The following is a 54764-nucleotide window of genomic DNA, read 5'->3' as shown; positions in this document are numbered from 1 at the left end:
TCGGTGTGCAGGGCCGGGCCGGGCAGGTACTCGCGAGGCTCGAAGGCGGCCAGGGCAGGGGCCTGGACGATGCGCCGGGTGATACGGATGGCCTCGGCGGCCACGCGCAGGTCGTACGGGTCGCTCAGGTAGTTGGGATCGATCAGCGGCGCGGCGTTCATGTCTGCCGAACGGATGTCGATACGGCCCCGGCTGGCCGGGCGCAGGTTGCATACCGAGGCGGTGAACGCCGGGAAACGGTGCAAGGGTTCGCCGAAGCGCTCCAACGACAGCGGCTGCACGTGGTATTGCAGGTTGGGGGTGGCCTGCTCGGGCCCGGAGCGCACGAACGCGCCCAGCTGGCTCGGCGCCATGGCCAACGGGCCGCTGCGATCGTAAAGGTAGCGCAGGCCCATACCCAGCTTGCCCCACAAGCTGTTAGCCATCTGGTTGAGGGTGCGGGTATTGCGCACCTCGTAGATCAGGCGCAATTGCAGGTGGTCCTGCAGGTTTCCGCCGACACCGGCCAGCTCGTGGCGCACACCGATGCCGAGGCCTTCGAGCAGCTTGCGCGGGCCGATGCCGGAACGTTGCAGGATCCCGGGGGAACCGACGGCGCCCGCGCAGAGGATGATCTCGCGGCGCGCCCTGAACTCATGCCAGGCGCCTTGCCAGCGCGCCTTGACCGCCGTGGCGCGGGTGTTGTCCAGCAGCACCTGGTCGACCTGCACGTCGGTCAGCACGGTGAGGTTGGGGCGCCGTTGCACCGGCCGCAGGAAGGCCTTGGCGGAGTTCCAGCGCACGCCGCTGCGCTGGTTGACCTGGAAGTAACCGCAGCCAGCGTTGTCGCCGGTATTGAAGTCGGGCACCTTGGCAATGCCGCTCTGTTCGGCGGCATCGCGGAAGGCATCGAGGATCGGCCAGCTGTAGCGCTGCTGTTCGACCCGCCATTCACCCTCGGCACCGTGGCTGTCGCTGGCGCCGGCGAAGTGGTGCTCGCTGGCCTTGAACAGCGGCAGCACGTCCTTCCAGGCCCAGCCCTCGTTGCCTTGCTCGGCCCAGCGATCATAGTCGGCAGCCTGGCCGCGCATGTAGATCATGCCGTTGATCGACGAGCAGCCTCCCAGCACCTTGCCCCGTGGATACCCCAGGCTGCGACCGCCCAGGCCGGGCTGCGCCTCGGTCTTGAAGCACCAGTCGGTGCGCGGGTTGCCGATGCAGTAGAGGTAACCGACGGGAATGTGGATCCAGGGATAGGTGTCGCGGCCACCGGCCTCGAGCAGCAGCACGCGGCAGGCAGGGTCGGCGGACAAGCGGTTGGCCAACAGGCAACCGGCAGGGCCAGCGCCTACGACCACGTAGTCGAAGACAGAATCGGCTGATGGCATGTGCAACCTCGCGCCTGATTTTTATTCTTGTCCCGGACCATCTTATTGATTAATTTCGCCGAGGAAACACGAGATTTCGCGCAGCCGCTGTGCGTTTTAGCACAGCGCTCACAGCCACGGCGCCGCTCCTGCAAAACGAAGCGGCACCGTCCGAAATGCACAGGGACAAGCATGTTCGACTGGAATGATCTGCGGTTTTTCCTCGAGTTACAGCGCAGCGGCCGCCTGCTCACTGCCGCCAAGCGCCTCAACACCACCCACAGCACCGTGGCCCGGCACATCGAGAGCATCGAGAAGAGCCTGGGTACCGCCCTGTTCGTCCAGCACGCCCAGGGCTATGAACTCACCCCGTCCGGCCAGGCCTTGCTCAAGCATGCCGAGGCGATGGAGAACGTCGCCTTGCTGGCCCAGGAGGAAATCACCCAGGCCATCACGCCCCTGGGCAAGATCCGCCTGGGGGTCACCGAAGGCATCGGCATCATGTTCTTCACCCCACGCATGAGCGCGCTGTTCGAGCGCTACCCGGGGCTCGAGGTGGAGTTGGTGGCGGTGCCGCGCTTCGTCAGCATCCTCAACCGCGAGGCGGAAATCAGCATCCACCTGGAACGGCCCAGCGCCGATTTGCTCATCACCCGCAAGCTCACCGACTACCGCCTGGCCCTTTACGCCAGCCAGGAATACCTCGACCACGCTCCGCCCCTGCGCAACCGCGAGGACCTGGCCCGGCACAGCTGGATCGGCTACGTCGACGACCTGCTGTTCAGCCAGGAGCTGCTGTTTCTCAACAGTTTCTGCCGGGCCCCCAACGTAGCGTTTCGCAGCACCAGCGTGATCGCCCAGCAGCATGCCGCCCGCGCAGGCCTGGGCATCGCCGTGCTGCCCAACTACATGGCCCGGCACGACCCCACCTTGGTGCGGGTGCTGCCTAGCGAAACCATCCAGCGCAGCTACTGGATCTGCACCCGCCGCGAGCTGCACAAGTCGGTGCGCCTGCGGGTGGTCTGGGACTACCTGCTGGCCCTGTGCGCGGCGGAGCAGGCCGAGCTGCTAGCCGAGTAGCGCCTTGCCGGCCAGCAACACGGCGGCACCGATCCCTGCCAAGGCGAACAGTTGCTGCAGCCGCGGCCCGGCCAGTTTCGCCGCCAGCGGCCGCGCCAGCAGCAGGCCGAGCACCGCACCGACGGCGAACGGGGCACCCAGCCGCCAGTGCACCACGCCTGCCAGGCTGGCACTGGCCACGCTACCGGCAGACACCAGGGCGATCACCGCCAGCGAGGTGACGACGATGCTCTTCATGTCCAGGTTGGTGTAGCGGTTCAACGCTGGGATGATGACGAAGCCGCCCCCCACGCCGAGCAGGCCGGACAGCAAGCCCGAGAGCACACCCGTGAAGGCCAGGGCGCGTGCGCAGGGCAGGGTCCAGCGCAGCCGTCCCTGCTGTGGGTTGAGCACGCAGGGCATGATCTGCCGCTCGCCACAGGGCGAATCGCCACGCATCTGGCGCCTGGCCTTGCGCCAGATGCGCAGACAGGCGTACACCAGCACTGCGGCGAACACCAGGGCCAGGGGCGTATTGGGCAAACGATGCGCCAGCATCAGCCCGAACGGTGCCGTGACGATGCCAATGGCGGCAATGAACAGCGCCGCCCGGTAGCGCACCAGGCCCTGGCGCAGGCCCAACCCGGCGCCGACCGCCGCCGCCAGGCCCACCGCCAGCAAGCCGATGGGCGCTGCCTCGACCATGCTCAGGCCCAGGCCGAACACCAGCAAGGGCACCGCCAGGATGCCGCCACCGGCACCGGTCAGCGCCAGCACCGCGCCAATGATCGCCCCCAGGCCTGCCCCGAGGAATTGATGTTCGATCACTGCACAGCCTCGGCCTTCATGGGTTGCGGCCGCGCCAGCCACTCCCGGCCCTTGAGCATGGCCTGCCAGTACAGTGGCGGCAGTACTCGCGCCTTGAGCAGCCAGGCCAGGCGGGTCGGCTGGCGCCCATCGAGCAGCCAGCGAGGGAAGCTCGGCGCCACCTTGCCGCCATAGGTGAATTCGGCCAGGACGATCTTGCCGCGCTCGACGGTCAATGGGCAGGAGCCATAGCCATCGTACTGGGCCAAGGTCGGCAGACGGCCCAGGGCGACCAGGACATTGTTGGCCACGACCGGTGCCTGTTTGCGCGCTGCGGCGGCGGTCTTGGCATTGCTGGTGTTGGTCACGTCCCCCAGGGCGTGGATATTGGCGAACCGACGATGGCGCAGGCTGTGCGGATCGACATCGACCCAGCCCGCGGCATCGGCCAGCGGACTTTGCTGGATGAAATCCGGTGCCACCTGTGGCGGCACCACGTGGAGCATGTCGAAGGCCTCGACGTGGGTTTGCGTGCTGCCGTCGGGCAGGGTACGCACGAACGTGGCGCGCTTGCCGGGCCCGTCCACGGCCACCAGGCGATGGGCGTAGTTGAGGTCGACGCCGTACCTGTCGATGTAGGCCATCAGGGCCGGCACATAGTCGGCCACGCCGAACAGCACGGTGCCGGCATTGAAGAAACTCGCCTTGACCGCGCCCAGGTGGCCTTGGCGCAACCAATGGTCGCAAGACAGGTACAGGGCCTTCTGTGGCGCACCCGCGCACTTGATCGGCATCGGCGGCTGGGTGAACAGGGCTCGGCCTTGCTTGAGGTTGCTCACCAACTGCCAGGTGTAAGGCGCCAGATCGTATCGGTAGTTGGACGTGACGCCGTTGCGGCCCAGGGTTTCGTTCAAGCCCTCGATGGCGTTCCAATCGAGCTTGAGGCCGGGGCACACCACCAGCTGTTCGTAGCTGACGGCGCGACCATCTTCGAGGCGGACCGTTTGTCCGTGAGGGTCGAAACCTGCGACACTCGCCTTGATCCAGCGTACGCCCCGCGGCATGGTCGAGGCCATGGTACGGGCGGTGGCCGGGGCCTGGAACACACCGGCACCGACCATGGTCCAGCCAGGCTGGTAGTAATGAACGTCGGCCGGGTCGATCAGCGCGATATCGAGGGACGGGTCACGGCTGACCAGGCTGGAGGCGGTGGCGATACCGGCGGCACCGGCACCGACGATGACCACCTTGTGGTGGTCGGTGCATGAGGCATCGGCAGGGGACTGCAAGGCAGGCATGGCGGTGTTTCCTTGAAATAGTCGTTATAGGGCCAAGGTGCTCAGAGCACATTCAGCGGGATCTTCAGATAGCGCACGCCGTTGTCTTCGGGCTCGGGCAACTGGCCGCTGCGCATGTTGACCTGCACCGACGGCAGGATCAGCACAGGCATGTCGAGGGTGGCATCGCGGGCTTCGCGCATGGTCACGAAGCTGTCCTCGCTGACGCCTTCGTGAATGTGGATATTGCTGGCGCGCTGCTCGGCCACGGTGGTGACGTAGCGCAGCTCACGCCCACCGGGCAGGTAGTCGTGGCACATGAACAGGCGGGTCTGGTCGGGGAACGCCAGCAGGCGCCGGATCGAGCGGTACAGGGTGCGCGCATCGGCCCCCGGGAAGTCGCAGCGGGCTGTGCCGTAGTCGGGCATGAACAGGGTGTCGCCGACGAACACGGCGATCTCGCCGCCATCCTCGACCACGTAGCTCATGCAGGCCGGGGTATGGCCGGGCGTATGCAAGGCACGGGCACGCAGGTTACCGATCAGGAAGACTTCCTCGTCTTCGAGCAGCACGTCGAACTGGCTGCCATCACGGGCAAAGCCCGGCTCGGCGTTGAACAGCGCGCCGAAGGTCTTCTGCACCTGGGTGATCCGCGCACCGATGGCCACATGGCCGCCGAGCTTGTCCTTGAGGTAGGCCGCGGCCGACAGGTGATCGGCGTGTACATGGGTCTCCAGGATCCACTGGACCTTGGCCCCCAGCGCCTCGACCCGAGCGATCAACCTGTCCGCCGACTCGCTGCAGGTGCGCCCGGACTTGGGGTCGTAGTCCAACACGCTGTCGATCAGCGCGCAGTGGCGCGTCTCGCCGTCCATCACCAGGTAACTGATGGTCGAGGTCACCTCGTCGAACAAGGCTTCCACATGAAGGTTGCTGCCGATGATCATTGCGCTCTCCAGGGTTTATCCACCGTGCCTTCATAGAGGCGTAGGCAGTGTCCCGGGGTTTATCAAGATGCATGCCAGCAATAATTGGGCATCTGCGCCGTCCTTTTCGCGGGCAAGCCCGCTCCCACAGGGTCAGGTGCAGGCCCCTAGAACAGGGCATCCTGTAGGGGCGGGCTTGCCCGCGAAAAGGCGTGCACCGAGGATTCGGCTCACCCAGCCCAAGCATTCCATGCCAGCTCTGGCAGTCCCTTCTGGCAGTCGACTGACAGCCAATGGCAGTGTTTGGCAGTCCCTGCTACCCTCGCCGGGTACTTCCCATCGGCCACCTTCATGTCCGCGCTTTCCGTGTATCCCGACCATCCCGCCATCCTCGCCCTGGTGTCCTACCTGGAACACGATGTGCACCCAAGCATCATCCTCGACACCGACTACAACATCCTCGCCGCCAACGCCGCCTACCGCCGGCAGTTTGGCACGGACGACCAGGCACCGTTGGGTGAAAAGTGCCACCGTGTCTCCCACCACTATGCCGTGCCATGCGACCAGGCCGGTGAGCATTGCCCCCTGCGCAAGGCCTTGGACAGCAAGGTGCCGGAGCGCGTCCTGCACATCCACCACACCCCCCGTGGGCCCGAGCACGTGGACGTGGAACTGCGACCGATCCTCGATGAGCAGGGCAGGGTGGTGGCCTTCGTCGAACGCCTGACCAGCGTCACCCTGGCCTCCGCACAACCCCAACAGCAAGGCCTGGTCGGGCGCGCCCCTGCCTTCAAGACGGCCCTTGCCAGCCTGCAGCGGGCAGCGCCGGCGCAGATCCCGGTGCTGCTGCAGGGCGAGTCCGGTACCGGCAAGGAACTGTTCGCCCGCGCCCTGCACCTGGGCAGTCCTCGGGCCAACGGGCCGCTGGTGGTGGTCGATTGCACGGGGCTTACCGAGTCGCTGTTCGAGAGCGAGCTGTTCGGCTACGAGAAGGGCGCATTCACCGGCGCGACCCAGCGCAAGATCGGCCTGGCCGAGGCGGCCCATGGCGGCACCCTGTTCCTCGACGAAATCGGTGAAGTGCCGCTGGCCATGCAGGTGAAGTTGCTGCGCCTGATCGAGTCGGGAAGCTTTCGCCCGGTTGGCAGCTTGCGCACGGTGCATTCGGACTTTCGCCTGGTGTCAGCGACGCACAAGCCGCTGAAGGAGATGGTCGCGGCCGGGACCTTCCGCGAAGATCTTTACTACCGCATCAGCGGTTTCCCCATTCGCCTGCCAGCCCTGCGGGAGCGGGTCGAAGACCTGCCCTTGCTGGCCGAGAGCTTGTTGCAACGCATGGGCAAGCAACCACCCCGGCTGACGCCGAAGGCGCTCGAGCGGCTCAGCTTGCATCCGTTCCCGGGCAATATCCGCGAGCTGCGCAACATACTCGAACGGGCGCGCCTGTTCGCCGACGACGGCCTGATTCGTCCTGAGCATTTGCCGGAAGACATTGGCCCCAGTGCAGGGGCAGGGCAGGTGGCGCCACGCCGTCGTGGCCGCAATGAGTTGAGCGACCTGGCGCACGCCCTGGAAAGCTTCCAAGGATCGCGTAGCGAGCTGGCTCGGTATCTGGGTATGAGTGAACGTACCCTGTATCGACGCTTGCGAGAGTTGGGGATCTGAACAAAAAAGGGGCTGCAAAAGCAGCCCCTTTTTTCGTTCGCCGACCTGATGTAGGCTCACAAAAAAGCTGACAACTGCGGTCCAGTGTTTTCAGCTAAAGCTGCATCTTTTATGTGACTCATCAGAAAAAATTTCACAGAAAAAATGAGAATTGCCTACCGGATTCTCAAATAAGCTGATGCATCCAAAACGGCGGATCGTCATCCGCAACCTCAGCGTCGATTCTACCTAGCTTGGTACTGACAGCCCCGGCAACAACGAGCGCAAAAAAGGCACCCACGGGTGCCTTTTCAATATGTCCGAGGAGTAGTCGCAGCGATCCTTTAGCTCCCAGTCTAATGACCTTGGGTTCAGAATCCGACAGGCTAGGCCTATCGTCACTACTTCAGAGAAACCAGCTTTCTCTGCTGCCAAAAATGCCGGGGGGCCTTTGCTGGTACCCAGTCACGACGAATGCGCGGTTGCAGTCCTCCGCTACGACGTTACCCGAGGAGGTAAGCTCGTTCAATCACATGCGATGAAAGGCTCAGATTCCTCACAAGAGCCGGGGTTTGGGGTCAAAGCGGTCGGTCGTGAAAGACCGCTTTCGACCCAAAGCGGAGATTGGGAGTGTCTGAGCGGAATTACATTTTAAAACATCGAGTCGTTTGACATTACGAAACGGCTAGACGAATGTTGGGATTGAATTGGATATCAGCTATTGCAGGCATTTCATATCCATTGAACTATAAATTCGTCAATACAGTGATAAATTCATGACTAATATAACCTATCGGCCTGCCCACCCGGATGACGCCTCCCTGTGTATCAAAATCCGAGGGTTGACGCGAGAAAATGCATTCTCATCAGAGGAACTGCATGCGCTAGGCATTACCACCGAATCTTGGAGCACTGGCATCCGAGACGGCAGTTGCCCTGGCTTCGTAGCGTGTGAAGATGGCCGGATGATTGGCTACTGCTTTGGAGATCGGGATACCGGCGAGATTGTTGTTCTAGCCCTTCTTCCATCGTACGAGGGCCTGGGAATCGGCAAAACGCTGCTTGCGATGATGGTGGATCAACTCAAAAACCAAGGGCTTCCTCGCGTGTTCTTGGCTTGTTCCAGCGATCCGGATGTTAGGTCTTATGGATTCTATCGGCATCTGGGGTGGAGCCCAACAGGGGAAAGAGATGACTCTGGAGATGACATTCTCGAACTAAAATTAAGTAAATGAACGATATTGGTAATTCTAAGATTAAACGGAATGCGGAGCCTAGGCTTCGAATTGACACCAAACTTTCATGAGCGGCCGCTTTGGGTCGTTAGCAGTCACTCGCGATAGACCGCTTTCGACCCAGAGAGGCCTGTGAGCCATTTGAACGATATTTAAACCAAGATAGCCAGCTTGTTTTCGACAGCGGTATATAGATCGATGTCCGTCTCTGGGGTTTTGATGGAGATAATCAGGCTTCCATAACCCTATGGCACTACATCCGGTGCCTAACGAGCTGATACCAGAAGTCACCCACTGGAGAGAAGTGAATGGAAGAGTCGAGTGCGAATCTTTCTATGACGTATCCATACTCCGATCCAGGACACTCGTCCTCAGTGCTAACGCTAAGGTTCCGTCACTTGATGAGTTACTGACAGCAGCCAGTCCTCCAGAGATCTGACGGCGACGGTGTGGCCGCATTTGCCACTCAGGTAAATGAGGATTTCTCAGCAAGCTACCGCGCAAGGCAAGGGCATGAGACCCCCTCCGCAATTCATACCATTGAAGCGTCACCTCTCTTCGGGTAAAAGCGTGACCTTCTTAGAACGTTACAACAGCGTCATCCACGAGAGCATAGGAAGAGAAATGTCGACCCAAGGACTAAATCGATTCATCGGACGCAAGATTCACGCAGTGATAATGATGGCCCCACTTAAGCGGGAAATGATACGCCTCGGCATATGCACCGTCATGGCAATAGTTCTGAATATCATATTGTATACCGGCGTTGAAGTAGACGGCACGATCAAGCCGTGGGCAGAAACGCCGATAAAGCTGTTTGCATCATCAACGTTATTCGCCTTCATGATCAAGGCATTTCTACCACTTCTCGGCTGGACAATTCTGAAAGCAGTACTATTGAACGCGAATAATGCTTTTAGCGGCATCTTGAGTTTTTTAGGAAATCAGTTCACAGGCGTCATGTACTGCACCGGAATCATCTTGGGATCTATCACCGTTAAACAGTATAGCATTTCTGGTTTTTTAGATTCTGAATTAGCTTTCCTATCCATAATCGTATTTGCCTCAGGAATAATGTACTTCTTCATACTACAATGTGCCATTCAAAAAACAATGAATCCGGCTCTGCTCGCACCGGCAACACCGCGCTCAAGCACTAAGCTATGACGGTTCCTTTCTAATATTCAGCAGACTACTACTCATCCGTCACGCTCTGCACCACCCTACCTTGACAGCTGCAAGAAGCTGGACTATTTACATAGTTGCATTCAACAGCCCAAGCGAGAAGGAAGTTTTGAATGAGTATCAAACCAGGTCCTAAACGCACCAATGAAGATGGCACTCCAGACAAAAGGCAGCGAGTCACGCCTGAAAAGCAGAAGGATCATCCAGACCTGAAACCCCACAAGCACAAAAAGGGGGAGTAGGAAAAAAAGCAGCTCTCGGGAGCTGCTTTTCTTTTGGGATGGGTGAATTGCCCCTGATTTCCTATACTCCCTGAGTCTGAGAGTGAGGCTCTGATGTGTAAGATACCAAGAGCGGTTTATAAACCCAAATGTACGTTGTAACGGTACTGCCGAACACAGATCAAACTTTCCACAAGAAACCGCCCCTGCGCTCAGTCGCGAAGTAATGCATCGAGCGAGCCCTTGTCATTCAGGCTTGCCAAGTCATCAAAGCCGCCTACATGCATATCATCTAGGAATATCTGCGGGACGGTTCTACGCCCGGAGCGCTGCATCATCTCCGCCAGAGCTGCGGCAGACTGCTCGACATCAATCTCTACAGGAGCAACGCCTTTGCTTGATAGCAACCGCTTGGCACTCACACAGTAAGGGCAGTGCCGGGTGGTGTAGATAGTCACTTGTCTCATGGCGCTTCCCTCCTAGCGGGACGACGGCGGAAAGTCGATATCGGTCGTGGCGACATTGTTCAGGTAGTTAGTCAGGGTCAACAGTGTGACCTGTGCTATCACTTCCACTATCTTGCTGTCGGTGAGACCAGCTTCGCGTGCCGCCGCGACCTGTGCATCGCTCAACTGGCCACGGCGTTCGGTGATCTGTTGCGCCAGAGTGGCGACCGCGCTGAGTGTGCCTTTGCGGGCTTGGCTGATGGCTTCATCACTCAAGCCGGCCTTGGTAGCAAAGAAACTATGGGCTGCCAGGCAGTAGTCGCAACCATTGATTTGCGAGGTGGCGAGGGCAACGACTTCACGCTCCGCGGCGCTGAGTGAACTCTTGCCTAGGGCCTGGGCGAGCCCCAGGTAACCATTGAGTGCGGCCGGCGAGTGCGCCAACGTCCTCAATGCATTGGGAATGAAGCCCAGCCCTTTCTGAATACCTTCCAGGGCAGTTCGCGAGCCGGCAGGGGCTTGGTCCAGCGAGAGCGCAGTAATACGGGTCATGGTAGTTCTCCTGTGGGATGCTCGATCGGTTTGTCGATCGGCTTGATATGAATCGTAAGGAGATGAGCTTTCCTTTCGGCTTCAGATCGTCGAAGTTATGCAACAGATCGTCTAAACCTGAAGGCGCCATGGACCGACTATCGACATTGCTCAAGCACTTCAACTTGCACGCGTCCACGTTTCACCAAGGTGGATTCTGTGGCACCACGCCCGTTTACGGGGAGCACAGTTTCGGCCACGCACATCTGCTGCGTTCAGGACGGCTGACCTTCAGGGACAAGCGCGGCCTGCCTACCGAACTGTCTGAGCCAAGCCTGATCCTGGCAGTGCGCCCGCAGGCACATCAGTTGCTGGCGAGCGAAGCCGATGATGCGCAACTGGTATGCGCCACCTTGCATTTTGACGGGGGGGCCAACAATCCACTGACCTTGGCGTTGCCGGATTTCATCATCATGCCGTTGCGCGAATTGCAGGGCCTCGATGGCACTCTCGACTGGCTGTTTGCAGAGGCCTTTGGCGATGAATGCGGCCGCGATGTAATCCTCAATCGGCTGTTCGAACTGATGGTGATTCAGCTGCTTCGGCACCTTATGGCCAGACGGACCATCGCCTCAGGGATGATGGCGGGGTTGGCCCATGCTCAGCTGTCCCGTGCGCTCGTGTGCATTCACGACGAACCTCAGCACAACTGGTCCGTGGCGGAGCTGGCCGATCGCTCCGGCATGTCGCGGGCTAGCTTCGCTGCGCACTTTCGCGAGACGGTGGGTATCACGCCGGCAGATTACCTGGCGAACTGGCGCATCAGCCTGACCCAGAAGCGCCTGCGTGAAGGCCGCCCGATTGCCCTCATTGCAGATGAAGTGGGCTATGAAAGCCCGTCTGCGTTGGCCCGCACTTTTCGGCGGAAGGTGGGTACAAGCCCGAAAGAATGGCTGCTGCAGAACACGCCATGATGCCTGAACACCGGTTGTCGCGCGTGCAGCGCAGAAGGGCTTGGCAATGTTCCTTTGGCACCTGTCTTTGAACCTTTAACAAACGGTGTTCTGTTCTCAACACGGCCGCGCATAGCGTTTGCGGTATTCCGCAGGGGTAACACCCATGTGGCGGACGAAAGCTCGGCGCAACGTGTCTGCGTTAGCAAATCCACACATGGCAGCTACCTGCTTAGGCGCGTCATTTCCAGCCTCCAGCCGTTCGCGAGCAGCATTCACCCTCGTCTGTTCCACCCAAGCTGCCGGCGTCATGCCCACATCATTTTGAAAGATTCGGGCGAAATGCCTTGGGCTTACGCCCATACGCTCTGCCAGATTCGCAACCCCATGATCCAAAGCCGGATTGGCAGCGACATACCGCTGCAATGCCTGTAGAGCAGAGCGCCCTGTGGGTGAGGTAGATCCTTGGCGACTGAACTGCATCTGCCCACCGGTTCTTTTGAAGTACATGACCAGGTGGCCTGCTACGTCCTTCGCAATCTCATCGCCCAAATCCTCCTGTACCAACGTAAGCGCAAGGTCCAGCCCAGCCGTTACACCCGCAGCTGTCCTCAAGTTTCCATCATGAACCTGGATGGCATCCGCCTCCACGGTGACTTGGGGGTATCTCTCAGAGAGAGGCTGCGCCACAGCCCAGTGGGTAGTGACCCGGCGGCCATCAAGTAACCCCGCAGCTGCAAGCGCAAATGCGCCAGTGCACACCGAACCGAAGCGCCTGCTCAACGGAGCACGCTGGCGGAGCCAATCCAGAATTCCTGATCGAAGGTACTGATCGGCAGCTTGAGGGGTTCCGGCTATCAGCAAGGTATCAATTGCATCAATCTCCTCTCCGATCCAAGCATCAGGAATTAACCGGGTCCCCGAAGAGCTCACCAACGGTCCAGGTTCACAAGCGAGCAGAAGCAATCGATAGGCTTCATACCCAGCTTGCCGGTTGGCTTCCGCGAAGACGTCCAACGGGCCGCAAGCGTCGAGAAGCTGAACCCCTGGCATGCCCAGGATGGCGAGAGTTATTTGGGGGCGAGGCATGACGGCTCCTAAAAGCGTGGGCAGGGCGCCCAGGTCCGATACCGGCTGACAATGGCAGAATATGACGTAACAAGTCAATTGATGACATTTAGTGTGGCACTCAGACTGGAGTCCTCACTCACCCTCCTAGGATCTCAAGATGACTAACGCTATTGCTGGCATTCACGTGCCTGACAGTTCGATGGCCCGAGAAATCACCGAGCTGGTTCGGGACACCGCTTCGCCCCTCCTTTTCCATCATTCGAGCCGGGTCTTTTATTTCGCATCGCTCGCCGGTAAGCGACTGGGCCTGAAGTACGACGACGAGCTTCTCTACGCTGGCTGCATGTTCCATGACATGGGCCTTACCCACCAGCACAGCAGCGATTGCTGCCGTTTCGAGGTCGATGGGGCGAATGCTGCGCGTGATTTTCTGGAAGGTCACGGCGTCAACGAGCGCGACATAGAGCGCGTGTGGACTGCAATTGCACTTCACACCACTCCTGGCATTCCGGAACATATGCACCCGCTCATTGCATTGGTCACTGCTGGTGTGGAGACCGATGTTCTCGGGTTGCACCACGAAGGACTCAGCGCTGACGACCGGGACGCCGTCGTTCTTGCACATCCTCGTGGCGATCAGTTCAAAGAAGCGATTATCCAGACGTTCTACAACGGCATCCGCCACAAGCCGCATACGACATTCGGCAACGTCAAGGCAGATGTGATCGCCGACAAGGAGCCTGGCTTCCAGCCTGGTAACTTCTGCAGCATCATTCGCCAGTCCTGCTGGCCAAGCTAAATGAAAGGGGCCGCATTTGCGGCCCCTTCGTTTGACTACGGCGAAATCTTGGCAACAACGATCAGGCGAGTAGCTTAGCTCCTAGCCCAACGAACAAGGCCCCTATAGCGCGATTAAGCAGCAGTGCCTTGGCCTGGCTCGTCTTCAGTTTCCGTCCCAAGGCACCAGCAAACCACACAACACCACTCGCCCAGACGCCTGCAGTAACTGCGAAATAAATTCCAAGCACTAGATAGGCCGCGGACTTATGAACACCCTCAGGATCGACAAATTGAGGGAAGAATGCGAGGTAGAACAGGATCACTTTCGGATTCAGGACGTTTGTGAGGAAGGCCTGTGTGAACAACCTGCGATATGAAAGCGAAGCGTGTAACCCACCGCCCTCCGCTGAAACCGACGGCTTGCTGAGTATCAGCCTGACGCCCTGATAAGCGAGGTACAAGGCACCGAGAATACGCACTGCATCAAATGCGGCTGGAACCGCCGCGATCAGTGCACTGAATCCTAAAGTGCTAGCAAGCGTGTGAACCAGACAACCCGCCGTGATACCTAACGCCGAGATGAGGCCAGCCCCCCTACCATGGGCAAGGGTGCGTCCGACAACATAGGCTGTGTCGGGCCCTGGGGTGGCATGGAGTGCGATGACAGCGGCGGCAAAAAAGGGAAAATTGATGATGTCCATGGGCGATAGCTTTATTCACAAATGAAAACGCCACGAACAAGGTTCGTGGCGTTTTAGGGATCAATCAGTTGATCGAGTCGCCCAGCACTTCGACGATCCGGTCAGCGATGTACTGGACGTGCGTCTCCAGTGCGAAATGCCCGGTATCCAGCAGCTCGACGACGGCATTCGGGTTGTCCCGCTTGAAGGCTTCGGCTCCTGGTGGGATGAAGAAAGGATCACCCTTGCCCCATATCGCCAGGGTCGGCACCTTCGTGGTTCGGAAGAACTGCTGGAATTCAGGATACAGCTTCAGGTTGTTCTGATAGTCATAGAACAAGTCGAGCTGAATCTCTTTGTTGCCCGGCCGCTCAAGCAGAAGGGCATCGAGGTAGTAAGACTCAGGGGCAATCTGGCTAGGATCACTTACCCCCTCCACATACTGCCAGCGGGTCCCCTCCAGATGCAGAATTGCATCGTTGATGACTTGGCGGCTTTCCGGCAGCCCATCTTCCCAGTACTTACGGATCGGCGCCCAAGCCTCACCCAAACCTTCTAGGTAAGCATTGCCGTTCTGGGAAATGATCGCACTGACACGCTCCGGATGTGCGAGAGCCAAGCGCAAACCAGTCGGCGCACCGTAGTCGAAGAAGTACATCGCGTAGCGCTTGAGGCCCAGCTTCTCGACGAAATCGCCGATCGTCTTACCGATCGCATCGAAGGTGTACACGTACTCCCGCTCGACTGGTACTTCGGTGAAACCGAAGCCAGGCAGATCTGGAGCAATGATCCGATAACGGGATGCCAGCAGAGGGATCAGATCCCGGAACTGGTGCGATGAGCTTGGGAAGCCGTGCAAAAGAAGGAGGACAGGAGCATCAGGAGCACCGGCCTCTCGATAGAAGACACGGACGCCATCAGCTTCGGCGAATTTGAAAGCGACATTGGTGTGCTTGGACTGGGTCATTGCTCTAGCTCCTGTAACTTGTTTGGTTGGTTTTAGCGGTTACGTGGCTTCATTTTGCACAGCTTTTGTAACTAGTCAAATCATTTTTATCGGTTACAATCACTGCGTACACCCAAAGGAGGCCATATGACCCCCCCAAATCCTGCAGCGAACCTTCCGGCGCCCTACGTGCTGGCAGACCACCCGGCGCTTGACCTTCTCAATACTGTGATGATGGTGGACGGACGAAAGACGGACCTTTTGAGCAGTGATGAGCAAGCCATTACATGGCTGGCTCAAGCTGGTTTTGGGCCGGCATCTTTACCGTCGGCGAAAGGTGGAGTGCTCCTATCGAACCTCCGCACCCTGCGGGATGCGGTTGAAGTGCTTGTTCATGCACGGCGCCAAGAGCGCGACGCAGACCCTTCGGTGCTCAACAGTTTCTTGCGTGATGCGGTACCGCAGTTGACATGGGATGCTCACCAACCAGAGCTGGACCGTTTTCATCACAAAGATGAAGCCAGCCGCCAGCTCGCCAGGTTGGCGTACTCAGCAGCAGAGCTGCTGGCAGAAGGTGATTTCAGTCTTGTCAGGAAATGCGAGAGCCCGGACTGTTCACTCATGTTCTATGACCGAACCAAATCTCATAAGCGACGCTGGTGCAGCATGGCCTTGTGCGGCAACCGTCATAAAGTGGCGGAATTCCGAAAACGCCGCCAAGGCCAAGCGGGATGAATCACGTCAGCAGCAGATCTCGCAACGATCTGAAGGCCGGGGTGTTGTAGCCAGCACGCCAAACCAGCTGGGTATCAATCTGCATGATCGGATGCAGTGTCAGGTTCGTCGTGCCGCCAATCAGTTCTAGTACAGAACGCGGCACGATGCCAAAGCACGACCCGGCCGTCACACACGCCAGTATTCCGTGATACGACCCTAGTTCCTGCACCTTCAAAGTTCGAAAAGGCTGCCCATTCCCGCTGTTGAACCACTGCTCGGCGATTTGGCGATAAGAACAGCTGGAGGCGAAACCGCCTAGGGTCGTCAGCGACACATCATCGGGTCCATTCACTACCGGATGACCTTCGGGCAACACCAATACGAGTTCTTCGGTGAAGACTGGAAGACTCTCAATTTCAGACGGGAACGGCTCTGCTTCCCAATGCCCATTCCTAAGGGAGGAGGGCTGTGCAACCAGCGCACAATCCACTCGACGCTCAATCACAGCATCAAGCATTCGTCCTGTCGGTCCGGTTGTAACGGTTAGCTCCACCTCTGGGTGCTCGCGGTGGAAGCGAGCCAGTTTCTGGGGCAGGCGACTGGCAGCAGTACTTTCCATTGTCCCCAGGCGCAGTAGGCCAGCCGGGCGATCGGGATGCATGGACTGCTTCGCTTGTTCTGTGAGCGCAAGAATCTGCTGAGCGTAGACAAGGAACTCCTGGCCCCGCTCGGACAGTTTCATGCGTTTTCCATCACGCAGGAAAAGCTCAACACCCAGTTCGTCCTCAAGCTGCCGGATCCTGGTCGTGACGTTCGACTGCACGCGATTCAATGCCGCGGCCGCTCGCGTCACGCTTTGCGCTTCCGCTACCGCACGAAATATTTCCAATACCGCCAGATCCATCAACCACCTCAAATCTCTTGCAGAGAACGTATTGCAAGAAATATTCTCCATGAGAGATAGTAAGTCAAGCTCATGGTAGGGCCTGACGAGATAACAGAGGTAAACGCGATGCCAAACCCGCTGCAGTCGCTTCTTGAGATCGAAATCCCCGTCATCCAGGCCCCCATGGTCGGGGTCTCAACGCCCAAACTGGCCGCAGCGGTTTCCAACGCAGGCGGCCTGGGGTCAATCGGCATTGGAGCCAGTTCGGTAGACCATGCACGGGAAATGATCCGCGAGACCTTTAGGCTTACGGACAAACCGTTCAACGTGAACGTTTTTTGTCATCGCCCTGCTGAGCGCAATGAGGATTTGGAGCAAGACTGGATTCGCCGTCTTGCTCCACTTTTTGCTGAGTACGACGCTGTGCCGCCAAGTTCGCTGAGAGAGATCTACACCTCCTTCGTCGTAGATGTACCGATGCTGCAAATGCTCCTGGAAGAGCGGCCAGGTGTAGTCAGCTTCCATTTCGGCCTTCCTCCCCAGTCGATGATCAATGCGCTCAATGCAGCCGGAATCGTGACTATGTGCTCAGTCACAAACCTGGAAGAGGCGCAATTGGCTGAGCGCGCTGGCGTGCATTTGCTCATAGCCCAAGGTATCGAGGCCGGGGGCCACAGAGGGGTCTTCGAGCCGGCGAACGATGATGCGATCGGTGTCATGGCATTGGTTCGGTTGCTGACATCGCGATGCAAATTACCAGTGATAGCGGCCGGTGGAATTATGGATGGGGCAGGGATCAAAGCTGCAATGGCGCTCGGCGCCTGCGGTGCACAGCTTGGCACAGCCTTTATCCTCTGCCCTGAGACATCCGCAAACGCTGCCTACCGGGAAGCAATGAAAAGCCATCGCGCCTATCACACCCAGGTTACCAGTGTGATTTCTGGGCGACCTGCCCGGGGCATGGTCAATCGCAACTTCACGGATATACCTTCGGAGCACTCCTCTATACCGGCATATCCCGTCACCTACGATGCCAATAAAGCTCTGAATGCCGCAGCAAACGCGCAAGGTAATTTTGATTTCGCGGTGCAATGGGCGGGGCAGGGGGCTCCGCTTGCTAGGGAAATGCCAGCAGCAGCTTTGATCAAGTTGCTAGCGGCTGAAATCAACTGTGAGCATTGAACGAGGAGCGGGTATGTCATCCAAGATTCAGTTGTACGTCGATCATTTGTTCGCCAGCCCCTATTCCATGTCGGTATTTGTCGCCTTGGTGGAGAAAGGTCTGGATTTTGACATCATAAACATCGACATCGACGCTGGTGAGCAGCACAGCGCTGAATACGCCAAGCTATCGATCACGCGCCGTGTGCCCATGATAATTGATGACGGTTTTGCATTGACTGAATCTTCAGCCATTACCGAGTACTTGGATTACGTTTACCCCGACGGGCCTTTATATCCTCGTGCGCCCCGTGCTAAAGCACGTGCTCGGCAACTTCAGGCATGGATACGCAGTGATTTCATGCCCATTCGTGAAGAGCGCTCCACTGCTGTGATCTTCTACCGACCAACCAACAATCCGCTATCCGAAAACGCCCAACAGGCCGCGCATCGGCTATTCGAAGCGATCGATCCGCTGATAGAAAATCCAGAGGCCAATCTCTTTGGGGAGTGGAGCATCGTCGATGTTGACCTGGCTCTTCTTCTGAATCGGATGGTCATGAACGGTGACGATGTACCACCGAAGCTGGCCGCCTATGCGAAAAATCAGTGGGAACGGCCATCGGTAGTCCAATGGACTGCTCAAGCTCGGCCTGATATTGACTGAGCCCGCCTGGGCCTAGCCTTCATGAGTGCTCGCATAGGCATTCATGAGGCAATATTCGGAGACGCCCATGCACCGCCCAGACAGAACCATTCCCCTGACGGCATGGATGGTAGTTGGCCTAGGTTTCCTCGCCTTAGCCCTTTCGTTCTCGGCCAGGGCTGTCATGTCCATCGCGATGCCTGTTTGGCAAAGCGAGCTGGGCTGGAACAGATCTGTCGTTTCGAGCGCTGCGGCGTGCTCCATGATCGTGATGGCGGTAATTGCGCCTTTTGCTGGTGGCCTAGTCGATCGTTATGGACCTAGATCCATCATGTCATGCGGCTTGGCATTCCTAGCGGCTGGGATGTTCCTGGTGGCTTCGATCTCGGTCGAATCTCAAGAGTGGAAGTTACTGGTTGGATTCAGTCTGCTGGGTGGGATAGGTTTCGGCATACTAGCGCAGCATGTCGTCGCCACTGCTATCGCAACGCGATTTACAACTCGAAGAGGGTTGGCCACCGGGCTAGGTGTTTCCGGCTCAAGCGGTGGGCAGCTTGTCCTATTGCCCATTTTTGCCATGCTTTTTTCGGCAGGAGCGTGGCAAAACAGCTTCTGGCTATTGGGGGCAAGCGCAATCATCCTGATCCCTGTCGTATGGTTTTCACTCAAACCATCGAGAGGGCATGCGGGGAAGTCATCCCCCGAAGCAGGCAGCGCTGGAAAAATCAAAGTCAGCAGTATGCTGAAGGATAAAGGCTTCCAGGTACTCTTCTGGAGCTACTTGATTTGCGGTTTCACCACCAGTGGGGTCATCGAGACCCACTTACTACCCTACGCAGCGATGTGTGGTTTCGCACCTGTCCCCAGCGCAACGGCATACGGAGTGCTGTCAGCGGTAAACCTCGGCGGGATGATATTGGCCGGCTGGCTTACAGACAGAGTAAATCGACCACTCCTTCTTTTCACCATATACGTGGCCAGGGCCCTCTGCTTCGGGCTTTTGCTGGTTATTGGTGACAGTTATGAACTGCTGCTGGCATTCGCCGTCTTGTTCGGCATTTTTGACTATTCCACGGTTCCGGTCACTGCGAGCCTACTGGGTAGCCGATTGGGTCTACGGAATTTAGGGCTATCGCTTGGTCTACTCTCTGCCGGGCATGCGATCGGCGGTGCATCCGGCGCATTTTTCGGAGGGTGGATATTCGATCACACGGGTGAGTACGTTACCTTGTGGTACGTCTCCATCATGCTGGCCGGCCTGGCAGCAGCTTTGATCATCCTATTGAACGAAGAGAGGGAGCCTGCCGGTACCATTCAGGCTCAAGACGCTTAGTCTTCAGGCACTGAGCGAGACCCCGGCTAATTGCTTCCCTTCATAGCGTTCACTTCCAATTCAAACATGTCAGTACAGGAAAGCCTCTTACCCTCAGCTATTTCCGCTTGAAAGCATCACGACGAGACTCGCGTTCGTGAAGGAAACGATCGCTGATCAGCGCTTCCAAGTCCTTGCGTTCCACAGCGTCGCCGCAGTGAGGACAAACGCTGGCCACACCCACATCATGGCCGCAGGCGCGGTGCACGAAATGCACGGCCAACCCCTCATCCCGGTTCTTGCACCACTTCTCGCCCCAGGCGCGCAGCGCGTAAATCACCGGATAGAAGTCCCAGCCCTTGTCGGTCAGATGATATTCGTAGCGCAGCGGCTTCTCGCTGTAGGCCCGGCGTTCGACCAGGCCATTCGCCTCCAGCGCTTTGAGCCGCGAAGTCAGCATCTGAGGCGTAGCGGTGGTCTGGATCTGCATTTCCTCGAAGCGTGTCGCGCCCATGTACAGCTCACGCAGGACCAAAATGGTCCATTTGTCGCCCACCAAATCCATGGAGCGTGCCACCGGGCACACCGTATCGCTTGTCACGTCCAGCCTCGACATCACGCTGCTTTCTCCGCAGAAACTATCGTTTTCATAGTAACCCAGCGTGATTAACCATGTCGCATGGATTAACGCTCAAAGCCTCATCCCTGTTGACACTATGATTTTCATAGCTACTATGAAGCCTATGCGGCTTGCGCTGTCCCAGCGTGGCATTTGTCGGTATAGCAAACGTCCCAGAACGCCTCTCTCACCTGGAGCACCATCATGACCCATCCTGTGTATGCCTCGGAGCGGACCGCTCTGCTGCTGGTCGACCCCTACAATGACTTCCTGTCCGATGGCGGCAAGCTTTATCCCATGCTCAGAAGCGTCGCGGACGAGGTTCAACTGCTCGACAACCTGCGCAGGACCGTTGCCGCCGTGCGGGCACAAGCAATTCAGGTGTACTACGTGCCTCATCGGCGCTGGCAGCCCGGCGACTACACCCGCTGGGACCACCCCAATCCCACCCAACGCCTGATCCAGGAACGTCACACCTTTGCCAAGGGTTCCTGGGGCGGCGAATGGCATCCCGACTTCGTGCCACAGGAGGGCGACATCATCATCCAGGAACACTGGGGACAAAGCGGGTTCGCCAATACCGACCTCGATTTCCAGCTGAAGCAACGAGGCATTACACACGTGATCGTCGTCGGCCTGCTGGCGAACACCTGCATCGAATCGACCGCACGCTTCGCCATGGAGTTGGGTTATCACGTCACGCTGGTCCGCGATGCGACTGCCGCCTTCAGCAAGGAAATGATGCACGCGGCACACGAACTGAACGGGCCGACGTTTGCGCACAGCATCGTCGACACCCGCGGGCTCGTACAGACTTTGCAACAGCAGTGAAGAGGCTACGCATGTCTGCCTCTAGCGCATCGCCAATGGGGGTTTCCAGCCGCTTAGCCACACTCATGGCCATGTGCTGCGCGCTGGCGGTCTCGACCATCTACTACCACCAGCCGCTTCTGCCGCAGATGGCAGCGTCGTTTGGCATGGCGCCGACACAGGCCGGCCTGGTCGCCACGCTGACGCAGCTTGGCTATGCGCTAGGCCTGCTGTTCATCGTGCCACTCGCCGATTGCCGACAACCACGCCAACTCGCGCTGCTGGCCATCGCGGGAAATGCCGTTGCCTTACTTCTTTGCGCGGTATCACCGACTTTCATGATGCTGTGCATAAGCAGCCTTCTGGTCGGGGTGACGGCGATCACTGCGCAGCTCATCATTCCCTGTCTGTCAGGGTTGGCCACTCCGGCTGAGCGAGGTCGAATCGTAGGGAGCCTGCTCAGCGGCCTCTCGGCAGGCCTGTTACTGGCCCGCATGCTCGGGGGCTTCGCCGGTGCACATGCGGGGTGGAGAGTCGTCTTCGTGCTGGCCTCGCTCAGCGATGTCCTACTGCTGTTCATCGTTGCCAAACGCCTGCCCGCCACCGCGAGTCTGCAGGCGATAAGCTACGGGCGGCTCCTAGGTTCGTTAGGCAGCCTGGTCAAACAGGAAAGCGTGCTGCGTTACTGCGCGGCGAGCGGCCTGCTGATGTTCGCTGCATTTAGTGCGCTGTGGGCCTCGCTTGCCGCGCTATTGGCACAACCTCCATACGGACTCGACTCCGCTACCATTGGTCTGTTTGGCCTGGTCGCGTTGTTGGGCATCGTCGCGTCACCTTATATCGGCACGCTGACCGATCGCCTGGGCAGACACATCATGGTTCTAGCCGGCGCGATGACCATCGCCCTGGGCTTCGCATGCATTGCAGCGGGCGGGCAGCATCTTGGCTGGCTGATCCTCGGCATGGTGCTGCTGGACCTGGGCAATCGTGCTGGGCTGGTTGCCAACCAGGCACGCGTATTCACTCTGAGGACCGAGGCCAGAAGTCGGCTAAATACCATATTCATGGGGTCGTTTTTTCTGGGGGGAGCGATCGGCGCCGCATTGGGGAATTATGGCGTGCACGAGGCCGGCTGGATCGGCCTTGCCGCGGTTGGCATTCTGCTGTCTTTAGCGGCCACAGTTATCAATGCGCTTGCACCCCGTGAATCGAGCTCGACGATGGGCGGGGTTCGCCCCTGAGCGATTAAAAGACGACTCGACAGCGCATCTTTTGCTGGTTTGCTTAGGCTTCCAGCCATGCCGTAAGCTGGCATTCAACTCCCAGGCGGGCGCAACACTCACCCAAGAATCGAGACATCCTATCCGCTTGGCTCCCCATCAAGCTCTCCTAACTGGGTGGGGATCCTGTGTCGTGTTTCGTTCGCCCCTACTCGAACACGGCAGGGGGACCAACTTTCGTGCTAGAGCGAAGCCCACTTTTCGCGATACTGAACCAGGAAATCCACAAAAGCGCGCACCCTCTGCGGGATGTGACGACCTTGAGGGTACAACAACGTGTACGGCCTTGATCGCCCACTAAACGGTTTCAAGACTTCGACGAGTCGCCCATCAGCGAGCTCTTGTTCCACGATGAATTTGTAGGTTTGGAATAATCCGGCACCGTTCCTGGCAAGTGTCACTCCGCCCAGCACGTCGTCGGAACAGGAATAGCTTCCAGCAGTGAATACCTCACGCTCTCGACCGTCCTCTTGGAACAGCCAAGAGATACGCCGCCCGCTACTCGGAAGCTCAAATTGAATGCATTCATGCTGGTCCAGGTCCTGCAAGGTATGCGGTGTCCCGACTTTCTCCAGGTAGGCCGGAGACGCTACGACAACCAACTTGGCATCCTCCAGCAACCTCGCAATCATCGTGGAGTCAGGCTGAGCTCGTACTCGAATCGCCAGATCGTACCCTTCTGCAACGAAGTCGATATTTCGATTACCGAGGTGGATATCAACGGTTACCTCAGGATAAAGCTCTCGAAATTTTGGCAGCAACGGCAGGATTCGGTGGTGCCCATAGGTCGTAGGCAGGCTGATACGAAGGCGGCCTGAAGGTGTTGCTTGAGCGCCCATAACTGCCTGCTGGGCCTCCACCAGTTGCGTGAGCGCCTGGCTGCACTGCTCGAAAAAATCCTTTCCCGCATCGGTCAATCGGATGCTTCGGGTAGTCCTTGCAAACAGCCGAGAGCCAAGCCTTTTTTCTAGGCGAAGGATCGACCTGCTTACTGCGGCCGGAGTAACGCCAGCGAGCTGAGCTGCGGCAGTAAAGCTGCCCGCTTCTGCGGACAGGCAAAACAGCTCAATACTTCCCAACTGCAGATCGTCAAAATGCCGCTTCATAGGATTTATCCGTACAGGGGCTGGTAGAAGGCTTGGTGTCGGACTGCAGTAGACGGTTGCGCCGACCAGAGAACGCTGCTTGACATTTAGACTGCTCGGTCTAATTATCCTTGGATGGACATTCCAATGAAAGCCCCCAGGCGCGGGCGCCCTCCAAAAATCTCGCGTAGCGATCCCGATACTCGGCGTGCATTGATCCGCTGTGGCGTGGAGTTGCTGACCGAGCAAGGGTTCAACACTACCGGTATTGAACAGGTACTCAAACGGGTTTCCGTTCCGAAAGGGTCCTTCTACCACTATTTCGACAGCAAGGATGCCTTCGGGCGTGAGGTCCTCGCTGAATACGGAAACTTTTTTGAGCGCCGCCTGCGCCGAATCCTGCTCAACCCCCATCGAGAGCCGTTGGAGCGCATTCAAGATCTGCTTCAGGAGTCGCTCATCGGCATGAAAAAGTACAACTGGCGTCGCGGCTGCCTGGTAGGCAATCTCGGCCAGGAAGTGACTTTGCTGCCCGATGATTTTCGCGATCAGATAGAGAAGATTTTTCGAGTCTGGGAGGGACTGCTCAGCCGATGCCTTCAGGAAGCGCAGGCCAACCGATCGATAGCCCAGTCCGTGGAGTGTGAACAACTGGCGGCTTTCTTCTGGATTGGCTGGGAGGGCGCAATCACGCGCGCACGTCTCTGCGAAAGTGGTGACCCACTGTCGATCTTCGTCAGGGGATTTCTCGCCGGCATTGCCCGGTGAGTTTTTATCGTCGATTACTAGACAACCGGTCTAAAAGGAGTCGCTATGTTCAATGCAGTCGTTGTGGAGAACCAGGAAGGCGCTAAGCAGGCCCATTACAGAGAGCTATCCGATGACCAATTGCCAGCCGGCAGTGTCACCGTTGCGGTTTCTCACAGTACGCTGAACTACAAAGATGCCCTTTGCATCACAAGCCGGAGCCCGATCGCCCGGCACTTTCCCATGATTCCGGGGATTGATTTTGTAGGGGTGGTGGAGCGCAGCGAAGACAGCCGCTATCGCGAAGGCGATTCTGTTTTACTCAACGGCTGGGGTGTTGGGGAAAGTCATTGGGGCGGACTATCCCAGAAGGCCCGGGTGAGCGCAGATTGGCTGATTCCACTTCCGCAGGGGATGACACCCCGTAACGCCATGGCGATAGGCACCGCCGGTTATACATCCATGCTTAGTCTGATCGCTCTAGAGCGCGCCGGGCTCAGGCCCGATGCTGGACCAGTTTTGGTAACCGGGGCGAATGGTGGCGTCGGCAGCATTGCAGTCGCGCTACTGGCCGCCCGCGGGTATGAGGTCATTGCCTCGACTGGCCGGCTAGATGAGGCAGATCACTTGATCCAGCTGGGCGCGACGGAAGTGATGGACCGAAACACGTTATCCACACCAGGTAAGCCTTTGGGCAAAGAGCGCTGGACAGCGGCGATTGACTCGGTAGGAAGTCACACCCTTGCGAACGTATGTGCTCAGACCAAAGCCGACGGCTGGGTTGCCGCCTGTGGCTTGGCACAGGGTATGGATTTCCCGGCGACAGTAGCACCCTTCATTCTGAGGGGGGTGAGCCTCTTGGGGATCAACAGCGTGACACGTCCATACGCCGAACGAGTCGAGGCATGGGCTCGACTGAACGCGGAACTGGATCTGTCGGTTCTGGGGCAGTTAACACGGGAAGTACCGCTTTCAGAAGTCATCCCTGTTGCAGATGACCTTTTGGCTGGAAAGATTCGCGGACGCCTCGTTGTTGATACCAGCGTTTAATCCATAGCTCATGCACGCTCGATGCTGTCAAAGAGGCCAGCCCTCCGCGTTGGGGGCTGGATCACTGTCAATGTGAAATACCAACCGGAGCACATGCCAATGAGGGATGCTCAAAAGGATGTACTGGACGCTTTCGATAAAGTGACGCTTATCGAGGCGGCAACGCCGATTCAGCGGTTACAAAAGCTTGAACTGCGACTGGGTATCAAGCGAGTCAATCTGTACATCAAGCGTGACGATCACATGGCATTCGCCGGGGGTGGCAACAAGCTTCGTAAGCTTGAGCTCCTGTTAGGTGAAGCGATCGCACAAGGATGCGACACAATCGTCACGACTGGCGGACTCCAATCCAACCACGCACGACTTACTGCCGCTGCAGCTGCAAGACTCGGCTTGGACTGCGAACTGGTCCTCGGCAGGGTAGTGCCGCGGCATGATGCCGAGTACGAAAACAACGGCAACGTTCTGCTTGATCAGATCTATGGCGCCAAGCTCCATGTACTGCCGCAAGGGGAAAAGGCAGCCGAATTCGCAGCTAATCGAATCCAGCTGCTGATCGAAGAGGGCAAGAGACCCTACCTGATCCCTATGGGGGGATCGTCTCCTCTTGGCGCGCTGGGTTACGCCAAATGCAGTGATGAGATAATGCAGTATGAACGGGATAACGACATCCGCTTCGAAAAGGTTCTTCTGCCTAACGGCAGCTCGGGTACTCATGCGGGTCTAGCTGCAGGTTTCGTCACTCGTGGACGCTCCCCGACGATCATTCGATCCTATTCAGTGTTGGGAGAGCAAGAACAGGCGGTGCAGCAAACCTTGAAGCTCGCTAACGACGCGCTGGCATTGGTTGGGTCTTCAGAGATCGCGCCCAATCAGATCGATGTAGATGGGAATCACCGGGGGATGGGTTATGGGATTCCGACAGCTGAAGCTCTTGAGGCAATTGCATCCTTAGCTCAGGCCGAAGGTATCTTGCTTGATCCGGTTTACTCTGCAAAAGCATTTGCCGGCATGCTTCATGACATAGCTGCGGGAGATTTCGTCGAGGGGGCTAACCTACTGTTCCTGTTCACAGGCGGCGGACCAGGCCTTTATGCCTATCGCAGCGCATTCGATTTCTAAGAAACCAGTCTTCACAGAGAATCTGCTCATCACCGGAATGTGCCGGTGATGAGCATTCTGTCAATCAATGGCCTGCGCTCTGACCGCCGTCGACGTGCAGGATCTCGCCGGTGACAAACGAAGCGCTGTCCAAGTAGAGAATCGCTTGAACGATGTCGTTGATCTCGCCCATGTGACCGACGGGATGCAGCTTGCCCAGGGCATCGTGAGTTTCGGCGCCATGCATTGGGGTCTTGATGATGCCAGGCGACACGGCGTTAGCGCGGATGCCTCGCTTGGCATACTCAATCGCGATCGATTTGGTGGCAGCGTTGATGCCACCTTTGGTGAGGGATGCCATTACCGACGGAACGCCGTCGATTGCGTGGTCAACCAGGCTGGTGGTGACGCTGACCACATGCCCGCTACCATTTTTTTCCATTTCCGCGATGGCGAGCTGGGAGATGTAGAAGAAGCCGCTCATATTGGTCGCAACGACCTGCGCATAGTCTTCTTTGGTGTAGCTGGTGAATGGTTTGGCGACAAAAATACCGGCGTTGTTGACGAGCGTATCGATGCGCCCGAAGCGGGCCACGGCTTCGCGCACCACGCGTTCGGCTGTGGCCGGATCCGCGATATCACCGGCAACAGTCAGGATATCTGGATCGGTCGATGGTTGAATGGAGCGCGAGGTCGCTACCACTTTGTGGCCGAGGGCTCGGAACCCTTCCACTACACCTGCACCAATGCCTTGAGATGCGCCAGTTACGATGATGACTTTTTGAGAATTGCTCATGATATTTCCTCTACGATGGATTAAGTTTTCAGTTAGACGAAGCGGCTTGTGCCGCCTGCCTTAACACCTGCTCGTAATACTCAACAGACTGTGAGCCTGCGACGACTTGCCGATTGTTCAGTACCATTGCGGGTACAGAGTTGATGCCGCGGTCCAAGTAAAAATTTTCGAGCGCTCGGACTTCATCGGTGAATTGCCCGCTTTCAAGTACTACCTGCGCTTGCTGGGCGTTCAAACCGACTTTCTGAGCCAACGCCACCAACGTCTGGTGACTGCTAGGGTTTTGCCCGTTTACGAAGTAAGCCTCAATCAGCGCTCGGTGAAGCTCGCTTTGGAGCCCTTCGTTCGCTGCCCAGAACAGCAGGCGATGTGCATCATGGGTATTGAAAAAGTGAGTTCGCCTTTGGAGATTGAACTCAAAGCCGAGCTCCCGTCCTCTTTCAACAATCATCTGATTACGTGCCGCCACCTGCTCCGCAGTTCTTCCGTACTTGCGAATCATGTGCTGGATGGCGTCCTCACCTTCGGCAGGCATATCGGGATTGAGCTCAAACGGTTTAAACGTCAACTTGACGTCGATTTCGTCGGCTACGTTGGCGATGGCCTGGTCCAGGGCAGTCGAGCCCAGTGCGCACCAGGGGCAGACGACATCAGAAACGAAGTCGATTTTTACCGTGTGCTTCATGGCTTTGACTCCGACAATTGCTTCCTGTATTCGGTAGTCGTAATACCGGAGTAGCCCCAGTTATCAGTGTCGACTTCTTCGATCACGATGTGGGTCAACTTAGGGTCTTTATGAAGCACGCGCTCCATAGTTTCAGTAATTTCTTTTATTACCTGAGCCTTTTGCTCTCGGGTAACACCATCACGAGTGATGCGGACGCTGATGAATGGCATGGGAAGTTCCTCTATCAAGTGTGCATTTGGGTGATGAGCAGTTGATGGAGAAACTTTAAGAATTCAGAGCAAACTGATAAATATGCCCTGAGGTACTTCATTTGTGACCTCGTGTATCGAATCACGGGGCACTGGGTAGGATTTTCTGGCCTGGTACCTGCCTGGGCCCAGCTATGGCAGGCTATAGCTGCCAGTCGTGCTTCGCACAGAAGAAGGGGTTGGGATGGATCGTTTGCAAGCAATGCAGGTTTTTGCCCGAGTAGTGGAGACCAACAGCTTCAATAGAGCAGCTGAAGCCTTGGGGATCATGCCGTCATCGGCCACCCGCATGATCAAGAATCTTGAGGATTACCTGGGGGTCCGCTTGCTGGTGGTGTTTCAAAAAGTATGCTGAAACAAAGCAGGTTGAATTTTGATAAAATAGAGAAATGCGAATAACTCTAGAAATCAAATGTCCAACCTGCCTCAGTGACAGTATAAAGAAAAATGGCATCAAAGTAGATGGGAAACAAAACTATCAGTGCAAAGACTGTAAACGTCAGTTTATTGGTGACCATGCTCTGAGCTATCTAGGATGTCATTCAGGCATTACTCGAAAAATATTACAGTTGATGGTCAGAGGTAGTGGTATACGAGATATCGCTGAAGTTGAGCGAATCAGTATCGGTAAAGTTTTACGTACTTTAACCGAATCGACCTACCAAATTCAGCCTAAACAAAGTCATTATGAGTCTCTTGAAGTTGATGAGTTTTGGACTTTTGTGGGAAATAAAAATAATAAACAATGGCTTATTTACGCCTACCATCGAGAAACAGGTGAGATTGTTGCTTATGTTTGGGGTAAAAGAGACTTAGCTACAGTTCAACGATTGAAGGCAAAGCTTAAACAATTAGGTATTCACTACACCCGAATTGCAAGTGATCATTGGGACAGTTTCATAACTGCTTTTAAAAACTGCAAGCAAAGTATTGGTAAATTTTTTACTGTAGGTATTGAAGGTAATAATTGCAAAATAAGGCATCGAATTAGGCGCGGTTTTAGAAGGAGTTGTAATTTTTCAAAAAAGATTGAAAACCATTTTAAAGCTTTCGACTTAACCTTTTTTTACATCAATAATGGCTTCATTTAATGTCAGCATACTTTTTGAAACACCACCCGCTTGCTCAATCGAACGACACGGCAGCTGAGCCTGACGGCGGATGGTGAGCATTACTACCGTCACTGTCGCCAGGTGCTGGCGGACATTGATCGTGCGGAATCCACCTTTCCGGGCGGGAACGCCACGCCGCGAGGCAGATTGCGTGTGGATATCTCGAATTCTTTAGGTCGTCTTTTCGTTCTACCTGCAGTGCGCGAGTATCAGCAGCGATTTCCTGAGGTCGAATTGGTTATCGGCCTGAGTGACAGGACCGTAGACCTAGTGCAGGAAGGCATTGATTGCGTGATCCGAACCGGAGTGCCGCTCGACTCTGCAAGCCTGGTAGCTCGGCAAATTGGCAGTTTCGACTGGGTAACGTGCGCCTCTCCACAGTACCTTGAAGCGTATGGCGTACCCAGGTCCTTGGACGATTTGCAGAAGCATCAGTCAGTGGGTTACCTGTCTAGTAGGACTGGGCGCTCCATCGAATGGCACTATTTGATCAACGACGATCCAGTCTTCGTTCGAGTTCCTGAAAAGCTAACCGTAAATGACACAGACGGCTATGTGACATGCGGGCTGGAAGGCCTTGGCCTGATACGGGTGGGCAGCTACATGGTTTGGCCCCATTTGGATTCCGGCAGACTAGTTTCAGTGCTTGAGGGTTATACCGCGCCGCCCGTGCCGATCTCAGTGATCTATCACCACAGTAGCTACCATTCACCGACGCTGAGGTCGTTTGTAGACTGGGTCATTGAGCTGTTCAAAAACTCAAAATTAGGACTAGGCAATTAACCCATCACACCTCCTCACTGGATGCCGAGCGTTAAAAGCCAAGTGGGGGTGTGGTCGTAGGCCATAATTCGATTTTTTGCAATTGTGAAATCAAGTTTCGGCACAGACATCATGAATGCTTTTAGCCAAAATCGTTAACTGGCTAGCGACTGCAAGAGTCGCCGACTGCTCATACTGAGGGTTTTCAGTTATAACGAGGTGGCTTTATGACTAACGCGACTACTTTTAACAAGCGCAAGATACTCGTGCTCGGCGCAGGTGAATTGGGGCTAGAGGTTCTGAGAGAGTTATCTGCACAAGGGGTGGCCATCGGAAAGGCAGAGGTTTCCGTAATGCTGAGGACATCATCCAGCAGTTCTTCAAGCCAACGGAGTCAACTGCTCACGGAACTGGATGCTCTTGGGGTTAACGTGATTGCGGGAGATGTGGTGGGGGACACCCTGGAAACCATAGCCGAAACTTTTGGCAAGTTTGAAGTAGTGGTTAGTTGCGTAGGCTTTGCTGCTGGTCCAGGCACCCAGCTAAAGCTGGCCTTGGCAGCTATCGAGTCAGGTATCAGAAAGTACTATCCTTGGCAGTTTGGGGTTGACTACGACGTGATCGGCCGCGGTAGCGCGCAGCCACTCTTCGACGAGCAACTTGATGTTCGTGATCTATTGCGTTCACAAAGCAGGATCGACTGGACGATTATTTCTACTGGTATGTTCACAAGCTTTCTCTTCGAGCCATCCTTTGGCGTCGTAGATCTCGAAAACAGGACAGTTAATGCACTTGGCGACTGGGATACGTCCGTTACTGTCACCACGCCTCAAGACATTGGTAAGTTGACAGCGAAAGCAGTACTTTCCGAGCCTGAAATTACTAGTAAAGTGATCTACACTGCGGGCGATACCGTTTCCTATCGTCAGCTGGCAGATCTCGTAGATGAGGCGCTGGATTGTTCCGTTGCAAGGAATGTTTGGGCGATCCCTTTCTTGCAGGACGACCTCAAAAAGGATCCCACGAATGTCTTGAAAAGATATCGACTGGTGTTCGCGCAAGGCAACGACAACGGCGCTGGTGTAGCTTGGAATAAAGAGGTATCTTATAACTATATAGAAAGTGTAAAAGTTTCTACTATAGCCGATTGGCTTAAATCCAAAGCAGCGGTATAGCTCAACTTATGACTGCTATCGCTTGCCAAATACAACAATTCAAGCTTTTTTTTGCATAAAGCGGTAGCAGTCACCGAATTCTATACCCGCTTTTTCCAGATTTAGCGTTTGGACTGCAGAGCGATCCGTGATACGGAGAAGAAACCGTTCGCATTAGTAACAATTTTAAAATCGTAACCCAGCTGCTGTGCCATATGTCGAAACGCGGCCATTTCACATCGCGCCGGATTGCTTTCGTTGTCATCCTCAATGGTGGCACTCAGCTCGACTAAATGCTGCTCAATCATCGCTAAAACGCTATCGACGTAAGGGGATGGAATCGTGATCTGCCTGTCGCCCAGTATGCTCATCGAGTTAGCCTTCCTTTATTCCTAACTTCTGTCATAGAGAAAAAATTTTCGAATATTCAGTTGATGGAGCCTGAAGAATGACGACCCATAGCTCTGAACTGGTACTCGTTTACAGCTCGTAAATGCGACTCCGCTATTTGACGTAGCCGCTCGATTTCATTCCCGGGTCGAGCCGAAGCTTGAGCCTCATGGTACCGTTTCATCGCATCGACAGCACTGTACAGCTGATGGTCGGGAGCAAGTATGGGCATTTTATAATCATTACGAGGGCACCTTACTAGATGATCGAAGATGGCTGACCGGCGTTCACAAGCTGAACGTTAATGACAGCCTGATAAAGCGAGTCCGCCAATAGCTGTAGGCGCTCTATTTCATGCATTGCCAAGCCTGTGGCCTCCACTGCTTGGGCATTCCAGATGGCTTTAAGCGCTTGTCGGATCAGCGGCTCGCCTGCTTCGACCACTCCTACGAATTTGCGCTTCACAGCCTGGTGCTTATTCCCTGATACCGAATGATAGATCAGGGCCAGAGCGACCCATCGATGACAAGCTCACTCAAAAGGTACGGACTGGGGATAATCATGAGGCCTGCACGGACACCAGAGCTTTGGATCAGTGTCCGCTTTGGGTCGAAAGCGGCCGTTCGCCAGTGTCCGCTTTCGACCCATAGCGGTCGTTCGGAAAGGTCAGCAAATGGCCTGAAGCAGACGGTACGCGATAGGAGCGAGGTGCCGTCTTCGAAGTATTACCTCTCCAGGCCGAGTCACTAGGTCATCAAGCCCTAGCCGCAGGTTTGAGTCGGAAGCTGACGCCCATACGGTTGAACGCATTCATTGCGGCAATCGCCGCTGTCAGGTCAACAAGATCCTTTTCTGCAAACATCGCCGATGCGGCTGCATAAGCTTCGTCGGATACCTGTGTCTCGCTTACCCTGGTGACTTCTTCCGCCCAAGCCAGTGCTGAGCGCTCCTGATCCGAGAACAAATATTGCGCTTCATGCCATACCGGCACTAACAGCACCTTGTCCACTGACATACCTGCTTTGATCAGATCGCGTGAGTGAAGATCAATGCAATGAGCGCAGCCGTTGATTTGAGACACTCTGAGAAACACGAGGTGGATCAACGAGGCTGGCAAATTTGTCGCGGTGGTCACGAAATGATGCAGGCCGCCGAGGGCCTTAGCTGCACCAGGCGAAGCTTCAAACCAATTGAGACGATTCATGATTTCTTTTCCTTTGTATGAGCGATGAAGAGCGTGGCCGCTTGTTGGCATACGGCCCAGTTGAGATGCAAACCTTAACGCTTGGAGTAGATGTCGGCCCTGAAGCGGACTTTAGACTTGATCCACTCGACGGCTATGCCTAACAAAGTACGCCTGCACATCACCGTACCCTGTTGCCCTTCCAGTATTCAGTGACTCCCCCCCCTTGGCGGTACCCTCAACGGTGAAGTAATGCACCTGAGTGAGACCGATGGTGGCAAGGACGGCGGACAGGTAGGGGCGCAGAAAGTCCGGTTGACGGGCCTGTGGGCCGCTGATATAGCCCCCGCTAGCGATTGCGACGTAAACCGGACGATCCGTCAGATTTCCGACTTTGCCTTTGGCGGTGCCCAAAAACGTTTTGCCCACGCGTACCACGTGGTCGATCCACATCTTGAGTGGGGCGGGCACGCTATAGTTGTGCATCGGCGTGGCAATCAGCAGTACGTCGCATGCCTGTAGTTGGTCGATCAACTCGTCGGAACGGCTCAACGTACCCTTCTGACCGCTTGCTATGACTACGCGCTGATTGGCCAACGCCTGGGCGTAAGGCGAATCAACTGGGGCCAAGGTGTTGAGGTCTAAATCGGTCAACTGGATACCCCTTCTGCCGGCCTGACTGGCCAAGGCAAATAGGATCTGCTGGGACAGTTTCAGACTTTCCGAAGCCTCTGCATTGGGGCTGGCGACCAGGCGAAGAATGCGCAAGGGAGCAAGTGGCTGTTGGGACGATGTCATGAGGTTTGCCTCCTTGGGTGTGCATGCGGGTTATGGCGTATCGAACTGTTTTTGAAAGCGCAGTGCACCCGTCAATAGGCCTTCACGGAAGTAGAAACGTTGCGCGCGGGCGTTGGCCAAACCCGTGTCGAGCACCAGGCGTGCACAACCGCTGGCGCGCGCCAGTCGTTCCAAGGCTTGCAATAAGCGCGACCCCCACTGGCCACCCCGCTGAGCCTCGGCGGTTACAAGGTCATCGACATACAGGAATGCGCCGTAGACCAGGTTTTCCTGTAAGCGATAACCAGCCAGTGCTACAAGAACGCCTGCGTCATAAGCGCCAATCAGGCGATAGCCTTCAAGGCGCATACGCTCGATGCGGCGGACGAAGTCGGCTTCGCTCGTTAGATGAGGGCGCAATTGCTGCATTACCGGGAATGCGCTGCACAGGTCATGGGTGCTGTCCAAGGGACGCAGGGCGGTGTCGGCCAGGTCGAGCACGCTGGGTATGAAGTTGTGCAAAGGGAATTTCATGGGAGTTGCCCTCGTCAGTAGGTGATGGCGCTATATTGGACTACCATTGACCCACTTGATTGAGCCAAGAAATGGGATATGAACTAGGCCATGATGACCTCCCCCAAGCCGCCTTTTGCTCCCTTGGAAGAGCAGTCCGCCTTGCCCCTGTATCGTCAACTGTACGACCGCGTGCTGGCCGCCGTTGCCGCTGGCACGTTGTCCCCCGGTGACCGCTTGCCGTCGGCGCGCGCCATGGCTAAGGAGCTGGGGGTGGCACGTGGCACCGTCGAACTGGCCTATTCGCTGATGGCCAGCGAAGGGTACCTCCTGGCGCTCGGGCAGAAAGGCACCGTAATCAATCCTGAACTGCAGAAGCCTGTGTCAGCGGCCACCGTATTACCAGTCAGCAGCCAAGTGATCGAAGACGCGCCTGATTCGCTCTGGCGCCCACCGCAGCTGTTGCCGTTCCAGATGGGGGTACCGGCGCTGGATGCATTTCCGCGCAAGATATGGGCGCGTCTCGGTGCTCGGTATCTCCGTGGGATGCGTCTGGGAGATCTGGACTATCCAGCACCCCACGGCCTGGCAGCGTTGCGCAGCGCCATTGCTTCGTATCTGCAGGTGTCCCGAGGTATCGATTGCGGTGCCCATCAGGTGTTTATCACCAGCGGTTGGCGCAATAGCCTGTCTTTAGTCGCACATACCCTGTTGCAGCCAGGCGAGTGCGCCTGGGTGGAAGACCCGGGCTATCCCACTACGCGCCAGGTGCTTCGCCAGTTCGGCCTGGACCTGGAAGCGGTGCCGGTTGATGCCGAAGGCATGAACGTAGAACACGCCATCGCGGGTTCTCGGGCTGCTCAGGTCGTCATGGTGACACCAGGGCATCAGAGCCCGCTGTCGATGGCACTGTCGCTGCCACGCCGACAACTGCTACTCGATTGGGCTGCCCGCACCGGTGGCTGGATTGTCGAGGACGATTACGACGGCGAGTACCGCTACGTCAGCCGTCCACTTCCAGCGCTGGCCAGCTTGGATCGCCATGGGCGCGTGCTGTATGCCGGCACCTTCAGCAAGGTGCTGTTTCCCGGTATTCGCCTGGCTTATCTGGTGGTGCCGCAGGCGCAGGTGGCAGCGTTCGAGCGCGTCGGACGGGCCTTGTTTGCTGCCGGGTCACCGTCAATTACCCAGGCTTTGGTGGCGGAGTTCGTTGCCGAGGGACACTTCGCTCGGCACATCCAACGCATGCGCCGCCTCTACAACGAACGACGGGCATTGACCATCGAAGCACTGGAGCGGAGTTTGCCGAAGGGTATGCAGGTGGAACGCTCGCCAGGCGGTATGCACCTGGTACTGCGTTTGCCGGAGGACGTAAGCGACACCGCCCTGGCCGAGCAGGTGCTGGCGAGGGGCATGTCGGTACAAGCGTTGTCGCGCTGGGCTGCCTCATCGCAGCGTCAGTCAGGTCTGCTCCTGAGTTTTACCAACTGCGCCACGACTGCTCCAGGCGAGCAGCTTGGCGCGTTGATCAGCAAGTTACTCAGTTGAGGTTGGCCTTGTTCAGGCCGAACAGTTCATCGGACGAGCCCGGGATCGCCTGGAAAGCCACATTGAGGCGATTCCAGCCATTGATGGCGACGATCAGGAACGACAAATCCGACAGCTCCTGCTCGGAAAACTGCTCACGCGCACTCGCATACAGGCTGTTGGAGATACCATGAGGCGGCAGTTGGGTCAGGGCTTCAGTCCACTCCAGCGCCGCCCGCTCTGCTGGCGAAAACAGCTGTGACTCACGCCAGACGGCCACGTGGTGAAGACGCAGCTCGCGCTCGCCATGGATCTTGGCCTCTTTCACATGCATATCCACGCAGAACGAACAGCCGTTGAGCTGCGAAGCGCGCAACATGATCAGGTGGGCGAGATCGGCCAGTAGCGGCTTCTTGCTCAGTTGCAGGGTGAGCTCCACCAGTTTGTTGGACGCTTGGGGAGACAGTTTGAAGTAATCAAGGCGGTTGTTCATGGGTAGTTGCTCGTAGTGGGTGGATGGTTGATGGAGCCCACTGTAGCAACGCTTGGAATAGCCCCACAGGGCCAAGATAGTAGCTTCGAACTAGGCCATATCTGTATCGAAGTGCGCCATGATCACCTATCGAGCGATAGGGTCGAAGGGGCGCAATAGGCCGTTTATTGGCCTCCGCGAATGGCCGCAATGGGTCGTTAGCTGCCGGTCGTGGATGCTGCTATTGTCCCTCAGCCATGCGTGCGACTGGTCAGATCGAATGCAAGTGACCGGTCACGTCGAATGCAAACGGCTGGTCAGCATCAATGAAAATCACTGGTCAAGTGCGGTGCAATTGCCCAGGCGGTGAATCTCGCGGGTTCCTTGGCGCTTTTTCTGCTTGCGACGTGGGAGGCCAAGTGCTCCCGGTAGAGCTGGGAGCACCGATCAGTTCAGTGGCGGACTACCGCCTGTGATTACCGAAGAAAAACTTAATCCGGTGCCTGGAATTAGTTGACCACTACATTTTGTCCAAAATGTGGCAAGCCAATCGACCCACAGTTGCGTAGCTGGGAGGCAAAGGGCCGGTTTTACAACGGGCATCATCCATTTCTTTGCGGCTGTTGTCCCCGCTATCTGTGATGCGGAGCAGGTAAGGCAGCACGGTATCGAAGGCTCGCTTTCACCTTCTCCGAAAGGGGATAGCCCTGAACATCGAACCGTTAATCCAAACCGCGAAAGAGGTTCAATAGCACGACCGATAGATACGGATCCAGCTTGGCGATGTACCTTCGGACAGTCATTCCGCTTGGGATCTTGAGCTGATCCGAGGGCAAACGACTTTTGTTCCTTTCTTTAATCTGGTCCTCAAATTCTGAAACGACCACGCTGACCGCAGGAATCGTATCCCGCAGGTAGGTGCTATTAATCACCCCTTCGAGAATAACTTCGAGCTCGCCCTGTATCGCGGGAGCCCGGCCCTTTTTTGCATGCTGAGGGATCAGCTTTACTACGTTCTGACCAATGTATTTGGCGGCCCAACGTCGAATAGTAGAAACCGAGGGTGCGCATGCATCCCCAATTTTCTTGGCGATTTTTCTAAGGTACTTGATCATGTCTTCGTCACCCGGCAGCTTGTTTTGACCACGCTTGGTTAATGCGTCCAGATACTTGCGTCGACGCAATGCCTCATCCCCATGTTTTTTGGGGAAGCATGAAATATCTGGAGGGATATTCCGTACATACGGAACCTTCCCGAGATAAGGCTGATCAGCGGAAATCTCGATCTCGCGCTTCTCGTAGGCCTCATAGAACTCCTTCTCGGATAGCTTCGTTGGCTCACCAAGCTCATCGAAAAAGAGCAGCTTCCGGTCAATAAGCCTCTTCTCAAGCACCATCAGCACGCCACGAACGATGACGACCAATTTCACCCTAAGGGAAAAGGTTTGCATGACGGTGCCCTCCCTGCAGGAAGACCGGGGAGTCGGTCTCGATTGGCTTATCAAGGTCAATGCCAACCACCCCAAGGCCTAACAAGCGCCAGGCTTTGCTGACACCAACCACGCAGAGCAAATCTGCAAGGGTCATGGGCGGCCTTTCGTTGAAGGCGGCGATTACCTCCTCCAACATTTGACGCGAAAGCTCTGGACCGCGCCGGTGATACATCAGCCTTCGAAGATTGGTAGCCAGGGGCTCACCTTCAACTAACTTCTCAGTGATCACTGAAAAGTTACGGCCGGTGGCGTTGAAGTAGCGCTCAGCGGCATCCAGTCGCTGCCTGACGCTGGCAATCTTCAGTCGGTCGTGAGGCTTCACTTCAAACCACCACTCGCGCCCGTCCGCAAGGAAAACCTGTACGTCTGGGTAATATTTGAAGTAGCCCTGGAGCGATGGAACACGTTCCTCACTGGGCTGCGGGACGTAGCCGATGACCGCAGGAGACAGCTCAAGAAGTCGAAAAAGAGCGCCTTCGAGCTGGGACTCCCAGGGCACCGGCTTTTTATTTTTGAGCGATGGGAAGTAGCCGCGGTAATGGTTGGACCGCCGCGTGACCACCTTTCGTACTGTCATGAAATACCTCCGAAAATCTCGAAACGAGCGCCGACGCTGCGCCAAAAAACAAGGCGCAGGGCAGGCGAAGGTAGGCCTTTCGACAGGCAATACTGTGCCGTCGAGTAACCTCGCTAAGGTCGAAAAGATGGGAGAGGATTGACAGGGGCTTCGAAAAAGCAGACATTGCGGTTTCCTACGTCGCAAGTCCGCTTCGCTAAGCGCGGTCAGAACCTCTCGGTTTTGGTCGCGTTTTTCTACATTTGAGGCCTCCTTTTCTGCTCATAAGTCATGACCCTCATGACTGACCAGAATCTCAAGCTAGTGGCTTGCTCTATTTACTTCTAAACCGCCACGTGGTGATCGCCCGAGTAGTTTTGATCTGATCTGAAATTCTCGCTCCAACCAGTTGATTGGATTACAAATCTTCAGAGCGATGCTGAAAAAGTTGGTCATAGATCTTATTCCAAGATCACTTCGAAATCTACAATAAATCTAATTCGGCAAGTTCTGCTCAATATTTCCTCGATACCAAATTTATAAAAAAAGATACCTAACAAGTATGTGTAATTAACTATTAATTTCTACGAGTATAAATTTTGGGAATCGCAGCAATCCTTCAACACCTAAGGTTCGCCGCTGACCTTTTCAGTTTTCCCGGCTGCCCATCAGATCCCTTCCTCAATGCATCCCCATCCCCCTGAAATTCCAACGAGTGGAGTAGGGCGTACCGGCGGAACTCCGGGCAAAAAAAAGCCCGCGATGGCGGGCTTGATGGTGACCGAGGGGGACCAGGTTCGCAGTCCCGGTCGGTCAACTATTTGTGAAACCGTGCAGCTATTCTGTGAACCTACACCTGATCAGAAATCCAGGTTAGCCACCGACAGCGCATTGCTTTCGATGAACTCACGACGTGGTTCCACCGCATCCCCCATCAAGGTGTTGAAGATCTGATCGGCTGCGATCGCATCTTCGATAGTCACCTTGAGCATGCGACGGACGTTCGGGTCCATGGTGGTTTCCCACAGCTGATCCGGGTTCATCTCACCCAGACCTTTGTATCGCTGGATGGTGTGGCGCTTGGCGGTTTCGTTCATCAGCCAGTCCAGGGCTTCCTTGAACTCGCTGACCGCCTTGCGACGCTCGCCACGCTGCACGTAGGCACCTTCGCCCAACAGGGTACTGAGCTTGGCGCCCAGGTTCACGACCGAACGGTAGTCGTTGCTGCCGAAGAAGTCGCGGTTGAAGGTGATGTAGCTGGCCAGGCCGTGAGAGGTGATTTCCACTTCCGGCAGCCAGACGTTGCGCTCCTTGTCCTCGCGCAGGCTGGCCTGGTAGATCAGGCCGGACTTCTGGCTGTTGTTCAGGCGCTCCTGGAGCTTGCCCAGCCAGGCCTGCATGACAGCGTGGTCGCCCAATTGCTCCAGGGTGACTTCCGGCAGGTAGATGAAGTGCTCAGTCAGCTCCTGCGGGTACAGACGCGACAGGCGCTTGAGGGTCTTCATCACACCACGGAATTCATTCACCAGGCCTTCGAGCTGCACACCGGAAACCGGTGGCGCCGACTCGTCCAGGTGCAGGCTGGCATCTTCCAGGGCCGACTGCGTCATGTATTCCTCCATGGCGTCGTCATCCTTGATGTACTGCTCCTGCTTGCCTTTCTTCACCTTGTACAGCGGCGGCTGGGCGATGTAGATGTAGCCACGCTCGACCAGCTCGGGCAGTTGGCGGAAGAAGAAGGTCAGCAGCAAGGTACGGATGTGCGAACCGTCAACGTCAGCATCGGTCATGATGATGATGTTGTGATAACGCAGCTTGTCGATGTTGTACTCTTCGCGGCCAATGCCACAGCCCAGGGCGGTGATCAGGGTGCCGACCTCCTGGGACGAGATCATCTTGTCGAAACGCGCTTTCTCGACGTTGAGGATCTTGCCTTTGAGCGGCAGGATCGCCTGGGTACGACGGTTGCGGCCTTGCTTGGCCGAGCCACCCGCGGAGTCACCCTCCACCAGGTACAGTTCGGAAAGGGCAGGGTCCTTCTCCTGGCAGTCGGCGAGCTTGCCTGGCAGGCCCGCGATATCCAAGGCGCCTTTGCGGCGGGTCATTTCACGAGCCTTGCGTGCCGCTTCACGGGCACGGGCAGCATCGATCATTTTGCCGACGACGGCCTTGGCCTCGTTGGGGTTCTCCAACAGGAAGTCGGCGAAGTACTTGTTCATCTCCTGTTCCACGGCGGTCTTCACCTCCGAGGAAACCAGCTTGTCCTTGGTCTGCGAGCTGAACTTGGGGTCCGGCACCTTGACCGAGATGATCGCGGTCAGGCCTTCACGCGCATCGTCACCGGTGGTCGAGACCTTGTTCTTCTTGGCCAGGCCTTCCTGTTCGATGTAGTTGTTCAGGTTGCGGGTCAGCGCCGAGCGGAAGCCCACCAAGTGGGTACCACCGTCACGCTGTGGAATGTTGTTGGTGAAGCACAGCAGGTTTTCGTTGAAGCTGTCGTTCCACTGCAGGGCTACCTCGACCCCCACGCCGTCGTCACGCTGGACACTGAAGTGGAAGACCTGGGAGTTCACCGGGGTCTTGTTGGTGTTCAGGTATTCGACGAATGCACGCAGACCACCTTCGTACTTGAAGAACTCTTCCTTGCCAGTGCGCTCGTCCTTGAGCATGATGCCGACGCCCGAGTTGAGGAACGACAGCTCACGGATACGCTTGGCCAGGATGTCCCAGCTGAAGTGGATGTTCTTGAAGGTTTCTGCCGACGGCTTGAAATGAATGTGGGTGCCGGTGGTTTCGCTTTCACCAACGACCTCCATTGGCGCCTGTGGAACACCATGGACGTAGGTTTGTTCCCAGATCTTGCCGCTGCGGCGTACGGTCAGTACCAGCTTCTCGGAGAGGGCGTTCACCACGGAAACACCTACGCCGTGCAGGCCGCCAGAAACCTTGTAGGAGTTGTCATCGAATTTACCGCCTGCGTGCAAGACGGTCATGATCACTTCGGCAGCCGACACGCCTTCTTCTTTATGCACATCGACCGGAATGCCGCGACCGTTATCGCGAACACTGATGGATTCGTCCGGGTGGATGATGACAGTGATGTCGTCGCAGTGACCGGCGAGGGCCTCGTCGATCGAGTTATCGACCACCTCGAATACCATGTGGTGCAGGCCGCTACCATCATCGGTGTCGCCAATGTACATGCCGGGACGTTTGCGCACGGCATCCAGTCCTTTCAGCACCTTGATGCTGGAGGAGTCGTACGTTTGATTTTCGCTCATGCCTTCACTCCCGATGGTCGTGGGTCTGGGTGATACGGCCCTGTTCCACGTGGAACAAAGCAACTGGCGTTTCCTTCTGCCAGCCTTCCCTCAGTAATTCGTGATCTACACAGGTGATAAACACCTGGCAGTTTAATTCTTCGAGCAAGCGGCACAGCGCACGGCGATGCTGCTCATCCAGTTCGGACGGCAAGTCATCGACAAGATAAATACAGTGACCGCGACGAGCTTGACTGACGAGATGGCCCTGGGCTATTCGCAAGGCGCAAACCACCAGTTTCTGCTGACCTCGCGACAGGATGTCGGCGGCGTTGTTCGCGCTCAATCGCAGACGCAAATCGGCTCGCTGTGGTCCCGCCTGGGTGTGACCCATCTGCTGATCGCGAAGAAGGGAGGAGGCGAGTACTTCGTTGAGTTCCCGGTCCTTGTCCCAGCCTCGGTAGTAGCTAAGGGTCAGCCCTTCCAGTTCGACCAGTTCGCTCAGGGTTCGCTCGAAGACAGGCTTCAAGGCCTTGATATAGTTGCGACGGTATTCATCTATTTCCGCGCTGGCCAGGCACAATTCCCGGTCCCAGGCGGCTTGCGAAGCAGCGTCAAGTGTACCATGACGCAACCATGAGTTCCGCTGCCGCAGCGCCTTCTGCAGTCGTTGCCAGGCCGCCATGAATCGAGGTTCCACGTGGAACACTCCCCAATCCAGGAACTGCCGGCGGATCTTGGGCGCCCCTTCGAGCAGGCGGAAGCTGTCTGGGTTGATCAGCTGCAAGGGCAGCATTTCCGCCAACTGGGCCGTGCTGCGGGCATTCTGCCCATCGATGCGGATGGTGAATTCTCCCTGGCGATCGCGAGAGATCCCCAGGCTGCTGGTTCCTCCCTCTACCAACTGGACCTCGCCGAATACGGTGCATGTCGGCTGCTCGTACTGGATGACCGGGTTCAAGCGGGTGCTGCGAAACGAACGCGCCAGCCCAAGCAGGTGCACGGCTTCCAGCACGCTGGTCTTGCCGCTGCCGTTGTCGCCGTAGAGGATGTTGATGCGAGGAGAGGGGGAGAGGGTCACCGGGTGCAGGTTGCGCACCGCGGTGACCATGATACGTCGAAGGGACATTTGGCCTGCTACGGTTACAGACGCATCGGCATGACAACGTAGGACGAGTCGTCGTTACCGGCTTCCTGGAGCAGGGCGCTGCTGTTGGAGTCGGAGAGGATCAGGCGAACCTGTTCCGTGGTCATGACCCCCAGCACATCCAGCAGGTAGCTGACGTTGAAGCCGATCTCCAGCGAGCTACCGTTGTAATCGACGCTGATTTCTTCTTCCGCTTCTTCCTGTTCCGGGTTGTTGGCCTGGATCTTCAATTGGCCGGCGGCCAGTTGCAGGCGGATACCGCGGTACTTCTCGTTGGACAGGATCGCGGTGCGGCTGAAGGCTTCGCGCAGCGCCTGGCGATCACCGATCACCAGCTTGTCGCCGCCCTTGGGCAGTACGCGCTCATAATCGGGGAACTTGCCGTCGACAAGCTTCGAGGTGAAGGTGAATTCGCCAGTGGTCGCGCGGATATGGTGCTGGCCCAGCACGATGCTGACCATGCCTTCCGGGTCGGTGAGCAGGCGGGCCAGCTCGAGGATACCCTTGCGCGGCACGATGACCTGGTGGCGGTCAGCCTGGCCGATAGGCGCCTGCATGGAGCACAGGGCCAGGCGGTGACCATCGGTGGCCACGGCACGCAGGGTGTCGGTGGAGACTTCCAGCAACATGCCGTTGAGGTAGTAGCGCACGTCCTGCTGGGCCATGGCGAAGCTGGTGCGCTCGATCAGCCGGCGCAGCTTGCTTTGCTCCAGGTTGCAGGTCAGCGAGCCAGGGCCTTCCTCGACGGTCGGGAAATCGTTGGCCGGCAGGGTCGACAGGGTGAAGCGGCTACGACCGGCCTTGACCAGCAGTTTCTGCTCGTCGACCTTGATATCGATCAGCACGTCGTTCGGCAGGCTCTTGCAGATGTCCATCAGCTTGCGCGCCGGAACGGTGATCTCGCCAGGCTCGGCCGGCTCTTCCAGTTGTACGCGGCCAACCAGTTCGACTTCCAGGTCGGTACCGGTCAACGACAGTTGCTGGCCTTGTACGACCAGCAGCACGTTGGACAGGACCGGCAAGGTCTGGCGGCGCTCGACGACACCTGCGACCAGTTGCAGGGGTTTCAACAGGGCTTCGCGTTGAATGGTGAAATGCATGGTCTAGTCCCTTGCCTTCAATAAGCTGCACCGACACCCATCAGGTCGTCAGCGTCCGCAGCAGGTTCTTGTAGTCCTCGCGGATGTCCGCGTCGGATTCCTTCAATTCGTTGATCTTGCGGCAGGCGTGCAGCACGGTGGTGTGGTCACGGCCGCCGAACATGTCGCCGATCTCCGGCAGACTGTGGTTGGTCAGCTCCTTGGACAGGGCCATGGCCACCTGCCGGGGACGGGCCACCGATCGCGAACGCCGCTTGGACAACAGATCGGCGATCTTGATCTTGTAGTACTCGGCCACGGTGCGCTGGATGTTATCCACACTGACCAGCTTGTCCTGCAACGCCAGCAGGTCCTTGAGCGACTCACGGATCAGCTCGATGGTGATATCCCGGCCCATGAAGTGCGAATGGGCGATCACCCGTTTCAGGGCACCTTCCAGTTCACGCACGTTGGAACGGATGCGCTGGGCAATGAAGAACGCCGCATCATGCGGCAGCTCGACCTTCGCCTGGTCGGCCTTCTTCATGAGAATCGCCACGCGGGTTTCCAGTTCCGGTGGCTCGACGGCTACCGTCAGGCCCCAGCCGAAACGGGACTTCAGGCGCTCTTCCAGGCCTTCGATTTCCTTCGGGTAGCGGTCGCTGGTGAGAATCACCTGCTGGCCGCCCTCGAGCAGGGCGTTGAAGGTGTGGAAGAACTCTTCCTGGGAGCGTTCCTTGCGGGCGAAGAACTGAATGTCGTCGATCAGCAAGGCATCGACCGAACGATAGAAACGCTTGAACTCGTTGATCGCGTTCAACTGCAGCGCCTTGACCATGTCTGCGACGAAACGCTCGGAATGCAGGTACACCACCTTGGCATTCGGATTCTTCTTCAGCAGATGGTTACCCACAGCGTGCATGAGGTGGGTCTTACCCAGGCCTACGCCGCCATACAGGAAAAGCGGGTTGTAGCCATGCTTGGGATTGTCGGCGACCTGCCAGGCGGCCGCACGGGCCAACTGGTTGGACTTACCTTCGACGAAGGTTTCGAAGGTGAAGGTCCGGTTCAGGTAGCTGGTGTGCTTGAGCGCACCTTCGACCTGTACGGTGCGTTGTTCGGTTCGAGCCGTGGCTGCCGGTGCTGGGGCGGTTTCGCCCATGGCATCGAAACTGTCGCGCGAAGACGGCTCCTCGATCTCGTTGACCAGTACCGGCTCGATCGCAGGCTCGGCGATCGGCTCGTTGTGGACCACGACCTGTGCCGGCTGCTGCGCCTGGGCTTGCTGGGCCAGGCTGGCGGCAACCGCGGCACTGACCGGCGCATTGGGGGCGGCACGCGGCGCGGAGCTGCGGCGGCTGCCTATTAATAAGGAAAGGGCAGGCGCAATGCCGTTGCCGTGCTCACCCAACAGCTCGAGCAAACGGCCCAGGTACTTTTCATTGACCCAATCGAGAACGAAACGGTTGGGCGCATAGACGCGCAACTCGTCGCCTTCGGCTTCGACCTGTAGCGGACGGATCCAGGTGTTGAATTGCTGGGCAGGCAGTTCATCGCGCAGAAGCTCCACGCACTGCTGCCAAAGTTCCACTGACACGGATATCCCCTGAGTTTGAAAGCCGGATGAGGCAAAAACAAACCGCCATTGTACCGGGCGGGCGACCACTTATCCACATGTGGCAACGACTCACCGAGTGGCAAATCGGTCAATTCACAACCAAAACGCCACCCACGCCGTGTGAATAAGCTCTGTGGATAACCTCCCTTGAGGGCTATGCACAACCCTGACCTGAAACCAGTGGATAACTTGCCTGTGGATAAGTAGCCTTTCGATCCACAGCTTTTCCGCGGGCCCGGCACAGCCAGAACACCTCTTACCGACAGGGTTATGAATCTCTGTACAGCGCGTGTTTTCTTGCTTTAACGAGGTTATCCACAGAAAGTTATCCACTAAAGATCTATAAGTTCTTCAGAAAAGCTTTTTATATGTCCTTCTGTTTTTTCATGTTGTCGTCTCGTGTCGGCCTGATCAAGCCTTCAGAGGCATCGGGGCAGGTCAGGCCTTCCATAAGGAAAGGCTGGTTGGAAATTGACCTATTGGCTTGCTTTCTCTAGAATCGCCGATCTCTTAAAAAGGGGGCCATTCCGGCCCGTTGTCGACGAACCCAGGTAACAACGCCATGAAACGTACTTTCCAACCAAGCACCATCAAGCGCGCGCGCACCCACGGCTTCCGTGCCCGTATGGCTACCAAGAACGGCCGCGCTGTTCTGTCGCGTCGTCGTGCCAAAGGCCGTAAGCGTCTGGCAATTTGATTTTTCGGCACAGGTGGTGAGTCAGGACTTCAGTCGGGACAAGCGACTGCTTACACCCCGGCATTTCAAAGCGGTCTTCGACTCCCCAACCGGCAAGGTTCCAGGGAAAAACCTGCTTATCCTTGCCCGCGAGAACGGCCTCGATCATCCACGGCTCGGCCTGGTGATCGGCAAGAAGAGCGTCAAGCTCGCCGTTCAACGCAATCGCCTCAAACGCTTGATGCGCGATTCCTTTCGCCTGAACCAGCAGATGCTCGCTGGCCTGGACATCGTGATCGTCGCGCGCAAGGGATTGGGCGAGATCGAGAACCCAGAATTGCACCAACACTTTGGCAAGCTCTGGAAGCGCCTGGTACGCAGTCGGCCCTCTCCAGCGGTTAACGCCGATTCCGCAGGGGTAGACAGTCACGATGCGTAAACTGGCCCTCGTTCCGATCCAGTTTTACCGTTACGCCATTAGTCCACTGATGGCCAGTCACTGTCGTTTCTACCCCAGTTGCTCCTGTTACGCCTATGAAGCCATCGAAACCCATGGCCTCTTGCGTGGCGGGTGGCTAGCCGTTCGTCGCCTGGGGCGCTGTCATCCGTGGAACGACGGTGGTTTCGATCCCGTTCCACCAGCTCCTTCCTCCCGAACTTCTTCGATAGCCGAGTAATCATGGATATTAAACGCACGATCCTGATCGTCGCCCTGGCAATCGTGTCCTACGTCCTGGTCCTCAAGTGGAACCAGGACTACGGCCAGGCTGCCTTGCCGACTCAGAATACTGCTGCCAGCAACGTTGCCCCGGCGCTGCCGGACACCGTGCCGGCCGGCAACGATGGCGCCAGCGCCGATGTGCCGAGCGCCAACGCTGAATCCAGCCCAGCCGAACTGGCGCCGGTCGCGGTCAGCAAGGACCTGGTCCGGATCAAGACCGATGTCCTGGACCTGGCTATCGACCCGGTGGGCGGCGACATCGTCCAGCTGACCCTGCCGAAATACCCACGTCGCCAGGACCATCCGGACATTCCGTTCCAGCTGTTCGACAACGGCAGCGAGCGTGTCTACCTGGCCCAAAGCGGCCTGACCGGCGCCAACGGCCCGGATGCCCGTGCCAGTGGTCGCCCGCTGTACGCCACCGAACAGAAGCACTACCAGCTGGCCGACGGCCAGGACCAACTGGTGGTCGACCTGAAGTTCAGCGACAACGGCGTCAACTACATCAAGCGCTTCACCTTCAAGCGCGGCGAATACGACCTGGCTGTCAGCTACCTGATCGACAACCAGAGCAGCCAGGCCTGGACCGGCAACCTGTTCGCCCAGCTCAAGCGTGACGCCAGCTCCGACCCGTCGTCGAGCACTGCCACTGGCACCGCGACCTACCTGGGCGCAGCCCTGTGGACAGCTTCGGAGCCGTACAAGAAAGTGTCGATGAAGGACATCGACAAGGGCAGCTTGAAAGAAAATGTGTCCGGCGGCTGGGTCGCCTGGCTGCAGCACTACTTCGTGACCGCCTGGATCCCGAACGCCTCGGACAACAACGTCGTCCAGACCCGCAAGGACAGCCAGGGCAACTACATCATCGGCTACACCGGCCCGGCGCTGAACGTGCCTGCCGGCGGCAAGGCCGAAACCAGCGCCATGCTGTATGCCGGCCCGAAGATCCAGTCCAAGCTCAAGGAGTTGTCCCCAGGCCTGGAACTGACCGTCGACTACGGCTTCCTGTGGTTCATCGCCCAGCCGATCTTCTGGCTGCTGCAACATATCCACAGCCTGCTGGGCAACTGGGGCTGGTCGATCATCGTCCTGACCATGCTCATCAAGGGCCTGTTCTTCCCGCTCTCGGCCGCCAGCTACCGTTCGATGGCGCGCATGCGTGCCGTGGCGCCGAAGCTGCAGCAGCTCAAGGAACGCTTCGGTGACGATCGCCAGAAGATGTCCCAGGCGATGATGGAGCTGTACAAGAAAGAGAAGATCAATCCGCTGGGTGGCTGCCTGCCGATCCTGGTGCAGATGCCAGTGTTCCTGGCCCTGTACTGGGTACTGCTGGAAAGCGTGGAAATGCGCCAGGCCCCATGGATGCTGTGGATCACCGACCTGTCGATCAAGGATCCGTTCTTCATCCTGCCGATCATCATGGGCGCCACCATGTTCATCCAGCAGAAGCTGAACCCGACTCCGCCGGATCCGATGCAGGCGAAGGTCATGAAAATGATGCCGATCATCTTCACCTTCTTCTTCCTGTGGTTCCCGGCCGGCCTGGTACTGTACTGGGTTGTGAACAACTGCCTGTCGATCGCGCAGCAGTGGTACATCACCCGCGCCATCGAAGCCGCGACCAAGAAAGCGGCTGCTTGACGGGCTGCTGAGCTAGCCTGTGAATAAAAACGCCCCTTCGTGGGGCGTTTTTGCTATCTGTGTATTTTTCGTAGAGGTTTTCGAGCATGAACACTGTGCGTGAAACCATCGCAGCCATCGCCACCGCCCAGGGGCGCGGAGGCGTTGGCATCGTCAGGCTGTCCGGCCCGTTGGCCAGCCAGGCGGGGCAGGCCATTACCGGCCTCTCCCTGACGCCACGCCATGCCCACTACGGCCCGTTCCGCGATGACCAGGGCCTGGTGCTGGACGAAGGCATCGCCTTGTTCTTCCCCGGGCCGAATTCGTTCACCGGCGAAGACGTCCTGGAACTGCAGGGGCATGGCGGGCCAGTGGTCATGGACATGCTGCTGCAGCGCTGCCTGCAACTGGGTTGCCGCCTGGCGCGGCCGGGCGAGTTCAGCGAGCGGGCATTTCTCAACGACAAGCTCGACCTGGCCCAGGCCGAAGCGATCGCCGACCTCATCGAGGCCAGCTCGACCCAGGCTGCGCGCAATGCCCTACGTTCGCTGCAGGGGGAATTCTCCAAGCGTGTGCATAACCTCACCGAAGCCTTGATCGCGCTGCGGATCTACGTCGAAGCGGCTATCGACTTCCCTGAGGAAGAGATCGACTTCCTCGCCGATGGCCATGTGTTGTCCATGCTCGATGCGGTGCGCAGCGAGTTGTCCACAGTGCAGCGCGAGGCCGGGCAGGGCGCCCTGCTGCGCGATGGCATGACCGTGGTCATCGCCGGCCGGCCCAATGCCGGCAAATCCAGCCTGCTCAACCGCTTGGCAGGCCGGGAGGCGGCCATCGTCACGGATATCGCCGGCACCACGCGGGATATCCTGCGCGAACATATCCACATCGACGGCATGCCGCTGCACGTGGTGGACACCGCCGGCCTGCGCGATACCGACGATCATGTGGAAAAGATCGGTGTGGAGCGTGCACTCAAGGCCATTGGCGAGGCTGATCGCGTCCTGCTGGTGGTGGACTCCACCGCACCGGAAGCCAGCGACCCGTTTGCGCTGTGGCCGGAGTTCCTCGACTTGCGACCCGATCCGGCCAAGGTCACTCTCATCCGCAACAAAGCAGACCTGAGCGGCGAGGCGGTGGCCATGGAGCAGAGCGAGGACGGCCACGTCACCCTCACGCTCAGCGCCAAGGGCGACGACGTGGGGCTGGAGCTGCTGCGGGAACACCTCAAGGCCTGCATGGGTTACGAACAGACCGCAGAGAGCAGTTTCAGCGCTCGCCGGCGTCACCTGGAGGCACTGCGCCAGGCAAGCGACCATCTCGAACATGGCCGTGCGCAATTGACCTTGGCGGGAGCCGGCGAACTGCTGGCCGAAGACCTGCGCCAGGCCCAGCAGGCGCTGGGGGAAATCACCGGGGCGTTCAGCTCCGACGATCTGCTGGGGCGCATCTTCTCCAGCTTCTGCATCGGCAAGTAACGTCCTCTTCTGGGGCGCCCTGCGCCCCATCGCGACACAACGCCGCTCCCGCAGGTACGGCGACCAATCCCTGACCTTATCTCCATTCCCTGACACCAGAAGTCATCAACAGGTGCGTATTCGCTCGCCTGAGCTCTGTGGAAAACTCGCCCTCAGCGCCGTTGATAACAGGGCGTTTTGGCTGAGGACAAATCCACCTGTGGGTAACACGCATTTTAATCCACAGGTTAAATGGCGTTATCCAGAGCCCTCAGGGTCACTGAGGCACAGGGTTATAAAATCCTCAAGGCGGCGATATGAAAGGCCTACAGAAGCTTATCCACAGGCAGGCAGGGGGCTAAGAATAAACATAAAAACAAAGCTTTTTTAAATTTTTCCTCTTTGTTTTCTTTTGCTCACCACTCATCCACAGCCTGGTCAAAATTTGCGCAAAAGGTTTCTTTAGGAGGGGGGAAGTCCCTATACTTGTCCGCTTACCTTTTCTATTCGCAAAACAGGCACGAGGTGCGTGGTGGATTTCCCTTCCCGTTTTGAAGTGATCGTCATCGGCGGCGGCCATGCCGGTACCGAGGCTGCGCTTGCGTCCGCACGCATGGGTGTGAAAACCCTGCTGCTGACCCATAACGTGGAAACCCTCGGTCACATGAGCTGCAACCCGGCCATCGGTGGTATCGGCAAGAGCCACCTGGTCAAGGAAATCGATGCGCTCGGCGGCGCCATGGCGCTGGCCACCGACAAGAGCGGCATCCAGTTCCGTATCCTGAACAACCGCAAAGGCCCGGCCGTACGTGCGACCCGTGCCCAGGCCGACCGCGCCATCTACAAGGCCGTGGTCCGCGAGGTCCTGGAAAACCAGCCGAACCTGTGGATATTCCAGCAGTCGTGCGATGACCTGATCGTCGAGCAGGACCAGGTCAAGGGCGTGGTCACCCAGATGGGTCTGCGCTTCTTCGCCGACTCCGTGGTACTGACCACCGGCACCTTTCTCGGTGGACTTATCCACATCGGCCTGCAGAACTATTCCGGTGGTCGCGCCGGCGATCCGCCCGCGATCGCCCTGGCCCACCGCCTGCGTGAACTGCCGCTGCGTGTCGGTCGCCTGAAGACCGGCACACCACCGCGTATCGATGGCCGCTCTGTGGATTTCTCGGTAATGACCGAGCAGCCAGGCGACACGCCGATCCCGGTGATGTCCTTCATGGGCAAGGCCCAGATGCATCCACGCCAGGTCAGCTGCTGGATCACCCACACCAACGCCCGTACCCACGAGATCATCGCCTCGAACCTCGACCGTTCGCCGATGTACTCGGGCGTGATCGAAGGCGTTGGCCCACGCTATTGCCCGTCGATCGAAGACAAGATCCATCGCTTCGCCGACAAGGAAAGCCACCAGGTGTTCATCGAGCCGGAAGGCCTGACCACCCATGAGCTGTACCCCAACGGCATCTCCACGTCGCTGCCGTTCGATGTGCAGCTGGAGATCGTCCGCTCGATCCGTGGCATGGAGAATGCGCACATCGTTCGCCCGGGCTACGCCATCGAGTACGACTACTTCGACCCACGCGACCTGAAGTACAGCCTGGAGACCAAGGTCATCGGAGGCCTGTTCTTCGCCGGCCAGATCAACGGCACCACCGGCTACGAAGAGGCCGGTGCCCAGGGCCTGCTGGCGGGGACCAACGCTGCGTTGCGTGCCCAGGGTCGTGACAGTTGGTGCCCACGCCGCGACGAGGCCTACATCGGTGTGCTGGTCGACGACCTGATCACCCTCGGTACCCAGGAGCCGTACCGCATGTTCACCTCGCGCGCCGAATACCGGCTGATCCTGCGCGAGGACAATGCCGACCTACGCCTGACCGAGAAAGGCCGCGAGCTGGGCCTGATCGACGACGCCCGCTGGGCGGCGTTCTGCGCCAAGCGCGAAGGCATCGAACGCGAGGAACAGCGGCTGAAGTCGACCTGGGTGCGCCCGGGCACACCCGAAGGCCAGGCGGTTGTGGACAAGTTCGGCACGCCATTGAGTCATGAGTACAACCTGCTCAGCCTGCTGGCCCGCCCCGAGGTGGACTACGCTGGCCTGGTGGAGGCGACCGGTGGTGAATCCATCGATCCACAGGTGGCCGAGCAGGTCGAGATCAAGACCAAGTACGCCGGCTACATCGATCGCCAGCAGGACGAGATCGCCCGTCTGCGCGCCAGCGAGGACACCCGCCTGCCTGTGGATATCGACTACGCTTCGATCGCCGGCCTGTCCAAGGAGATCCAGGGCAAGCTCAGCCAGACCCGTCCGCAGACCCTGGGCCAGGCCTCGCGCATCCCAGGCGTGACCCCGGCGGCCATTTCCCTGTTGCTGATTCACCTGAAGAAACGCGGCGCAGGCCGCGAATTGGAGCAAAGCGCTTGAGTGCCCTGGTCACCCCGCAACACGCAGAAGAGTTGTCCACAGGTGCGCGCCAGCTCGGTGTCGAGCTGAGCCCGCAGCAGCACGAACAGCTGCTGGGCTACCTGGCCCTGCTGATCAAGTGGAACAAAGCCTATAACCTCACCGCGGTGCGTGATCCAGACGAGATGGTGTCGCGCCACCTGCTCGACAGCCTCAGCGTCATGCCGTTTATCCACAGCGACACGCAAAGCTGGCTGGATGTCGGCAGCGGCGGCGGCATGCCCGGCATCCCGCTGGCCATCCTGCATCCGCACAAGCAAGTGACGTTGCTCGACAGCAACGGCAAGAAAACCCGCTTCCTCACCCAGGTGAAGATGGAACTGAAACTGGACAACCTGCAGGTTATCCACAGCCGGGTCGAGGAGTTCCAGCCTGCGCAGCCGTTCTGCGGGATCGTCTCGCGAGCGTTCAGCAGCATGGAGAATTTCACCAACTGGACACGCCACCTGGGCGACGCACGGACGCAATGGCTTGCAATGAAGGGGCTGCATCCTGCCGATGAACTGGTAGCATTGCCCGCAGACTTCACAGTGGAAAGCGAGCAGGCCCTGACCGTTCCGGGTTGCCAGGGCCAGCGCCATCTGCTGATACTGCGCCGCAAGGCATGACTGGGAACACACGCAACAATGGCTAAGGTATTCGCAATCGCGAACCAGAAAGGTGGTGTGGGCAAGACCACCACCTGCATCAATCTCGCCGCATCGCTGGCCGCGACCAAGCGTCGTGTGCTGCTGATCGACCTCGATCCACAGGGCAACGCCACCATGGGCAGTGGCGTGGACAAGCACGTCCTGGAACATTCGGTCTATGACCTGCTGATCGGGGAATGCGACCTGGCCCAGGCCATGCACTACTCCGAGCACGGTGGCTTCCAGTTGCTGCCGGCCAACCGCGACCTGACCGCCGCGGAAGTGGTGCTGCTGGAGATGCAGATGAAGGAGAGCCGCCTGCGCAACGCGCTGGCGCCGATCCGCGACAACTACGACTTCATCCTCATCGACTGCCCGCCCTCGCTGTCGATGCTCACCCTCAACGCTTTGGTCGCCTCCGATGGCGTGATCATCCCGATGCAGTGCGAGTACTACGCACTGGAAGGTCTCAGCGACCTTGTGGATAACATCAAGCGCATCGCTGCCCGGCTGAATCCGGAGCTGAAGATCGAAGGCCTGCTGCGGACCATGTACGATCCGCGCCTGAGCCTGAACAACGATGTCTCGGCCCAACTCAAGGAACACTTCGGCGACCGCCTGTACGACACGGTCATCCCGCGTAACATCCGCCTGGCCGAGGCGCCGAGTTTCGGCATGCCGGCCCTGGCGTACGACAAGCAATCGCGTGGCGCGCTGGCCTATCTGGCCCTGGCTGGGGAACTGGTGCGCCGTCAACGCCGTCAATCACGCACTGCACAAACAACTTAAGGAATCCGCATGGCCATCAAGAAACGGGGTCTCGGACGTGGGTTGGATGCACTGCTCAGTGGTCCTTCCGTCACCGTGCTCGAAGAGCAGGCGGTGAAGATCGACCAGAAGGAACTGCAACACCTGCCGGTCGAACTGATCCAGCGTGGCAAGTATCAGCCGCGCCGCGACATGGACCCCGAAGCGCTGGAGGAACTGGCGCACTCGATTCGCAACCAGGGCGTGATGCAACCGATCGTGGTCCGTCCGATCGGCGAGAACCGCTACGAGATCATCGCCGGCGAACGTCGCTGGCGCGCCACCCAGCAAGCCGGCCTGGACACCATCCCGGCCATGGTCCGCGAGGTGCCGGACGAAGCCGCCATCGCCATGGCGCTGATCGAGAACATTCAGCGCGAAGACCTCAACCCGCTGGAAGAGGCCCTGGCGCTGCAGCGCCTGCAGCAGGAGTTCGAACTGACCCAGCAGCAGGTGGCCGATGCCGTGGGCAAGTCGCGGGTGACCGTGGCCAACCTGCTGCGCCTGATCTCGCTGCCGGAAGCGATCAAGACCATGCTGGCCCATGGCGACCTGGAAATGGGGCATGCGCGTGCACTGCTGGGCCTTGAGGAAGATCGCCAGGAAGAGGGGGCGCGACATGTTGTCGCACGCGGCCTCACCGTGCGCCAAACCGAGGCACTGGTGCGCCAGTGGCTCAATGGAAAATCCGACCCGGTGGAACCGGCCAAACCTGACCCGGATATCGCACGCCTTGAACAGCGTCTCGCAGAGCGCCTGGGCTCGGCGGTGCAGATCCGTCACGGCAACAAGGGCAAGGGCCAGTTGGTAATTCGCTACAACTCGCTAGATGAGTTGCAGGGCGTCCTTGCTCACATCCGCTGAAACAATTCCCGTTGTAGCGCGCAGTCGGAAATCACTACCCAATAGTTGAATAGGGGTTAATCCACCCCTATACTCTGCGCGCATTTTGTCGGCACAAATTATGCCAAGTCGTTGCTGACTTGACAGTCGACTTTCGAGGAGCAGTTGTGATGGAAATCCGCACGCCAAACCGCTTGCCTTTCCATCGCTGGGCGGTTTTTCCGGTACTGCTGGCTCAATGTATCGTGTTT

General features: G+C 57.7%; 59 protein-coding genes (2 of these 59 running past the window's edge). 31 read left to right on the top strand and 28 right to left on the bottom strand.

Features of this window, described 5'->3' with window-relative positions; translation table 11 throughout:
* Nucleotides 1–1367: the 5' portion of a GMC family oxidoreductase gene (locus ACDI39_RS17360; protein WP_225789928.1), read on the bottom strand. Its footprint begins 283 nt before the window's first position; only the first 1367 of its 1650 coding nucleotides appear in the window; it begins with the start codon at nt 1365–1367; its stop codon lies off the left edge, out of view.
* A gap of 171 nt (nt 1368–1538) precedes the next feature.
* Between ACDI39_RS17360 and ACDI39_RS17355 the strand changes: the two genes are divergently transcribed.
* Nucleotides 1539–2426 (top strand): LysR family transcriptional regulator, encoded by an 888-nt coding sequence (locus ACDI39_RS17355; protein WP_225789927.1) that lies wholly within the window; start codon nt 1539–1541, stop codon nt 2424–2426.
* Here ACDI39_RS17355 and ACDI39_RS17350 read toward each other — a convergent pair.
* Genes ACDI39_RS17350 through ACDI39_RS17340 form a run of 3 tightly spaced genes read right to left on the bottom strand, consistent with a single transcriptional unit; the run spans nt 2415 to nt 5436 of the window.
* Nucleotides 2415–3233 (bottom strand): sulfite exporter TauE/SafE family protein, encoded by an 819-nt coding sequence (locus tag ACDI39_RS17350; RefSeq protein ID WP_253081510.1) that lies wholly within the window; start codon nt 3231–3233, stop codon nt 2415–2417. The two genes, ACDI39_RS17355 and ACDI39_RS17350, sit on opposite strands and share 12 nt — an antisense overlap.
* Nucleotides 3230–4510 carry an NAD(P)/FAD-dependent oxidoreductase gene (locus ACDI39_RS17345; protein ID WP_253081509.1) on the bottom strand — a complete coding sequence of 427 codons (1281 nt, stop codon included), beginning with the start codon at nt 4508–4510 and terminating at the stop codon, nt 3230–3232. Before ACDI39_RS17345 ends, ACDI39_RS17350 begins: the two co-directional genes overlap by 4 nt.
* Before the next feature lie 41 nt (nt 4511–4551).
* Entirely contained in the window at nt 4552–5436 is an 885-nt protein-coding gene (locus ACDI39_RS17340; RefSeq protein WP_225789924.1) for an MBL fold metallo-hydrolase, read from the bottom strand.
* A 330-nt stretch (nt 5437–5766) separates the two neighbouring features.
* Between ACDI39_RS17340 and ACDI39_RS17335 the strand changes: the two genes are divergently transcribed.
* The 4 genes from ACDI39_RS17335 (at nt 5767) to ACDI39_RS17320 (ending at nt 9721) form a co-directional block, all read left to right on the top strand.
* Nucleotides 5767–7080, top strand: a complete 1314-nt coding sequence (locus ACDI39_RS17335; RefSeq protein WP_368815808.1) for a sigma-54 interaction domain-containing protein — start codon at nt 5767–5769, stop codon at nt 7078–7080.
* Between the two features lie 755 nt (nt 7081–7835).
* The gene (locus ACDI39_RS17330) at nt 7836–8294 is read left to right on the top strand and encodes a GNAT family N-acetyltransferase (RefSeq protein ID WP_480460122.1); all 459 of its coding nucleotides are present in this window, start codon (nt 7836–7838) and stop codon (nt 8292–8294) included.
* A gap of 624 nt (nt 8295–8918) precedes the next feature.
* Nucleotides 8919–9461: a hypothetical protein gene (locus ACDI39_RS17325; protein WP_486536962.1), complete on the top strand. Its 543-nt coding sequence runs from the start codon at nt 8919–8921 to the stop codon at nt 9459–9461.
* A gap of 131 nt (nt 9462–9592) precedes the next feature.
* Complete coding sequence (locus tag ACDI39_RS17320; protein ID WP_003253468.1) at nt 9593–9721, top strand: hypothetical protein; 129 nt, start codon at nt 9593–9595, stop codon at nt 9719–9721.
* A gap of 191 nt (nt 9722–9912) precedes the next feature.
* On the opposite strand, the gene grxC is transcribed toward ACDI39_RS17320, so the two are convergent.
* Both grxC and ACDI39_RS17310 read right to left on the bottom strand, forming a co-directional pair.
* Nucleotides 9913–10167 carry a glutaredoxin 3 gene (gene grxC / locus ACDI39_RS17315; RefSeq protein WP_486536961.1) on the bottom strand — a complete coding sequence of 85 codons (255 nt, stop codon included), beginning with the start codon at nt 10165–10167 and terminating at the stop codon, nt 9913–9915.
* A gap of 12 nt (nt 10168–10179) precedes the next feature.
* Entirely contained in the window at nt 10180–10698 is a 519-nt protein-coding gene (locus ACDI39_RS17310; protein WP_486536960.1) for a carboxymuconolactone decarboxylase family protein, read from the bottom strand.
* Nucleotides 10699–10826: 128 nt separating this feature from the next.
* Here ACDI39_RS17310 and ACDI39_RS17305 point away from each other — a divergent pair, with 128 nt between their 5' ends.
* Nucleotides 10827–11651: an AraC family transcriptional regulator gene (locus tag ACDI39_RS17305; protein WP_486536959.1), complete on the top strand. Its 825-nt coding sequence runs from the start codon at nt 10827–10829 to the stop codon at nt 11649–11651.
* Between the two features lie 96 nt (nt 11652–11747).
* Here ACDI39_RS17305 and ACDI39_RS17300 read toward each other — a convergent pair whose 3' ends face one another.
* Entirely contained in the window at nt 11748–12719 is a 972-nt protein-coding gene (locus tag ACDI39_RS17300) for a GlxA family transcriptional regulator (RefSeq protein WP_084966793.1), read from the bottom strand.
* A 139-nt stretch (nt 12720–12858) separates the two neighbouring features.
* On the opposite strand from ACDI39_RS17300, the gene ACDI39_RS17295 reads away from it, so the two are divergent.
* Entirely contained in the window at nt 12859–13500 is a 642-nt protein-coding gene (locus ACDI39_RS17295; protein ID WP_064303491.1) for an HD domain-containing protein, read from the top strand.
* Between the two features lie 61 nt (nt 13501–13561).
* Here ACDI39_RS17295 and ACDI39_RS17290 read toward each other — a convergent pair whose 3' ends face one another.
* On the bottom strand, nt 13562–14182 hold the full coding sequence (locus ACDI39_RS17290) for a LysE family translocator (protein WP_253167648.1): 621 nt from the start codon (nt 14180–14182) through the stop codon (nt 13562–13564).
* Between the two features lie 64 nt (nt 14183–14246).
* Complete coding sequence (locus tag ACDI39_RS17285) at nt 14247–15128, bottom strand: alpha/beta fold hydrolase (RefSeq protein ID WP_253167647.1); 882 nt, start codon at nt 15126–15128, stop codon at nt 14247–14249.
* Between the two features lie 126 nt (nt 15129–15254).
* Between ACDI39_RS17285 and ACDI39_RS17280 the strand changes: the two genes are divergently transcribed.
* The gene (locus ACDI39_RS17280; protein ID WP_081263199.1) at nt 15255–15842 is read left to right on the top strand and encodes a CGNR zinc finger domain-containing protein; all 588 of its coding nucleotides are present in this window, start codon (nt 15255–15257) and stop codon (nt 15840–15842) included.
* 1 nt (nt 15843) lies between these two features.
* On the opposite strand, the gene ACDI39_RS17275 is transcribed toward ACDI39_RS17280, so the two are convergent.
* Nucleotides 15844–16728 (bottom strand): LysR family transcriptional regulator, encoded by an 885-nt coding sequence (locus tag ACDI39_RS17275; protein WP_253167646.1) that lies wholly within the window; start codon nt 16726–16728, stop codon nt 15844–15846.
* A 108-nt stretch (nt 16729–16836) separates the two neighbouring features.
* Between ACDI39_RS17275 and ACDI39_RS17270 the strand changes: the two genes are divergently transcribed.
* The 3 genes from ACDI39_RS17270 to ACDI39_RS17260 all read left to right on the top strand — a co-directional run bounded on the left by ACDI39_RS17270 (nt 16837) and on the right by ACDI39_RS17260 (nt 19850).
* On the top strand, nt 16837–17892 hold the full coding sequence (locus ACDI39_RS17270) for an NAD(P)H-dependent flavin oxidoreductase (RefSeq protein ID WP_253167645.1): 1056 nt from the start codon (nt 16837–16839) through the stop codon (nt 17890–17892).
* Nucleotides 17893–17905: 13 nt separating this feature from the next.
* Complete coding sequence (gene yfcF / locus ACDI39_RS17265; RefSeq protein WP_084966798.1) at nt 17906–18538, top strand: glutathione transferase; 633 nt, start codon at nt 17906–17908, stop codon at nt 18536–18538.
* 67 nt (nt 18539–18605) lie between these two features.
* Nucleotides 18606–19850: an MFS transporter gene (locus ACDI39_RS17260; RefSeq protein ID WP_253167644.1), complete on the top strand. Its 1245-nt coding sequence runs from the start codon at nt 18606–18608 to the stop codon at nt 19848–19850.
* A 97-nt stretch (nt 19851–19947) separates the two neighbouring features.
* Here ACDI39_RS17260 and ACDI39_RS17255 read toward each other — a convergent pair whose 3' ends face one another.
* Nucleotides 19948–20445 (bottom strand): winged helix-turn-helix transcriptional regulator, encoded by a 498-nt coding sequence (locus tag ACDI39_RS17255; protein ID WP_253167642.1) that lies wholly within the window; start codon nt 20443–20445, stop codon nt 19948–19950.
* Nucleotides 20446–20652: 207 nt separating this feature from the next.
* Between ACDI39_RS17255 and ACDI39_RS17250 the strand changes: the two genes are divergently transcribed.
* Entirely contained in the window at nt 20653–21279 is a 627-nt protein-coding gene (locus ACDI39_RS17250) for a cysteine hydrolase family protein (protein ID WP_084966800.1), read from the top strand.
* Between the two features lie 11 nt (nt 21280–21290).
* The gene (locus ACDI39_RS17245; RefSeq protein ID WP_486536958.1) at nt 21291–22499 is read left to right on the top strand and encodes an MFS transporter; all 1209 of its coding nucleotides are present in this window, start codon (nt 21291–21293) and stop codon (nt 22497–22499) included.
* A 221-nt stretch (nt 22500–22720) separates the two neighbouring features.
* On the opposite strand, the gene ACDI39_RS17240 is transcribed toward ACDI39_RS17245, so the two are convergent.
* A complete protein-coding gene (locus ACDI39_RS17240) occupies nt 22721–23644 on the bottom strand; it encodes a LysR family transcriptional regulator (RefSeq protein WP_046614889.1) in 924 nt (307 codons plus the stop codon).
* A gap of 114 nt (nt 23645–23758) precedes the next feature.
* Here ACDI39_RS17240 and acuR point away from each other — a divergent pair, with 114 nt between their 5' ends.
* From acuR to ACDI39_RS17225, 3 genes are all read left to right on the top strand, one after another.
* Nucleotides 23759–24391 carry an acrylate utilization transcriptional regulator AcuR gene (gene acuR, locus ACDI39_RS17235; protein ID WP_486536957.1) on the top strand — a complete coding sequence of 211 codons (633 nt, stop codon included), beginning with the start codon at nt 23759–23761 and terminating at the stop codon, nt 24389–24391.
* A 45-nt stretch (nt 24392–24436) separates the two neighbouring features.
* Nucleotides 24437–25420, top strand: a complete 984-nt coding sequence (acuI, locus tag ACDI39_RS17230) for an acrylyl-CoA reductase (NADPH) (protein ID WP_486536956.1) — start codon at nt 24437–24439, stop codon at nt 25418–25420.
* A 99-nt stretch (nt 25421–25519) separates the two neighbouring features.
* Nucleotides 25520–26542, top strand: coding sequence for a D-cysteine desulfhydrase family protein (locus ACDI39_RS17225; protein WP_225786869.1), 1023 nt, complete (start codon nt 25520–25522; stop codon nt 26540–26542).
* A gap of 64 nt (nt 26543–26606) precedes the next feature.
* Here ACDI39_RS17225 and ACDI39_RS17220 read toward each other — a convergent pair whose 3' ends face one another.
* From ACDI39_RS17220 to ACDI39_RS17210, 3 genes are read right to left on the bottom strand one after another with little or no spacing between them, the layout of a single operon-like run.
* A complete protein-coding gene (locus tag ACDI39_RS17220; protein WP_003291493.1) occupies nt 26607–27317 on the bottom strand; it encodes an SDR family NAD(P)-dependent oxidoreductase in 711 nt (236 codons plus the stop codon).
* A 28-nt stretch (nt 27318–27345) separates the two neighbouring features.
* Nucleotides 27346–28002 (bottom strand): DsbA family oxidoreductase, encoded by a 657-nt coding sequence (locus tag ACDI39_RS17215; RefSeq protein WP_225786858.1) that lies wholly within the window; start codon nt 28000–28002, stop codon nt 27346–27348.
* On the bottom strand, nt 27999–28214 hold the full coding sequence (locus ACDI39_RS17210; protein WP_046614894.1) for a tautomerase family protein: 216 nt from the start codon (nt 28212–28214) through the stop codon (nt 27999–28001). The genes ACDI39_RS17215 and ACDI39_RS17210 overlap by 4 nt, the downstream gene beginning before the upstream one ends.
* A gap of 223 nt (nt 28215–28437) precedes the next feature.
* On the opposite strand from ACDI39_RS17210, the gene ACDI39_RS17205 reads away from it, so the two are divergent.
* The 4 genes from ACDI39_RS17205 (at nt 28438) to ACDI39_RS17190 (ending at nt 31302) form a co-directional block, all read left to right on the top strand.
* On the top strand, nt 28438–28608 hold the full coding sequence (locus tag ACDI39_RS17205) for a helix-turn-helix domain-containing protein (RefSeq protein ID WP_486536955.1): 171 nt from the start codon (nt 28438–28440) through the stop codon (nt 28606–28608).
* Between the two features lie 34 nt (nt 28609–28642).
* Entirely contained in the window at nt 28643–29344 is a 702-nt protein-coding gene (locus ACDI39_RS17200; protein ID WP_015586042.1) for an IS1-like element ISPa14 family transposase, read from the top strand.
* Nucleotides 29345–29374: 30 nt separating this feature from the next.
* Nucleotides 29375–30148 carry a LysR substrate-binding domain-containing protein gene (locus ACDI39_RS17195; RefSeq protein ID WP_486536954.1) on the top strand — a complete coding sequence of 258 codons (774 nt, stop codon included), beginning with the start codon at nt 29375–29377 and terminating at the stop codon, nt 30146–30148.
* Nucleotides 30149–30354: 206 nt separating this feature from the next.
* Nucleotides 30355–31302, top strand: coding sequence for an aromatic alcohol reductase (locus tag ACDI39_RS17190; RefSeq protein WP_225786856.1), 948 nt, complete (start codon nt 30355–30357; stop codon nt 31300–31302).
* 101 nt (nt 31303–31403) lie between these two features.
* Here the strand turns inward: ACDI39_RS17190 and ACDI39_RS17185 are convergent, their stop codons facing one another.
* From ACDI39_RS17185 to ACDI39_RS17160, 6 genes are all read right to left on the bottom strand, one after another.
* Complete coding sequence (locus tag ACDI39_RS17185) at nt 31404–31652, bottom strand: hypothetical protein (protein ID WP_225786855.1); 249 nt, start codon at nt 31650–31652, stop codon at nt 31404–31406.
* A 56-nt stretch (nt 31653–31708) separates the two neighbouring features.
* The gene (locus ACDI39_RS17180; protein ID WP_225786854.1) at nt 31709–31903 is read right to left on the bottom strand and encodes a hypothetical protein; all 195 of its coding nucleotides are present in this window, start codon (nt 31901–31903) and stop codon (nt 31709–31711) included.
* 26 nt (nt 31904–31929) lie between these two features.
* Complete coding sequence (locus ACDI39_RS17175) at nt 31930–32136, bottom strand: hypothetical protein (protein ID WP_225786853.1); 207 nt, start codon at nt 32134–32136, stop codon at nt 31930–31932.
* A 289-nt stretch (nt 32137–32425) separates the two neighbouring features.
* Nucleotides 32426–32875 (bottom strand): carboxymuconolactone decarboxylase family protein, encoded by a 450-nt coding sequence (locus ACDI39_RS17170; protein WP_012314951.1) that lies wholly within the window; start codon nt 32873–32875, stop codon nt 32426–32428.
* 111 nt (nt 32876–32986) lie between these two features.
* On the bottom strand, nt 32987–33652 hold the full coding sequence (locus tag ACDI39_RS17165) for an FMN-dependent NADH-azoreductase (RefSeq protein ID WP_225786852.1): 666 nt from the start codon (nt 33650–33652) through the stop codon (nt 32987–32989).
* Between the two features lie 30 nt (nt 33653–33682).
* Entirely contained in the window at nt 33683–34165 is a 483-nt protein-coding gene (locus tag ACDI39_RS17160; protein ID WP_012314953.1) for a GNAT family N-acetyltransferase, read from the bottom strand.
* A 90-nt stretch (nt 34166–34255) separates the two neighbouring features.
* Between ACDI39_RS17160 and pdxR the strand changes: the two genes are divergently transcribed.
* Entirely contained in the window at nt 34256–35692 is a 1437-nt protein-coding gene (gene pdxR / locus ACDI39_RS17155) for a MocR-like pyridoxine biosynthesis transcription factor PdxR (protein WP_012314954.1), read from the top strand.
* Here the strand turns inward: pdxR and ACDI39_RS17150 are convergent.
* From ACDI39_RS17150 to dnaA, 7 genes are all read right to left on the bottom strand, one after another.
* Nucleotides 35685–36164, bottom strand: a complete 480-nt coding sequence (locus ACDI39_RS17150) for a carboxymuconolactone decarboxylase family protein (RefSeq protein ID WP_012314955.1) — start codon at nt 36162–36164, stop codon at nt 35685–35687. The genes pdxR and ACDI39_RS17150 overlap by 8 nt on opposite strands.
* A gap of 701 nt (nt 36165–36865) precedes the next feature.
* Nucleotides 36866–37594: a hypothetical protein gene (locus ACDI39_RS17145; RefSeq protein ID WP_225786850.1), complete on the bottom strand. Its 729-nt coding sequence runs from the start codon at nt 37592–37594 to the stop codon at nt 36866–36868.
* Nucleotides 37575–38213, bottom strand: a complete 639-nt coding sequence (locus tag ACDI39_RS17140) for a TnsA endonuclease N-terminal domain-containing protein (RefSeq protein ID WP_135003182.1) — start codon at nt 38211–38213, stop codon at nt 37575–37577. The genes ACDI39_RS17145 and ACDI39_RS17140 overlap by 20 nt, the downstream gene beginning before the upstream one ends.
* A gap of 839 nt (nt 38214–39052) precedes the next feature.
* Entirely contained in the window at nt 39053–41473 is a 2421-nt protein-coding gene (gene gyrB, locus ACDI39_RS17135) for a DNA topoisomerase (ATP-hydrolyzing) subunit B (protein ID WP_225786849.1), read from the bottom strand.
* Between the two features lie 4 nt (nt 41474–41477).
* Entirely contained in the window at nt 41478–42581 is a 1104-nt protein-coding gene (gene recF, locus ACDI39_RS17130; RefSeq protein ID WP_225786848.1) for a DNA replication/repair protein RecF, read from the bottom strand.
* A 14-nt stretch (nt 42582–42595) separates the two neighbouring features.
* Nucleotides 42596–43699: a DNA polymerase III subunit beta gene (gene dnaN, locus ACDI39_RS17125; protein WP_225786847.1), complete on the bottom strand. Its 1104-nt coding sequence runs from the start codon at nt 43697–43699 to the stop codon at nt 42596–42598.
* Between the two features lie 40 nt (nt 43700–43739).
* Complete coding sequence (gene dnaA, locus ACDI39_RS17120; protein ID WP_225786846.1) at nt 43740–45275, bottom strand: chromosomal replication initiator protein DnaA; 1536 nt, start codon at nt 45273–45275, stop codon at nt 43740–43742.
* A gap of 583 nt (nt 45276–45858) precedes the next feature.
* On the opposite strand from dnaA, the gene rpmH reads away from it, so the two are divergent.
* The 10 genes from rpmH to ACDI39_RS17070 all read left to right on the top strand — a co-directional run.
* The gene (rpmH, locus tag ACDI39_RS17115; RefSeq protein ID WP_003253163.1) at nt 45859–45993 is read left to right on the top strand and encodes a 50S ribosomal protein L34; all 135 of its coding nucleotides are present in this window, start codon (nt 45859–45861) and stop codon (nt 45991–45993) included.
* Between the two features lie 13 nt (nt 45994–46006).
* Nucleotides 46007–46411, top strand: a complete 405-nt coding sequence (rnpA, locus tag ACDI39_RS17110) for a ribonuclease P protein component (RefSeq protein ID WP_084855253.1) — start codon at nt 46007–46009, stop codon at nt 46409–46411.
* A complete protein-coding gene (gene yidD / locus ACDI39_RS17105) occupies nt 46404–46649 on the top strand; it encodes a membrane protein insertion efficiency factor YidD (protein ID WP_166890638.1) in 246 nt (81 codons plus the stop codon). Before rnpA ends, yidD begins: the two co-directional genes overlap by 8 nt.
* Nucleotides 46650–46651: 2 nt before the next feature.
* The gene (gene yidC / locus ACDI39_RS17100; RefSeq protein ID WP_225786845.1) at nt 46652–48334 is read left to right on the top strand and encodes a membrane protein insertase YidC; all 1683 of its coding nucleotides are present in this window, start codon (nt 46652–46654) and stop codon (nt 48332–48334) included.
* An 86-nt stretch (nt 48335–48420) separates the two neighbouring features.
* A complete protein-coding gene (mnmE, locus tag ACDI39_RS17095) occupies nt 48421–49791 on the top strand; it encodes a tRNA uridine-5-carboxymethylaminomethyl(34) synthesis GTPase MnmE (protein ID WP_253080404.1) in 1371 nt (456 codons plus the stop codon).
* 511 nt (nt 49792–50302) lie between these two features.
* Nucleotides 50303–52195: a tRNA uridine-5-carboxymethylaminomethyl(34) synthesis enzyme MnmG gene (mnmG, locus tag ACDI39_RS17090; protein WP_225786843.1), complete on the top strand. Its 1893-nt coding sequence runs from the start codon at nt 50303–50305 to the stop codon at nt 52193–52195.
* Nucleotides 52192–52842, top strand: coding sequence for a 16S rRNA (guanine(527)-N(7))-methyltransferase RsmG (gene rsmG, locus ACDI39_RS17085; RefSeq protein ID WP_225786842.1), 651 nt, complete (start codon nt 52192–52194; stop codon nt 52840–52842). The genes mnmG and rsmG overlap by 4 nt, the downstream gene beginning before the upstream one ends.
* A gap of 18 nt (nt 52843–52860) precedes the next feature.
* Entirely contained in the window at nt 52861–53652 is a 792-nt protein-coding gene (locus ACDI39_RS17080; RefSeq protein ID WP_253080403.1) for a ParA family protein, read from the top strand.
* 9 nt (nt 53653–53661) lie between these two features.
* A complete protein-coding gene (locus tag ACDI39_RS17075) occupies nt 53662–54534 on the top strand; it encodes a ParB/RepB/Spo0J family partition protein (protein WP_253080402.1) in 873 nt (290 codons plus the stop codon).
* Nucleotides 54535–54683: 149 nt separating this feature from the next.
* Nucleotides 54684–54764, top strand: the start of a protein-coding gene (locus ACDI39_RS17070) for a F0F1 ATP synthase subunit I (protein ID WP_084855261.1). The gene runs 327 nt beyond the window's last position; only the first 81 of its 408 coding nucleotides appear in the window; its start codon is at nt 54684–54686; its stop codon lies beyond the right edge, outside the window.

It is taken from the genome of Pseudomonas sp. Tun-23181 (genome assembly GCF_057415455.1).
This window is presented reverse-complemented; position numbering and strand designations above follow the sequence as displayed.

What these genes read in the sequence shown, in the direction of transcription:
- ACDI39_RS17150 (WP_012314955.1), bottom strand. Translation starts at nt 36,164, where the DNA reads ATGAACAACCGCCTTGATTACTTCAAACTGTCTCCCCAAGCGTCCAAC.
- ACDI39_RS17190 (WP_225786856.1), top strand. Translation starts at nt 30,355, where the DNA reads ATGACTAACGCGACTACTTTTAACAAGCGCAAGATACTCGTGCTCGGC.
- ACDI39_RS17270 (WP_253167645.1), top strand. Translation starts at nt 16,837, where the DNA reads ATGCCAAACCCGCTGCAGTCGCTTCTTGAGATCGAAATCCCCGTCATC.
- ACDI39_RS17250 (WP_084966800.1), top strand. Translation starts at nt 20,653, where the DNA reads ATGACCCATCCTGTGTATGCCTCGGAGCGGACCGCTCTGCTGCTGGTC.
- ACDI39_RS17220 (WP_003291493.1), bottom strand. Translation starts at nt 27,317, where the DNA reads ATGAGCAATTCTCAAAAAGTCATCATCGTAACTGGCGCATCTCAAGGC.
- ACDI39_RS17145 (WP_225786850.1), bottom strand. Translation starts at nt 37,594, where the DNA reads ATGCAAACCTTTTCCCTTAGGGTGAAATTGGTCGTCATCGTTCGTGGC.
- ACDI39_RS17205 (WP_486536955.1), top strand. Translation starts at nt 28,438, where the DNA reads ATGGATCGTTTGCAAGCAATGCAGGTTTTTGCCCGAGTAGTGGAGACC.
- ACDI39_RS17305 (WP_486536959.1), top strand. Translation starts at nt 10,827, where the DNA reads ATGGACCGACTATCGACATTGCTCAAGCACTTCAACTTGCACGCGTCC.
- rpmH (WP_003253163.1), top strand. Translation starts at nt 45,859, where the DNA reads ATGAAACGTACTTTCCAACCAAGCACCATCAAGCGCGCGCGCACCCAC.
- mnmE (WP_253080404.1), top strand. Translation starts at nt 48,421, where the DNA reads ATGAACACTGTGCGTGAAACCATCGCAGCCATCGCCACCGCCCAGGGG.
- ACDI39_RS17330 (WP_480460122.1), top strand. Translation starts at nt 7,836, where the DNA reads ATGACTAATATAACCTATCGGCCTGCCCACCCGGATGACGCCTCCCTG.
- ACDI39_RS17285 (WP_253167647.1), bottom strand. Translation starts at nt 15,128, where the DNA reads ATGACCCAGTCCAAGCACACCAATGTCGCTTTCAAATTCGCCGAAGCT.
- ACDI39_RS17240 (WP_046614889.1), bottom strand. Translation starts at nt 23,644, where the DNA reads ATGAAGCGGCATTTTGACGATCTGCAGTTGGGAAGTATTGAGCTGTTT.
- pdxR (WP_012314954.1), top strand. Translation starts at nt 34,256, where the DNA reads ATGATGACCTCCCCCAAGCCGCCTTTTGCTCCCTTGGAAGAGCAGTCC.
- ACDI39_RS17215 (WP_225786858.1), bottom strand. Translation starts at nt 28,002, where the DNA reads ATGAAGCACACGGTAAAAATCGACTTCGTTTCTGATGTCGTCTGCCCC.
- ACDI39_RS17245 (WP_486536958.1), top strand. Translation starts at nt 21,291, where the DNA reads ATGTCTGCCTCTAGCGCATCGCCAATGGGGGTTTCCAGCCGCTTAGCC.
- ACDI39_RS17345 (WP_253081509.1), bottom strand. Translation starts at nt 4,510, where the DNA reads ATGCCTGCCTTGCAGTCCCCTGCCGATGCCTCATGCACCGACCACCAC.
- grxC (WP_486536961.1), bottom strand. Translation starts at nt 10,167, where the DNA reads ATGAGACAAGTGACTATCTACACCACCCGGCACTGCCCTTACTGTGTG.
- ACDI39_RS17075 (WP_253080402.1), top strand. Translation starts at nt 53,662, where the DNA reads ATGGCCATCAAGAAACGGGGTCTCGGACGTGGGTTGGATGCACTGCTC.
- dnaN (WP_225786847.1), bottom strand. Translation starts at nt 43,699, where the DNA reads ATGCATTTCACCATTCAACGCGAAGCCCTGTTGAAACCCCTGCAACTG.
- ACDI39_RS17295 (WP_064303491.1), top strand. Translation starts at nt 12,859, where the DNA reads ATGACTAACGCTATTGCTGGCATTCACGTGCCTGACAGTTCGATGGCC.
- ACDI39_RS17290 (WP_253167648.1), bottom strand. Translation starts at nt 14,182, where the DNA reads ATGGACATCATCAATTTTCCCTTTTTTGCCGCCGCTGTCATCGCACTC.
- ACDI39_RS17325 (WP_486536962.1), top strand. Translation starts at nt 8,919, where the DNA reads ATGTCGACCCAAGGACTAAATCGATTCATCGGACGCAAGATTCACGCA.
- ACDI39_RS17280 (WP_081263199.1), top strand. Translation starts at nt 15,255, where the DNA reads ATGACCCCCCCAAATCCTGCAGCGAACCTTCCGGCGCCCTACGTGCTG.
- recF (WP_225786848.1), bottom strand. Translation starts at nt 42,581, where the DNA reads ATGTCCCTTCGACGTATCATGGTCACCGCGGTGCGCAACCTGCACCCG.
- ACDI39_RS17355 (WP_225789927.1), top strand. Translation starts at nt 1,539, where the DNA reads ATGTTCGACTGGAATGATCTGCGGTTTTTCCTCGAGTTACAGCGCAGC.
- ACDI39_RS17160 (WP_012314953.1), bottom strand. Translation starts at nt 34,165, where the DNA reads ATGAAATTCCCTTTGCACAACTTCATACCCAGCGTGCTCGACCTGGCC.
- ACDI39_RS17185 (WP_225786855.1), bottom strand. Translation starts at nt 31,652, where the DNA reads ATGAGCATACTGGGCGACAGGCAGATCACGATTCCATCCCCTTACGTC.
- ACDI39_RS17340 (WP_225789924.1), bottom strand. Translation starts at nt 5,436, where the DNA reads ATGATCATCGGCAGCAACCTTCATGTGGAAGCCTTGTTCGACGAGGTG.
- ACDI39_RS17165 (WP_225786852.1), bottom strand. Translation starts at nt 33,652, where the DNA reads ATGACATCGTCCCAACAGCCACTTGCTCCCTTGCGCATTCTTCGCCTG.
- ACDI39_RS17210 (WP_046614894.1), bottom strand. Translation starts at nt 28,214, where the DNA reads ATGCCATTCATCAGCGTCCGCATCACTCGTGATGGTGTTACCCGAGAG.
- ACDI39_RS17260 (WP_253167644.1), top strand. Translation starts at nt 18,606, where the DNA reads ATGCACCGCCCAGACAGAACCATTCCCCTGACGGCATGGATGGTAGTT.
- acuR (WP_486536957.1), top strand. Translation starts at nt 23,759, where the DNA reads ATGGACATTCCAATGAAAGCCCCCAGGCGCGGGCGCCCTCCAAAAATC.
- ACDI39_RS17300 (WP_084966793.1), bottom strand. Translation starts at nt 12,719, where the DNA reads ATGCCTCGCCCCCAAATAACTCTCGCCATCCTGGGCATGCCAGGGGTT.
- yfcF (WP_084966798.1), top strand. Translation starts at nt 17,906, where the DNA reads ATGTCATCCAAGATTCAGTTGTACGTCGATCATTTGTTCGCCAGCCCC.
- ACDI39_RS17255 (WP_253167642.1), bottom strand. Translation starts at nt 20,445, where the DNA reads ATGTCGAGGCTGGACGTGACAAGCGATACGGTGTGCCCGGTGGCACGC.
- ACDI39_RS17275 (WP_253167646.1), bottom strand. Translation starts at nt 16,728, where the DNA reads ATGGATCTGGCGGTATTGGAAATATTTCGTGCGGTAGCGGAAGCGCAA.
- ACDI39_RS17310 (WP_486536960.1), bottom strand. Translation starts at nt 10,698, where the DNA reads ATGACCCGTATTACTGCGCTCTCGCTGGACCAAGCCCCTGCCGGCTCG.
- ACDI39_RS17180 (WP_225786854.1), bottom strand. Translation starts at nt 31,903, where the DNA reads ATGCCCATACTTGCTCCCGACCATCAGCTGTACAGTGCTGTCGATGCG.
- ACDI39_RS17080 (WP_253080403.1), top strand. Translation starts at nt 52,861, where the DNA reads ATGGCTAAGGTATTCGCAATCGCGAACCAGAAAGGTGGTGTGGGCAAG.
- ACDI39_RS17170 (WP_012314951.1), bottom strand. Translation starts at nt 32,875, where the DNA reads ATGAATCGTCTCAATTGGTTTGAAGCTTCGCCTGGTGCAGCTAAGGCC.
- acuI (WP_486536956.1), top strand. Translation starts at nt 24,437, where the DNA reads ATGTTCAATGCAGTCGTTGTGGAGAACCAGGAAGGCGCTAAGCAGGCC.
- ACDI39_RS17320 (WP_003253468.1), top strand. Translation starts at nt 9,593, where the DNA reads ATGAGTATCAAACCAGGTCCTAAACGCACCAATGAAGATGGCACTCCA.
- ACDI39_RS17335 (WP_368815808.1), top strand. Translation starts at nt 5,767, where the DNA reads ATGTCCGCGCTTTCCGTGTATCCCGACCATCCCGCCATCCTCGCCCTG.
- yidC (WP_225786845.1), top strand. Translation starts at nt 46,652, where the DNA reads ATGGATATTAAACGCACGATCCTGATCGTCGCCCTGGCAATCGTGTCC.
- yidD (WP_166890638.1), top strand. Translation starts at nt 46,404, where the DNA reads ATGCGTAAACTGGCCCTCGTTCCGATCCAGTTTTACCGTTACGCCATT.
- ACDI39_RS17225 (WP_225786869.1), top strand. Translation starts at nt 25,520, where the DNA reads ATGAGGGATGCTCAAAAGGATGTACTGGACGCTTTCGATAAAGTGACG.
- gyrB (WP_225786849.1), bottom strand. Translation starts at nt 41,473, where the DNA reads ATGAGCGAAAATCAAACGTACGACTCCTCCAGCATCAAGGTGCTGAAA.
- ACDI39_RS17140 (WP_135003182.1), bottom strand. Translation starts at nt 38,213, where the DNA reads ATGACAGTACGAAAGGTGGTCACGCGGCGGTCCAACCATTACCGCGGC.
- ACDI39_RS17200 (WP_015586042.1), top strand. Translation starts at nt 28,643, where the DNA reads ATGCGAATAACTCTAGAAATCAAATGTCCAACCTGCCTCAGTGACAGT.